This window comes from Streptomyces sp. SX-6 (assembly GCF_059089585.1).
Map to the genome: position 1 here is coordinate 1 of NZ_JBTHHU010000035.1, position 55624 is coordinate 55624.

General features: G+C 72.0%; 53 protein-coding genes and 4 tRNA genes (1 of these 57 cut by a window edge). 23 read left to right on the top strand and 34 right to left on the bottom strand.

The window, feature by feature from the left end:
• Nucleotides 1-306 precede the first annotated feature (306 nt).
• From ACV530_RS30220 to ACV530_RS30270, 11 genes are all read left to right on the top strand, one after another.
• Entirely contained in the window at nt 307-1053 is a 747-nt protein-coding gene (locus ACV530_RS30220; protein WP_494335900.1) for a GntR family transcriptional regulator, read from the top strand.
• A gap of 109 nt (nt 1054-1162) precedes the next feature.
• On the top strand, nt 1163-2266 hold the full coding sequence (locus ACV530_RS30225; protein ID WP_494335842.1) for a TIGR03364 family FAD-dependent oxidoreductase: 1104 nt from the start codon (nt 1163-1165) through the stop codon (nt 2264-2266).
• Entirely contained in the window at nt 2263-2967 is a 705-nt protein-coding gene (locus ACV530_RS30230; RefSeq protein ID WP_494335843.1) for an HAD family hydrolase, read from the top strand. The genes ACV530_RS30225 and ACV530_RS30230 overlap by 4 nt, the downstream gene beginning before the upstream one ends.
• Nucleotides 2964-4019 carry an ABC transporter ATP-binding protein gene (locus ACV530_RS30235; protein WP_494335844.1) on the top strand — a complete coding sequence of 352 codons (1056 nt, stop codon included), beginning with the start codon at nt 2964-2966 and terminating at the stop codon, nt 4017-4019. The genes ACV530_RS30230 and ACV530_RS30235 overlap by 4 nt, the downstream gene beginning before the upstream one ends.
• Before the next feature lie 211 nt (nt 4020-4230).
• Nucleotides 4231-5088: a 2-aminoethylphosphonate ABC transporter permease subunit gene (locus ACV530_RS30240; protein ID WP_494335901.1), complete on the top strand. Its 858-nt coding sequence runs from the start codon at nt 4231-4233 to the stop codon at nt 5086-5088.
• Nucleotides 5075-5872 (top strand): ABC transporter permease, encoded by a 798-nt coding sequence (locus ACV530_RS30245; protein ID WP_494335845.1) that lies wholly within the window; start codon nt 5075-5077, stop codon nt 5870-5872. Before ACV530_RS30240 ends, ACV530_RS30245 begins: the two co-directional genes overlap by 14 nt.
• A gap of 32 nt (nt 5873-5904) precedes the next feature.
• Entirely contained in the window at nt 5905-6963 is a 1059-nt protein-coding gene (locus ACV530_RS30250; RefSeq protein ID WP_494335902.1) for a 2-aminoethylphosphonate ABC transporter substrate-binding protein, read from the top strand.
• An 81-nt stretch (nt 6964-7044) separates the two neighbouring features.
• Nucleotides 7045-7824: an HAD-IIA family hydrolase gene (locus ACV530_RS30255; protein ID WP_494335846.1), complete on the top strand. Its 780-nt coding sequence runs from the start codon at nt 7045-7047 to the stop codon at nt 7822-7824.
• A gap of 117 nt (nt 7825-7941) precedes the next feature.
• Nucleotides 7942-8520 (top strand): hypothetical protein, encoded by a 579-nt coding sequence (locus ACV530_RS30260; RefSeq protein WP_494335847.1) that lies wholly within the window; start codon nt 7942-7944, stop codon nt 8518-8520.
• 9 nt (nt 8521-8529) lie between these two features.
• The gene (locus ACV530_RS30265) at nt 8530-9192 is read left to right on the top strand and encodes a class F sortase (RefSeq protein ID WP_494335848.1); all 663 of its coding nucleotides are present in this window, start codon (nt 8530-8532) and stop codon (nt 9190-9192) included.
• Between the two features lie 168 nt (nt 9193-9360).
• Entirely contained in the window at nt 9361-10422 is a 1062-nt protein-coding gene (locus tag ACV530_RS30270) for a glycoside hydrolase family 6 protein (protein ID WP_494335849.1), read from the top strand.
• Between the two features lie 6 nt (nt 10423-10428).
• Here the strand turns inward: ACV530_RS30270 and glxA are convergent, their stop codons facing one another.
• The 4 genes from glxA to ACV530_RS30290 all read right to left on the bottom strand — a co-directional run bounded on the left by glxA (nt 10429) and on the right by ACV530_RS30290 (nt 15282).
• Nucleotides 10429-12387: a radical copper oxidase GlxA gene (gene glxA, locus ACV530_RS30275; protein WP_494335850.1), complete on the bottom strand. Its 1959-nt coding sequence runs from the start codon at nt 12385-12387 to the stop codon at nt 10429-10431.
• Nucleotides 12384-14213, bottom strand: coding sequence for a glycosyltransferase family 2 protein (locus ACV530_RS30280; RefSeq protein WP_494335851.1), 1830 nt, complete (start codon nt 14211-14213; stop codon nt 12384-12386). Before ACV530_RS30280 ends, glxA begins: the two co-directional genes overlap by 4 nt.
• A 205-nt stretch (nt 14214-14418) precedes the next feature.
• Nucleotides 14419-15108: a FadR/GntR family transcriptional regulator gene (locus ACV530_RS30285; protein WP_494335852.1), complete on the bottom strand. Its 690-nt coding sequence runs from the start codon at nt 15106-15108 to the stop codon at nt 14419-14421.
• Nucleotides 15109-15208: 100 nt separating this feature from the next.
• Nucleotides 15209-15282 (bottom strand) — tRNA-Lys (locus ACV530_RS30290).
• Nucleotides 15283-15468: 186 nt separating this feature from the next.
• On the opposite strand from ACV530_RS30290, the gene ACV530_RS30295 reads away from it, so the two are divergent.
• From ACV530_RS30295 to ACV530_RS30305, 3 genes are all read left to right on the top strand, one after another.
• The gene (locus ACV530_RS30295; protein ID WP_494335853.1) at nt 15469-16125 is read left to right on the top strand and encodes a C40 family peptidase; all 657 of its coding nucleotides are present in this window, start codon (nt 15469-15471) and stop codon (nt 16123-16125) included.
• Between the two features lie 13 nt (nt 16126-16138).
• Nucleotides 16139-16798, top strand: a complete 660-nt coding sequence (locus ACV530_RS30300) for a nucleoside/nucleotide kinase family protein (protein WP_494335854.1) — start codon at nt 16139-16141, stop codon at nt 16796-16798.
• An 87-nt stretch (nt 16799-16885) separates the two neighbouring features.
• A complete protein-coding gene (locus tag ACV530_RS30305; protein ID WP_494335903.1) occupies nt 16886-17479 on the top strand; it encodes a lytic polysaccharide monooxygenase auxiliary activity family 9 protein in 594 nt (197 codons plus the stop codon).
• On the opposite strand, the gene ACV530_RS30310 is transcribed toward ACV530_RS30305, so the two are convergent.
• The 5 genes from ACV530_RS30310 to ACV530_RS30330 form a co-directional block, all read right to left on the bottom strand.
• Nucleotides 17470-18342 (bottom strand): cytochrome c biogenesis CcdA family protein, encoded by an 873-nt coding sequence (locus ACV530_RS30310; RefSeq protein ID WP_494335855.1) that lies wholly within the window; start codon nt 18340-18342, stop codon nt 17470-17472. The genes ACV530_RS30305 and ACV530_RS30310 overlap by 10 nt on opposite strands.
• On the bottom strand, nt 18339-19130 hold the full coding sequence (locus ACV530_RS30315) for a DsbA family protein (protein WP_494335856.1): 792 nt from the start codon (nt 19128-19130) through the stop codon (nt 18339-18341). The genes ACV530_RS30310 and ACV530_RS30315 overlap by 4 nt, the downstream gene beginning before the upstream one ends.
• 76 nt (nt 19131-19206) lie before the next feature.
• Nucleotides 19207-19587 carry a hypothetical protein gene (locus ACV530_RS30320; protein ID WP_494335857.1) on the bottom strand — a complete coding sequence of 127 codons (381 nt, stop codon included), beginning with the start codon at nt 19585-19587 and terminating at the stop codon, nt 19207-19209.
• Nucleotides 19588-19699: 112 nt separating this feature from the next.
• Nucleotides 19700-19773, bottom strand: a tRNA-Lys gene (locus ACV530_RS30325).
• A gap of 66 nt (nt 19774-19839) precedes the next feature.
• Complete coding sequence (locus ACV530_RS30330) at nt 19840-20598, bottom strand: IclR family transcriptional regulator (RefSeq protein WP_494335858.1); 759 nt, start codon at nt 20596-20598, stop codon at nt 19840-19842.
• Nucleotides 20599-20831: 233 nt separating this feature from the next.
• Between ACV530_RS30330 and ACV530_RS30335 the strand changes: the two genes are divergently transcribed.
• Nucleotides 20832-22004: an LLM class flavin-dependent oxidoreductase gene (locus ACV530_RS30335; protein WP_494335859.1), complete on the top strand. Its 1173-nt coding sequence runs from the start codon at nt 20832-20834 to the stop codon at nt 22002-22004.
• Here the strand turns inward: ACV530_RS30335 and ACV530_RS30340 are convergent.
• Nucleotides 21908-23701: a putative bifunctional diguanylate cyclase/phosphodiesterase gene (locus tag ACV530_RS30340; RefSeq protein ID WP_494335860.1), complete on the bottom strand. Its 1794-nt coding sequence runs from the start codon at nt 23699-23701 to the stop codon at nt 21908-21910. The two genes, ACV530_RS30335 and ACV530_RS30340, sit on opposite strands and share 97 nt — an antisense overlap.
• 385 nt (nt 23702-24086) lie before the next feature.
• On the opposite strand from ACV530_RS30340, the gene ACV530_RS30345 reads away from it, so the two are divergent.
• Complete coding sequence (locus tag ACV530_RS30345) at nt 24087-25310, top strand: M6 family metalloprotease domain-containing protein (RefSeq protein WP_494335904.1); 1224 nt, start codon at nt 24087-24089, stop codon at nt 25308-25310.
• A 65-nt stretch (nt 25311-25375) separates the two neighbouring features.
• Here the strand turns inward: ACV530_RS30345 and ACV530_RS30350 are convergent.
• The 8 genes from ACV530_RS30350 to ACV530_RS30385 all read right to left on the bottom strand — a co-directional run bounded on the left by ACV530_RS30350 (nt 25376) and on the right by ACV530_RS30385 (nt 31833).
• Nucleotides 25376-25449: transfer RNA gene (locus ACV530_RS30350), tRNA-Lys, on the bottom strand.
• A 56-nt stretch (nt 25450-25505) separates the two neighbouring features.
• Nucleotides 25506-26072 (bottom strand): bifunctional DNA primase/polymerase, encoded by a 567-nt coding sequence (locus tag ACV530_RS30355; protein WP_494335861.1) that lies wholly within the window; start codon nt 26070-26072, stop codon nt 25506-25508.
• 149 nt (nt 26073-26221) lie between these two features.
• Nucleotides 26222-26590: a DUF8844 domain-containing protein gene (locus tag ACV530_RS30360; protein WP_494335862.1), complete on the bottom strand. Its 369-nt coding sequence runs from the start codon at nt 26588-26590 to the stop codon at nt 26222-26224.
• A 58-nt stretch (nt 26591-26648) separates the two neighbouring features.
• Nucleotides 26649-26816, bottom strand: coding sequence for a hypothetical protein (locus ACV530_RS30365; RefSeq protein ID WP_494335863.1), 168 nt, complete (start codon nt 26814-26816; stop codon nt 26649-26651).
• A complete protein-coding gene (locus ACV530_RS30370; protein WP_494335864.1) occupies nt 26813-28168 on the bottom strand; it encodes an AAA domain-containing protein in 1356 nt (451 codons plus the stop codon). Before ACV530_RS30370 ends, ACV530_RS30365 begins: the two co-directional genes overlap by 4 nt.
• Nucleotides 28165-29799 (bottom strand): hypothetical protein, encoded by a 1635-nt coding sequence (locus ACV530_RS30375; RefSeq protein ID WP_494335865.1) that lies wholly within the window; start codon nt 29797-29799, stop codon nt 28165-28167. Before ACV530_RS30375 ends, ACV530_RS30370 begins: the two co-directional genes overlap by 4 nt.
• Nucleotides 29790-30959 (bottom strand): hypothetical protein, encoded by a 1170-nt coding sequence (locus ACV530_RS30380; protein ID WP_494335866.1) that lies wholly within the window; start codon nt 30957-30959, stop codon nt 29790-29792. The genes ACV530_RS30375 and ACV530_RS30380 overlap by 10 nt, the downstream gene beginning before the upstream one ends.
• Entirely contained in the window at nt 30883-31833 is a 951-nt protein-coding gene (locus tag ACV530_RS30385; protein ID WP_494335867.1) for a phosphatase PAP2 family protein, read from the bottom strand. Before ACV530_RS30385 ends, ACV530_RS30380 begins: the two co-directional genes overlap by 77 nt.
• A 280-nt stretch (nt 31834-32113) precedes the next feature.
• On the opposite strand from ACV530_RS30385, the gene ACV530_RS30390 reads away from it, so the two are divergent.
• On the top strand, nt 32114-32707 hold the full coding sequence (locus tag ACV530_RS30390; RefSeq protein WP_494335868.1) for a histidine phosphatase family protein: 594 nt from the start codon (nt 32114-32116) through the stop codon (nt 32705-32707).
• A 141-nt stretch (nt 32708-32848) separates the two neighbouring features.
• Here ACV530_RS30390 and ACV530_RS30395 read toward each other — a convergent pair whose 3' ends face one another.
• Complete coding sequence (locus ACV530_RS30395; RefSeq protein ID WP_494335869.1) at nt 32849-34249, bottom strand: NsdA family TPR-like regulatory protein; 1401 nt, start codon at nt 34247-34249, stop codon at nt 32849-32851.
• 299 nt (nt 34250-34548) lie between these two features.
• On the opposite strand from ACV530_RS30395, the gene ACV530_RS30400 reads away from it, so the two are divergent.
• Together ACV530_RS30400 and ACV530_RS30405 are read left to right on the top strand one after the other, a co-directional pair.
• On the top strand, nt 34549-34938 hold the full coding sequence (locus tag ACV530_RS30400; RefSeq protein ID WP_494335870.1) for a hypothetical protein: 390 nt from the start codon (nt 34549-34551) through the stop codon (nt 34936-34938).
• 59 nt (nt 34939-34997) lie between these two features.
• Nucleotides 34998-35861, top strand: a complete 864-nt coding sequence (locus ACV530_RS30405) for a spermidine synthase (protein WP_494335871.1) — start codon at nt 34998-35000, stop codon at nt 35859-35861.
• Here the strand turns inward: ACV530_RS30405 and ACV530_RS30410 are convergent.
• Genes ACV530_RS30410 through ACV530_RS30425 form a run of 4 tightly spaced genes read right to left on the bottom strand, consistent with a single transcriptional unit; the run spans nt 35854 to nt 40355 of the window.
• Nucleotides 35854-37248, bottom strand: a complete 1395-nt coding sequence (locus ACV530_RS30410) for a GH1 family beta-glucosidase (protein ID WP_494335872.1) — start codon at nt 37246-37248, stop codon at nt 35854-35856. The genes ACV530_RS30405 and ACV530_RS30410 overlap by 8 nt on opposite strands.
• Nucleotides 37249-37305: 57 nt before the next feature.
• Complete coding sequence (locus ACV530_RS30415; protein ID WP_494335873.1) at nt 37306-38133, bottom strand: carbohydrate ABC transporter permease; 828 nt, start codon at nt 38131-38133, stop codon at nt 37306-37308.
• A 9-nt stretch (nt 38134-38142) separates the two neighbouring features.
• Nucleotides 38143-39078, bottom strand: a complete 936-nt coding sequence (locus ACV530_RS30420; RefSeq protein WP_494335874.1) for a carbohydrate ABC transporter permease — start codon at nt 39076-39078, stop codon at nt 38143-38145.
• Nucleotides 39075-40355: an ABC transporter substrate-binding protein gene (locus tag ACV530_RS30425; protein WP_494335875.1), complete on the bottom strand. Its 1281-nt coding sequence runs from the start codon at nt 40353-40355 to the stop codon at nt 39075-39077. Before ACV530_RS30425 ends, ACV530_RS30420 begins: the two co-directional genes overlap by 4 nt.
• 209 nt (nt 40356-40564) lie before the next feature.
• Here ACV530_RS30425 and ACV530_RS30430 point away from each other — a divergent pair, with 209 nt between their 5' ends.
• The gene (locus ACV530_RS30430; RefSeq protein ID WP_494335876.1) at nt 40565-40978 is read left to right on the top strand and encodes a peptidase inhibitor family I36 protein; all 414 of its coding nucleotides are present in this window, start codon (nt 40565-40567) and stop codon (nt 40976-40978) included.
• A gap of 66 nt (nt 40979-41044) precedes the next feature.
• Here ACV530_RS30430 and ACV530_RS30435 read toward each other — a convergent pair.
• The 4 genes from ACV530_RS30435 to ACV530_RS30450 form a co-directional block, all read right to left on the bottom strand.
• A tRNA-His gene (locus ACV530_RS30435) sits at nt 41045-41117 on the bottom strand.
• Between the two features lie 129 nt (nt 41118-41246).
• Complete coding sequence (orn, locus tag ACV530_RS30440; RefSeq protein ID WP_494335877.1) at nt 41247-41852, bottom strand: oligoribonuclease; 606 nt, start codon at nt 41850-41852, stop codon at nt 41247-41249.
• Nucleotides 41853-41857: 5 nt separating this feature from the next.
• A complete protein-coding gene (locus tag ACV530_RS30445; protein ID WP_494335878.1) occupies nt 41858-43180 on the bottom strand; it encodes a helix-turn-helix domain-containing protein in 1323 nt (440 codons plus the stop codon).
• 367 nt (nt 43181-43547) lie between these two features.
• Complete coding sequence (locus ACV530_RS30450; RefSeq protein WP_494335879.1) at nt 43548-43880, bottom strand: hypothetical protein; 333 nt, start codon at nt 43878-43880, stop codon at nt 43548-43550.
• A gap of 450 nt (nt 43881-44330) precedes the next feature.
• Here ACV530_RS30450 and ACV530_RS30455 point away from each other — a divergent pair, with 450 nt between their 5' ends.
• Nucleotides 44331-44852 (top strand): universal stress protein, encoded by a 522-nt coding sequence (locus ACV530_RS30455; protein ID WP_494335880.1) that lies wholly within the window; start codon nt 44331-44333, stop codon nt 44850-44852.
• 253 nt (nt 44853-45105) lie between these two features.
• Here the strand turns inward: ACV530_RS30455 and glmS are convergent, their stop codons facing one another.
• The 7 genes from glmS to ACV530_RS30490 all read right to left on the bottom strand — a co-directional run bounded on the left by glmS (nt 45106) and on the right by ACV530_RS30490 (nt 54091).
• Entirely contained in the window at nt 45106-46926 is a 1821-nt protein-coding gene (gene glmS, locus ACV530_RS30460) for a glutamine--fructose-6-phosphate transaminase (isomerizing) (RefSeq protein ID WP_494335881.1), read from the bottom strand.
• Nucleotides 46927-46984: 58 nt separating this feature from the next.
• The gene (locus ACV530_RS30465; protein WP_494335882.1) at nt 46985-47260 is read right to left on the bottom strand and encodes a hypothetical protein; all 276 of its coding nucleotides are present in this window, start codon (nt 47258-47260) and stop codon (nt 46985-46987) included.
• An 87-nt stretch (nt 47261-47347) separates the two neighbouring features.
• On the bottom strand, nt 47348-48235 hold the full coding sequence (locus ACV530_RS30470) for a DUF4429 domain-containing protein (RefSeq protein ID WP_494335883.1): 888 nt from the start codon (nt 48233-48235) through the stop codon (nt 47348-47350).
• 37 nt (nt 48236-48272) lie between these two features.
• On the bottom strand, nt 48273-49433 hold the full coding sequence (locus ACV530_RS30475) for an acyl-CoA dehydrogenase family protein (protein WP_494335905.1): 1161 nt from the start codon (nt 49431-49433) through the stop codon (nt 48273-48275).
• A gap of 9 nt (nt 49434-49442) precedes the next feature.
• The gene (locus ACV530_RS30480) at nt 49443-50387 is read right to left on the bottom strand and encodes a hydroxymethylglutaryl-CoA lyase (protein ID WP_494335906.1); all 945 of its coding nucleotides are present in this window, start codon (nt 50385-50387) and stop codon (nt 49443-49445) included.
• A 5-nt stretch (nt 50388-50392) separates the two neighbouring features.
• Nucleotides 50393-52444: an acetyl/propionyl/methylcrotonyl-CoA carboxylase subunit alpha gene (locus tag ACV530_RS30485; RefSeq protein WP_494335884.1), complete on the bottom strand. Its 2052-nt coding sequence runs from the start codon at nt 52442-52444 to the stop codon at nt 50393-50395.
• Nucleotides 52445-52459: 15 nt separating this feature from the next.
• Nucleotides 52460-54091 (bottom strand): carboxyl transferase domain-containing protein, encoded by a 1632-nt coding sequence (locus ACV530_RS30490; protein WP_494335885.1) that lies wholly within the window; start codon nt 54089-54091, stop codon nt 52460-52462.
• 120 nt (nt 54092-54211) lie between these two features.
• On the opposite strand from ACV530_RS30490, the gene ACV530_RS30495 reads away from it, so the two are divergent.
• Nucleotides 54212-54820 carry an SACE_7040 family transcriptional regulator gene (locus ACV530_RS30495; RefSeq protein ID WP_494335907.1) on the top strand — a complete coding sequence of 203 codons (609 nt, stop codon included), beginning with the start codon at nt 54212-54214 and terminating at the stop codon, nt 54818-54820.
• 119 nt (nt 54821-54939) lie between these two features.
• On the top strand, nt 54940-55624 hold the 5' portion of the coding sequence (locus ACV530_RS30500) for an acyl-CoA dehydrogenase family protein (protein WP_494335886.1). The gene runs 473 nt beyond the window's last position; only the first 685 of its 1158 coding nucleotides appear in the window; its start codon is at nt 54940-54942; its stop codon lies off the right edge, out of view.

A 55624-nucleotide genomic window follows, 5' to 3' on the forward strand; every position in this document is an offset into this window, starting at 1 on the left:
GTCCTCAATCGCCGGACGGGCTGGAGAGTGCCGGGCCGGGCCCGCGCCGGATTTCGCGCTTGCGCTGAAATCCGGCGCGGGCACGAAAATTAAGCCCGTCCGGCGTTTGAGGACGAGCGGCGAAGCCGCGACAAGGGGGTCCGGGGGCGGAGCCCCCGAAGCGGGGTCTGGGGCGCAGCCCCAGGGCACCGCGCGGCAGCGCGGCAGCGGGGTCCGGGGGCGGAGCCCCGGGGAACGGTGGAAGGGCGGGGCCGGGGCAGGGTTCCCGCGGGGTGCGAAGATCGCCGCGTGGACTACACGCATCGCATGGGCCGGGACGCGCCAGGGGCGCCGATCCGGGCCGGGATCCCCGAGCACGGCCGGGTGCCCAAGTACTACGCGGTCAAGGCCCAAGTCGCCGCACTGCTCGACGAGTTGGGCGAGGGCGGGCTGCTGCCCACCGAGCGGGAGCTCGCCGCCCGGTTCGAGGTGTCGCGCGAGACCCTGCGGCAGGCCCTGCGCGAGCTGCTGCTGGAGGGGAGGGTGCGGCGCATGGGCCGAGGGACGGCCGTGGCCGGGCCGAAGCTGGAGCAGCCGCTCGCGCTGGCGAGCTACACCGAGGGCGTACGCCGCCAGGGCCGCCGGCCCGGCCGGAGCCTGGTCGGGCTGGACCGGTTCCCCTGCCCGGACGCCCTCGCCCCGGACCTCGGCGTCGAACCGGGCGCGCCCGTCTGGCACATGGAGCGCGTACTGCTCGCGGACGACGAACGGGTCGGCCTCGAGAGCACCTACGTCGCGGTGGAGCGCGTACCGCGTCTGGACTCCGACTTCGAGCCGGACTCGTCCTTCTACGGCTACCTGCGCGAGCGCCTCGGCATCTCCTTCGGCGACGCCGACGAGCGCCTGGAGACCGTACTGGCCACGCCGCGCGAGGCGTTGCTCATCGGTACGCCGCCCGCGCTGCCGATGCTGCTGATCCACCGGCTGTCGCGCGACACGGAAGGGCGGCCACTGGAGCGGGTGCGGTCGCTGTACCGGGGGGACCGGTTCTCGTTCACCACGCATCTGGGGTGAGCGTAGATAACGGAAAGGTAACGGGTCTAGGCCAAGTTTGACGGCCGGTTAACCGCCGCGTCGCCATGCGGACTGATCCATGTCACTTGTCCCGGCGAACGTTCGGGACATGCGAGTCATAGTCGTCGGAGCCGGTGTGCTGGGAACCCTGCACGCCTGGCATGCACTGCGGCGCGGCCACGAGGTCGTGCACATCGAGCGCGAGGCCGAGACGCGGGGCGCCTCGGTCCGCAACTTCGGTCTGGTCTGGGTCAGCGGGCGGGCCGGCGGGGAGGAGCTGGACACCGCCCTGCGGGCCCGCGAACTGTGGGAGGAGATCGGCGCCGAGGTCCCCGGCCTCGGCTTCCGCGCCAACGGCTCCCTGACGGTCGTCACCGACGAGGACGAACTGGTCGTCGCCCGGGCCGCATTGGCCCGCCCCGACGCCGCCGCCCGCGGCTTCGCCCTGCTGGGCCCCGAGGAGACCCGCGCCGTCGCTCCCGCCCTGCGCGGCGACCTCCTCGGCGCGCTGTGGTGCGAGCGCGACGCCGCCGTCGAACCCCGCACCGCCCAGCGCGCGCTGCGCGCCGCGCTCCTGGCCTCCGGCCGCTACACCTTCCTCCCCGGGCGCGAGGTGCGCGAGATCGTCGGGGAGCGCGCGGTCCGCGACGACCACGGCGACGTCCACCGCGGCGACGCGGTCGTCCTGTGCACCGGCGCCTGGCTGGGCGGCCTGGTGAAGGAGCTCGTACCCGACCTGCCCGTACGGCGCGTGCGCCTGCAGATGATGCAGACCGCCCCGCTCGGCGAGGAGCTGGGCGCCTCCGTCGCCGACGCCGACAGCTTCCGCTACTACCCGGCCTACGACCACAGCGGCCTGGCCGCCCAGCCGCCCGTGGCCGCCGAGCACAAGATGCAGCTGCTGATGGTCCAGCGCGCGGACGGCGGGCTGACCATCGGCGACACCCACGAGTACGAGACGCCCTTCGGCTTCGACGTGGACGAGACGCCGTACGAGCACCTGACGTCCGTCGCCGAGTCGCTCCTCGGCCGCCCGCTGCCGCCGGTCCGGCGCCGCTGGGCCGGGGTGTACGCGCAGTGCGTCGACACGACCCGCGTCGTGCACCGGCAGCAAGTGCGCGACGGCGTCTGGCTGGTGACCGGGCCGGGCGGACGCGGCATGACCTGCGCCCCCGCCATCGGCGAGGCGACCGCGAACGCGATGGGCTGGTGAGCGCCGTGCAGAAGCAGATCCCACTGGTCGTGCTGGACATGGCCGGGACGACGGTCGTCGACGACGGCCTCGTCGAGCGGGCCTTCGAGGCGGCGGCGCTCAGGCTCGGCGTGCAGCCGGGCTCGGCGGAGCACGCCGAACAACTCGCCTACGTCCGCGCCACGATGGGCGAGTCGAAGATCTCCGTCTTCCGTCATCTGTGCGACGGTGACGAGGAGCGGGCGCGCCTCGGCAATACGGAATTCGAGGCCGCGTACGGGAAGTTGGTGGCCGCGGGGCACTGCGCACCCGTGCCCGGTGCCCGTGCGGCCATCGACCGGCTGCGTGCCGAGGGGCGGACCGTGGTGCTGACGACGGGGTTCGCCCGCGTCACCCAGGAGGCCATCCTCTCCGCGCTCGGCTGGGAACAACTGGCCGACCTGACCCTCTGCCCGGCGGACGTCGGCGGGCGCGGGCGCCCGTACCCCGACATGGTGCTCGCGGCCCTGCTGCGCACGAAGGCCGCGGACGCGGTGACGGGCATCGCCGTCGCCGGCGACACGTCGTACGACATGCTCTCCGGCAGCCGGGCGGGGGCGGGCGTCGTCGCCGGCGTCCTGACCGGGGCGCACGAGGCGGCGGCGCTGCGGGCGGCCGGGGCGACGTGTGTGCTGGGTTCGGTGGCCGAACTGCCCGATGCGATCGCGGAGTACGAGTCGTGAGCGGCATACGGTTCGAGGACGTCTCCGTCGCCTATGGCGCGAACGTCGTCCTCGACTCCCTGTCCCTCGCCGTCGAGCCCGGTGAGGTCATGGCCCTCCTCGGCCCCTCCGGGTCCGGCAAGACCACCGCGCTGCGGGCCGTCGCCGGGTTCGTCCGGCCCGCGTCCGGGCGGGTGTTCATCGGCGACCGGGACGTGACCGGTCTGGCCCCGCACCGGCGCGGGGTGGGCATGGTCGTCCAGCAGTACGCGCTCTTCCCGCACCTGCGCGTCGACGCCAACGTCGCCTTCGGGCTCAAGGCGCGGCGTACGCCGCGCGGGGAGATCACGGCGCGGGTCGCCGAGGCGCTGGAGATGACGGGCATGGCCGCGTACGCCCGGCGCTATCCGCGCGAGCTGTCGGGAGGGCAGCAGCAGCGTGTGGCCATCGCCAGGGCGCTGGCCATCCGGCCGGACGTACTGCTGCTCGACGAGCCGTTGTCCGCGCTGGACGCGCGGCTGCGGTCCGGGATGCTGGCGGAACTGGCCCGGCTGCACCGGGAATTGCCCGACGTGACGATGCTGTACGTCACCCATGACCAGGTCGAGGCGCTGACGCTCGCGGACCGCATCGCGGTCATGGACCGCGCGCGGCTGCGCGACTGCGGCACGCCGCAGGACCTCTACCGGCGGCCGAACACGGAGTTCACGGCGTCGTTCGTGGGCAACGCGAATTTGCTTCCGGTGAAGGTGACGGAGCGGGGTGTCCGCTTTGCGGGGAGGGAGTTGGCGGTGCCGACGGGCGGCGCCTCGCCGGGTGTTTCGGCCGTTCTGTGCGTACGGCCGCATCTGGTCGGGCTCGGCGCCGGGCCGAACTCGCTTCACGGCGAGGTGACCGAGGTGGAGTGGCGTGGTGCCACGCACCGGGTGTACGTGGACGTCGACGGCCAGCGGGTCATGGCGGATGTGCGTGAGTTGCGCGAGCCGCCTGTTCTGGGCGGTGAGGTTGCGCTGCATTTCGCGCCCGAGGATGCGGTGTTGCTGCCGGTGGGGACGGGGGCCGTCGATGGTTGACGGATTTCTCCCCCACCCCGCCCCTTCCCGTAACCGGGGCTCTGCCCCGGACCCCGAACCGCGCTCCGCGCGGTGTCCTCAAACGCCGGACGGGCTGAACTTTCGCGCCCGCGCCGGATTTTCGGCGCGAGCCGCACTATCCAGCCGGGCCCAGCAAGATCAAGCCTGTCCGGCGTTTGAGGCCGAGCGGCGGAGCCGCGACAAGCGGGGTCTGGGGCGGAGCCCCAGGAGACGGCGAGAGGGCGGGACCGGGGCACACCTCCTCTGGGCCCTGCCCCCGCTCGCCGCGCTCGGGCTCGTGTTCCTCTACCCGCTCGCACTGCTCGTAGAGCAATCGCTCTCCGCCGGCGCCTACCGCGACGTCCTCGCCCAGCCCGCCTTCCGGGACGCCCTCGGCAACACCATCCTGATCGCCGTCGGCGCCACCGCAGGAGCGCTGCTCCTCGGCTTCGTGCTCGCGCTCGTGATCGCATTCGTGCCGTTCCCCGGCGGCAAGGCGTTGAGCCGGTTCATCGACGTCTTCCTCTCCTTCCCCTCCTTCCTCATCACTCTCGCTCTCCTCTTCGTCTACGGCACCGTCGGCATGGCCAACGGCCTGTGGACGGACGTGACAGGGGTCGCGAGTGGACCGTTCGACTTCCTGCACACGCGCTGGGGCGTCCTGCTCGCGGAGGTCACGTACTTCACGCCGTTCGTGATGCGCCCGCTGCTCGCCGCGTTCTCGCAGCTCGAGACCGCGCAACTCGAGGTGGCCGCATCGCTCGGCGCGCGGGCGCCGCGGATCGTGCGGCAGGTGATCCTGCCGGAGGCGCTGCCGTCGCTCGCCGCGGGCGGCTCGCTCGTGCTGGTGATGTGCCTGAACGAGTTCGGCATCGTGCTGTTCACCGGGGCGAAGGGTGTGACGACACTGCCCGTGCTCGTCTACAGCAAGGCGATCCTCGACGGCGACTACCCGGGCGCCTGCGTCGTCGCGGTCGTCAACATCGGCCTGTCCGTGGCGCTTTACGCCCTCTACCGGCTGCTCGCAGGACGAGCAGGACAAGGAGGTGAGCGTCGTGCTCGTGCATAGCCGCCGCGCCCGCTGGGCGGTGTGGACCGTGTTCTTCGCACTCTTCCTGCCCGTCTTCGCGCTGCCGCTCCTCGTGATCGTGGGCGCGTCCTTCGCGACGAGCTGGAGCGGGGCCCTGCCCTCCGGGGCGACGCTGGAGCACTACCGGGACATCACCCGGGGCGACTCCCTCGACGCCCTGGTCACCAGCCTGCTGACCGCTCTCGCGGCCAGCGTGGCCGCGCTGACCGTCGGCACCTGGTCCGCGCTCGCCGCGCAGCGCATGACGGGGCGCGGACGGCGGCTGCTGGACGGGCTGTTCATGCTGCCGGTGGCCGTGCCGTCCGTCGCCGTCGGGCTGTCGCTGCTCGTCGCCTTCTCCAAGCCGCCGCTCCTGCTCAACGGCACCCCGCAGATCGTCGTCATCGCCCACGCGGTGCTGGTGACCGCCTTCGCCCACCAGTCCGTCACGGCCGCGCTCGCGCGCCTCGACCCGGCGTACGAGCAGAGCGCGGCGAGCCTCGGCGCGAGCCCGCTCTACGTACTCCGCAGGGTGAAGCTGCCGCTGCTGCTGCCGTCGCTGACCGCCGCCGCGGGCCTCTGCTTCGCCCTGTCCATGGGCGAGTTGAGCGCGACGATGATGCTCTACCCGCCCGACTGGCTGCCGCTGCCGGTCAAGGTCTTCGCCGCCACCGACCGTGGCGCGCTGTTCTCCGGAGCCGCACTCGCCGTCGTGCTCATGGCCGCGACGCTGCTCGTGCTGCTCGCCGTCTCCCGCATCCGCACCAGAGCCGTACACCGCTAGGAGTTCGACACGTTATGGCAACGGCAAGGGCAATGGCCCGCTTCCGCACCCCGCTCGCCGCCTCCCTCTCCGTCCTCGCCGTCGGTGCGTCGCTGACCGCGTGCAGCGGTTCGTCCGCCGATGCGAACGCGAAGGAGATCACCGTCTACAGTGCCGACGGCCTCAAGGCCGAGGACGGATCCGGCTTCTACGACAAGGTCTTCCAGGACTTCGAGAAGGACACCGGCATCAAGGTCAAGTACGTCGAGGGCGGCTCCGGGGAGATGGTGCAGCGCCTGGCCCGCGAGAGATCCAACACCAAGGCGGACGTGGTCGTCACGCTCCCGCCGTTCATCCAGCAGGCCGACGGCAAGGGCCTGTTGGCCGCGTACGTGCCGCAGGGCGCCGACAAGGTCGCGGACGGGGACAAGGACCCGTCCGGCAAGTGGACCTCGGTCGTCAACAACTACCTCTGCTTCATCTACCACAAGGCGAAGGACCAGCAGCCGCCCAAGACTTGGAACGATCTCCTCGACGGGAAGTACAAGGGCAAGTTGCAGTACTCCACTCCCGGCGTCGCCGGCGACGGGACGGCCGTCCTCGTCAAGGCCATGCACGACTTCGGGGGCAAGGAGGCCGCGCTGGACTACCTGAAGAAGCTCCAGCGGAACAACGTCGGCCCGTCCTCCTCGACCGGCCAGCTCGCGCCCAAGACCGACAAGGGTGAACTCCTCGTCGCCAACGGCGATGTCCAGATGAACTACGCCAACATGCGCTCCCTGCCCAACCTGGGCATCTTCTTCCCGGCGGGCAGCGACGGGAAGCCCACCACCCTCGCCCTGCCCTACGCGGCGGGCCTGGTGAAGGACGCCCCGCACACCGCCAACGCGAAGAAGTTCCTCGACTACCTCCTCTCCGAGAAGGTCCAGCAGGAGGTCCCCACCGTGGCGGCGGGCTTCGCGGCCCGTACGGACGTCAAGGCGGCCGGCCGGAACGCCGCCGTGCTCGAGGGGATCATGAAGGGCGTCGAGGTCTTCCGCCCGGACTGGACGGACATCGACCGGAACCTCTCCTCCTACGTGGAGGCGTGGAAGACGGCCACCGGGAGCTGATTACTCTTGGAGGTGCTGGGACACCGCACGAGTGGTGGTGTCCCGGCGTCCCCACCCCTTGGGCACACAGGGAGTCCCGCAGTGGCAGAACGCAAGCCGATCGAGTCCTGGCTCACCGACATGGACGGTGTGCTGGTGCACGAGGGGATACCGATCCCGGGAGCCGACACCTTCATCAAGCGGCTCCGTGACTCCGGCAAGCCCTTCCTCGTCCTGACCAACAATTCGATCTACACGGCACGGGACCTCCACGCGCGGCTGATGCGCATAGGGCTCGAGGTGCCGGTCGCCAACATCTGGACCTCGGCGCTGGCCACCGCGCAGTTCCTCGACGACCAGCGTCCCGGCGGGACCGCCTACGTCATCGGCGAGGCCGGGCTGACCACCGCCCTGCACGACATCGGGTACGTCCTCACCGACGTCGACCCGGATTATGTGGTTTTGGGCGAAACACGCACGTACTCCTTCGAGGCCCTCACCAAGGCGATCCGGCTCATCAACGGCGGCGCCCGCTTCATCGCCACCAACCCGGACGAGACCGGGCCGTCCGCCGAGGGCGCCCTGCCCGCCACCGGGTCCGTGGCCGCGCTGATCACCAAGGCCACCGGGCGCGAGCCCTACTTCGTCGGCAAGCCCAACCCGCTGATGATGCGGGCGGGGCTCAACGCCATCGGCGCCCACTCGGAGACCAGCGCCATGATCGGCGACCGGATGGACACCGATGTGCTGGCCGGTCTCGAGGCGGGCATGGAGACCTTCCTGGTGCTGACCGGACTGACCCGGCCCCACGAGATCGAGCGCTTCCCCTTCCGGCCGTCGCGCGTTGTCGACTCGATCGCGGATCTGGTCGACCTGGTGTGAACCGTCGGCCTGGGGTGAACCGTCGACCTGGCGTGCGTCACTGAATGGAGTAATGCCCTCGCGGAGCGGATGCGCGGCACCGCTCCGGCGGGTGAACCTCTCCTTCAGGAGGTTCACATGGTTGCCGTTCGCTCCGCTCTGTGGGGTGCCCTGGCGGCGGTCGCCGTCGCGGCGTCCCCCGTCCCCGCCCACGCCTACGACGGACCCGCCGCCCGGCCGGGCGCGGTCGAGTTCTACCCGGTCACCAGCAGGCCGGGCTCCGAGGTGCAACTGCGCGTGTCCGGGTGCAAGGGCGAGCGCGCGATCGCCTTCTCGGACGCCTTCGTCGCCGAGGCCAGGCTGGCCCGCGACGCCACCGGGCACGTCGCCGACGCGACCGTCCGCTCCACGACGACCGCCGGGAGCTATCCGGTCAGGGTCCGCTGCGACGGGCGCGAGGAGGCGGCCGAGGGGCAGCTCACCGTCGTGGGCGACCGTGACTATCGCGAGTACGGCCGCGAGGCCCGCGTGGCCCGTGACGGGGACCATCACGGCGGGATGCCCGCCGCGCCCGTGCCCGCGGGCGGCGGCGGGAGCGTGCCCCGCGCCGACTCCGAGGCCCCCGGCGTCCGGGGGCTCGTGGCCGGCGGCGTCGGTGTGCTGATCGCGGGCGGGCTGATCTGGTACCGCCGCCGCGGCGAAGCCGCCAAGCGGTAGCGGCACGCCATGGCGGAATCGCGCACCGGCGGCCGCGGCCGCCTGCTGACCGGGACGGCCTGGGCCGTACTGCTGCTCGCCCTGTGGCTGTGGGGCCGGGAGGCCACCGAGGGGCCGGCCGCGACGGGCCCCTCGACCGGTGACGTGGCCGCGGCCGGCCGTCCGCCCGCGCGGGTGCTGCCCCCGTCCCACCACCCGCTGCCCGGCGTCCGGCCGCGGCAGCTCGTCATCCGGGCCCTGCGGGTGCGGGCGCCGGTCGAGGGCCACGGGCTGACCGACCGGGGCGCGGTCGAACCACCGCCGTACGAGCGCCCGGGCGCCGTGTCCTGGTACGAGGGCGGCCCGCAGCCCGGCAGCACCGGCGCCGCCGTCCTCGTCGGCCACGTGGACACCGAGCGCGCGCCCGCGGTCTTCTACGACCTCAGCGCGATCAGGCGCGGCGAGACGGTCGGGGTCACCCGGGCCGACGGCTCCACCGCGGAGTTCACGGTCGAGGACGTCGCCGTGGTCCCCAAGGAGCGCTTCGACCCCGCGAAGGTCTACGGTCCGCGCGAGCGGGACCGGGCCGAGCTGCGCCTCATCACCTGCGGCGGCGACTACGACCACGCCCGGCACGCGTACAACGCCAACGTCGTCGTCTCCGCCTACCTGACGGGAGTCCGGCATGCGTGAGAACCGGAGGCGAACATGACCCGTCCGGTGCCCCGACAGAGCGATTTGACGGCGCGTCATGAGTTGACCGCCCGCGGCGGAGAGCACGGCTGTGCCAGCATGGGAGGGACCGGTCATGTCCTGTGGGGGCTGAAGGTGTCTCCCGGAAGTGCACCCAAGGGGGAGTGGATGTACGGCAGTCACACCGGCCCCACCCGCAAGGCCCGCGCCGCGCTGGTGCGTGCGGGGACGGCAGCAGGTGCGCTGCTCCTCCTCGCGGGCTGTTCCTTCGGCAATTCCTCGGAGTCGGAGCCCGAGGCCCATAACTCCGCTTCACCGTCCGCCCCTTCGCAGCAGCCCAAGGCCCAGTCACCGTACTGGGTGAATCCGGACGGCACGGCGGCCAAGCAGGCCATCAGCCTCCGCGAGCAGGGCAAGGACAAGGACGCCTCCCTGATCAGGAAGATCGCCGCCCAGCCCGTCGCGGAGTGGATCGGCGTCGACGACCCCGAGAGCCAGACCCGGGGCTTCACCGAGGCCGCCGCCAAGGCCGACCGGGACGCGCTCCTCGTGCTCTACAACATCCCGCACCGCGACTGCGGCCAGTACTCCCAGGGCGGCGCCTCCGACGGCGACGCCTACCGGGCCTGGCTCGACAGCGCCGCGAGAGGCATCGGCGACCGCCGGGCCACGGTGATCCTCGAGCCCGACGCCCTGCCGCACATGGAGGACGGCTGCACCCCGCAGCGCTACCACGAGGAGCGGTACGCGCTCCTCAAGGAGGCCGTCGTCAAACTCAAGAAGCTGCCGAGGACCAAGGTCTACCTGGACGCGGGCAACCCCAGCTGGGTCACCCCGGCCGACCGGATGGCCGGCCCGCTCAAGCGCGCGGGCATCGACAAGGCCGACGGTTTCGCGCTCAACGTCTCCAACTTCCAGACCACTCAGGACAGCAAGGAGTACGGCCGCACACTCTCGCCCCTCGTCGACGACAAGCACTTCGTCATCGACACCAGCCGCAACGGCAACGGTCCGCTGTCCGATGACGAAGACCACGAGAAGGCCTGGTGCAACCCCTCGGGCCGGGCACTCGGCGCGCCCCCGACCACGAAGACCGGCGACAAGCTGGTGGATGCCTATCTGTGGGTCAAGCGGCCGGGGGAGTCGGACGGAGCCTGCAAGGGCGGCCCGGACGCGGGCCAGTGGTGGGAGTCGTACGCCCTCGAACTGGCCCGCAACGCACGGTTCTAGTCCCTCTCAGGGCGTATCCGCTTCAGGGACCTTGACCCATACCGCCTCGGCGGCCGGGGTGCCCTGGTCGTCGTCCACGGTCAGCATGTACCAGCCGGGCGGCACCAGGGACGGGTCGTCGGGCAGGGTGACGCCGATGCCCCGCGCCGTCTTCGTGAAGTCCAGCGCGATCGACCGCTGTTCGATGTTGGTGACGTGGGTGAAGGAACCCGGCCGGATCAGCCGCGCCTTGGTGACGGGGCGCGAGGACTCCACCGTGTACTCCGTCTTCCCGCCCAGCTTCACGGTCCGCGGCTCGCCGTCCTTGATCACCGGGTGCGCCGAGTGGAAGCGGTAGGGCGGGGTGTAGAGGTCGATCTCCTGCTGGAAGGTGCCCGGGGTGGTGTTGTCCTTGTCGCCGAAGAGCGAGTCGGAGCCGAAGGTCATCACCCGGCCGTCCGGCAACAGCAGTGCGCCGGAATGGTAGTTGCGGCCCACCAGGGGGTCGGCCACCGTGCGGGTGGTGTTCGCCTTCGGGTCGTAGATCTCGGCCTTGAGGATGTTCGAGGCGCTGCGCCCGCGGTAGTCACCGGAGCCGTTGGTGGTCAGCACGGTGTCGTCGGGGAGGATGACGCTGCTGGGGTAGCGGACCTTGGAGTAGAGACTGGGGCCGTCGTGGAAGCGCGGGGCGGCGGCGCGCAGATCGACGATCCGGGTCTTCGCCGTGGACTTCTTGTCCTCGCCGACACCGCCGCCGCCGAGCACCATGTAGCGCTGGTCCTGGGCGGGCGGCAGCAGCACGGACATCGAGGTCTCCAGGATGTCCGGGTCGCTGATGCCGGGCACGTCGGTGAACTCGTTGCTCTGCAAATCCCAGATGCCCGGGGTACGGCCCTGGTCGGCCGGTCCGTAACCGGCGTTGGAACCGGTGTAGAAGACCTTCCCCTTGTCGGCCAGGAAGAGCGCCGGGTAGGTGGGGAAGAACCGCTGCTGCGGGAGGTAGGTCCACTTCCCGGTCTTCGGGTCGAAGATCTCGTTCTTTCCGGGGACGACCTGGCCGATCTCGTCCAGCCCGGAGACGGAGAGCACCTTGCCGTCCTGGAGGGTGGTCAGGGTGGGGTACCAGCGGGCCTCGTTCATCGGGTCGACCGTGATGTAGCGCTCGGCGACCGGGTCGAACTCGAAGGCGTCCTTGATGCCCTGGAAGTCCTTCTTGTCGAAGGACAGCTTGTTGGCGATGCCGTAGGAGTTCCGGGCGTCGGTGCCGGTGAGGCCCTCGATGCGGTAGTTGTCGGTGAGGCCCGTCTCGTACTTGTTGCCCTTGTGCAGCGCCTCGACATAGACGCGCGCGGTGCTGGCGGTGACCGTGATCTTCCCGTCCGCGCCCTGCTCCTTCTTGGCGCGCGGCACGAGCAGGGGGTCCTTGGACTCGAAGGACTTGCCGCTCTGCTTGCCGGTGAAGCGGGTGCCGGAGGGGAAGGTCATCGGCTTGTCGGGGTTCTCGTTGTGGACGATCATCAGGCCGCCGGCCTTGCTGACGTCGCCCTTCAGCTTCTCGTAGCGCTGGGTGCCGCCCGCCACCAGGAGCTTGCCGTCCGGGAGTTGGGTGTGCCCGGCGCAGAAGAGGTCCTTGGGGGTGGGAATGTCCTTGTAGGTGTTCTTCACAGGGTCCCACAGGACCGTACGGAAGGTCTTGGCCTTGAAGTTGGCGGCGTTGTTGCCCGAGCCCGCGACGAGCAGCACCTTGCCGGTGTGCAGCAGCGCCGCGTGGATGGTGTTGATCTGATACTCGTCGGGGACGTCCACGACATCCCAATGGCCGTTCTTGGCCTTGTACTTGGGCTGATTGATCTTGTACTCGTAGTACTGGTCGGAGGCGTACCCCCAGATCGCCGGGCCGTTCATGCCCGCCAGAGCGAGAGCGACCGCCGCACCGATAGCGGTGCGGCGGGTCCGCCGGCTGATCTGGTACGGCCGGAATCTCATCGCGATGCCCCCTCGGGCCGAGTGCTGCCGTGATGCGTGGTCCACCACCAGGCGGCGACCGGCGCGAGCGAGACCACGACGGCGAGCACGGCCCAGGTGCGCATCGCCACATGGGTGTGACCGAGGAAGAACGAGGCCAGCAGCGAACCGCCGAAGACCGCGAAGAAGAACAGGTGGATGCGGAAGGTGCCGAAGAGGGTGTCCGGGCTGGCCGAGTCCCCTTTCGGAGTGACAACGAACTTGCTCTTGCGGCGCAGCACCGCATCCATCAGCGAGCGGGCGTAGATCGGTGCGGACAGCGCGGACATGGCCATGCCCGCGAGGCCGCCCGATCCCTCGGGCTCGTGCGGTGAGACGTTGTGCCGCCGGTTCCAGACGTAGAGGCCGATCTGCAACGCGGCCGCGTCGCTGTAGAGCATCATCCAGACCTGGGAGTCGATCTGGATGCCGGAGGCGCCGAGGCCCAGGAAGAGCGCGCAACTCATGGCGCCGAGCATCCAGTTGACCGCGGTCATCGGGTAATAGATGACCATGAGCGTGTAGTTGAGGAACTTGCCGGGCGAGAGGGTGAAGGGCCCCTTCCAGTACTGCTTGATGATCGTCTCGTAGGTGCCGCGGGACCAGCGCAGCTGCTGGGTGAAGAAGTCCGTCCAGGCACCCGGCCCCTCGCCGACGGCCAGGACGTCCGGGGTGTAGACGGAGCGCCACTTGTGGCCCGTCGCCGGGTTGCGGTGGCGGTGGAGCTCGAAGCCCGTCGCCATGTCCTCGGTGATCGAGTCATAGAGGCCGCCGATACCCTTGAGGGCGCTGATGCGCACGGCGTTGTTGGTGCCGACGAACATGGGCGCGCCGTAGCGGTTGCCGGCGCGCTGGATGAGGGCGTGGAAGAGGAACTGCTGGCTCTCGGCCGCCTTGGTGACGGCCGTGTCGTAGTTCCCGTACACCTGCGGTCCAACGACAAACGCGATATCCGGGTCACGGAAGTAACCGAGCATCCGCTCGAGGAAGTTGGGCAGTGGCACATGGTCGGTGTCGACGGAGGCGAAGAAGTCGTAGTCGTCGCCGTGGGCGTCGAGCCAGGCGTTGTAGTTGCCGTGTTTCGTCTTCGCGCGGTGGGGGCCCTTGGGCCGGTTCCACTTCTCGACTCCCTTGCGGGTGAAGTGGTGCACCCCGAGCTGCTTGCACACCTCCTTCACCTCGGGGTCGTCGCCCTCGTCGAGCAGCCAGACGTGCACCGGCCCGCGGTGCCGTACCCGCACCGCCGCCTCCAGCGTGCGGGTCACCATCTCGATCGGTTCCTTGCCGGGCACGAAGGAGGTGAGGAAGGCGACCTTGGTGCCGGTCTCGGGGACGACGGGTATCGGATCGCGCGCCACGAGCGTGGCATGGGCGTTGGAGGTGACGTTCATGGTGCGGAAGAGCTCGATGAGCCCGATCGACACCAGCATCACGGTGTCCAGCACCCGCATGAGGGCCGTGGCGTTCTGCTGCCGGGTCCAGTGGGCGGGCTGCATCAGCCACACCAGCAGGCAGAGCGAGACCACGGGGGCGGCGCCGAGCAGCAGCGCGGCCTTGATGCGGTGCGGCTCGTCCGACAGCAGGCTGCGGTAGCGGACGCGGTACGGGCCGGTGCCGGGTTCGGTGAGCGGGCCGGCGAGCCGGCTGTAGTGCTCGTAGTCGTAACGGGGTTTCCTGGCAGGGTGCCGGGAATGCCGCGGCGCCGCGACGGGCGCATCTCTGGGGCCGGGCGGGGCGGGGACCCGCACCCTTGCGGTCAGCGACGGTTCGTGGGTCTGCTGCCGGGAGTCGGCAGGCGTGGACGTCATGAGTCATACCCCCCGCACGCAGGCTGCCTGCGTGTCGTGCCGGTGAAACGGAGCCCTGCCGGCCCCCTCGACCGGCGGCGGGCACAATGGGTGCCGGCTCCCTCCGGCACGGCCCAACTCACTCGGATGAGCGTGATGTTGGGAAAGAACTGTCGGTTCAGGATCTCTGACGGGGCATCATGATCGCAAGGGTGAAACAACCCGTTTACGGGGCATAGCGGTACGCCATGCGAAGACGTGTACGAATGTTGTCGAAGTGGTCTCGTATGGCGATTTCCGTGTGTGCCGCATCACCTGCGCGTACGGCCGCGACGATGGCGCGGTGCCGGTCGCATACGAGACGCGGATCGCAGGGCTCGCCCTCCGCGAGATCGGCCCGGACCCGGTGGAAGGCCAGCCAGAACGCCTCCGGCACCTCGCTCAGGAGCGGGTTGTCCAGACCGCGGCTGAGCGCGGCGTGGAAGGCCCGGTCGGTCTCGGCCCGTACGGGGCCGGTGAGCGTCTCCTGTTCCATGCGGGCCACGAGCGCGTCGAGCTCGGCGAGGTCCGCCTCCCGCACCCGCCCGGCCAGCCGTCCCGCCAGGCCCGTCTCCACCGCCTCGCGCAGCTCCAGCAGCTGGAGCAGGCTGTCCTCGCCGCGGTAGTGCCCGGCCACGGTGCGGAAGACCAGGCCCTCGGTGATCGGTGTCAGGGACATCGGGCCGGCGTAGGTGCCGAAGCCATGCCGGATCTCGACGATGCCCATGGCCTGCAGCGCCTTGAGGGCTTCCCGAACACAGGTGCGTCCCGCCCCCAGCAGCTCCGTCAGCTCGCGTTCCGTGGGCATCGGCGCCCCGGGCGGCAGCCGCCGGTCGATGATGAGCCCCTTGATCCGCTCGAGCAGGTCGCGTGCCATTTGGAGACTGTGCCTTGCCGCGATACATGTGGCCAGCACATCAAAGCCCTGGGGAACGCCTTGAGGCCCCCACCGATGGTGAGGGCCTCAAGGTTGTCTGTGCGCCGCCAGGGACTCGAACCCCGGACCCGCTGATTAAGAGTCAGCTGCTCTAACCAACTGAGCTAGCGGCGCCTGCTGACAGAGAAAACTCTACCTCACCCGTGAGGGTGCTCCCGACCACCCCGGTGGAGTACACCCTGCTCCGGGCGGTCCTGGGCCTGCCGGGCCCGGCAGAGGCGGGGATTCCGGGCCGCCCGCGGCCGTCCGCCGCGGTGTGCGGGACGGGCGGGACGGGCGGACGGCTGAGACCCTGCGGACATGCGCACTCCGGCCTCCGAGGAGATACCCGGCGACGACTGCTCCTGCGAGCCCTGCGCCGCGGCGCGCGGAGGCGGCGAGGGCGGTGCCCGGCGGTGTGCGGTCCGGGGCGTGATCGTCGCGGCCGTGGGCGCCGCCGTCATCGCCGGACCGAGCGCGGCCGCCACCCCGCCGCCCCCGAGCGCCGCTGCTGCCGAGCCGCCCCCGAGCGCCGCGGCGCAGGGCATCCCCGGGAGCGAGGACGGTCACCGGACGGACCGCGAGCCCGATGCCGCCGTGGACTACGCCCTGGGTCACATCGGCGACCCCTACGCCCTGGGCGGCAACGGTCCCCACAGCTGGGACTGCTCCGGGCTCATCCAGCAGTCCTACCTCCGCGCCGGAGTCCGGCTGCCGCGCATCGCCGCCGACCAGTACCGCGCCACCCGCCGCGTCAAGCGCGGCGAGCTGCGCCGCGGCGACCTCGTCTTCTGGTCCGACAACGGCCGGGCGTCCGGAGTGCACCACGCCGCGATCTACCTCGGCGGCGGGCGGTACGTGGAGGCGGCCCGGCCCGGGACGAAGGTCCGCATCTCCACCTTCGCCCGCTACAGCCCGAACCTCTACGGCCGGGTCGAGGTGCCTGAGGATCCGTGCGAGGACGACTACTGCTTCTGACTATCGTGCGGGCATGGGGATCATCGAACTGGCGGCCGACGCCTGGCGGCTCGCGGAGCAGGGCGACGGCCGCGTCGTGCTGGGCATCGCGGGGCCGCCCGGGGCCGGGAAGTCGACGCTCGCGAAGGCGCTGGTCGTGGAGGTGGAACGGCTGCGGGGGACGGGCTCGGCCGCGTACCTTCCGCTCGACGGCTTCCACCTCTCCAACGTCCAGTTGGAGCGCCTCGGCCTGACCTCCCGCAAGGGTTCCGCGCCGAGCTTCGACGTATGGGGCTACGCGGCGCTGCTGCGCCGGGTGCTGGCGGACCGGGAGTGCGGCGTCTACGTACCCGACTACGACCGTGTGCTGCACGAACCCGTCGCCGCCCGCCATGTGGTGCCGCCCTCGGCCCGGCTGGTGGTGACGGAGGGCAACTACCTCGCCTGCGACGAGCCGGGGTGGCGCGAGGCGCGCCACTGCCTGGCCGAGGTGTGGTACCTGGAAACGGACGACGGGCTGCGTCAAGGCCGCCTGGTCGAGCGGCAGTTGGCGGGCGGGCGGGACGCCGAGGGCGCCCGGTCCTGGGTGCGGGGCAACGACGAGCCCAACGGTGAGCAGGTGAAGGCGTCCCGTGCGAACAGCGACCGAATCGTCGCCCATTTTGGCCTGGACATGGCTAGTCCGGAGGACTAGCCTCCGAGTTGGTCTAGACCGCACCCCCCACCTGGCTCAAGAACCCCCCACGTTCTCGAGGAGCGCAGCATGCGCAAAAACATCAGCATGCGCAAAAAGATCAGTGCGGTGATCGTCGGCGTCGGAGTCACCTGCACGGCCGTGCTGGCCACGGCGGGCAGCGCGAGCAGTCACGGCTACGTCGACGCCCCCACCAGCCGCCAGCAGTTCTGCGCCAACGGCACCGTGCAGAACTGCGGCGAGATCCAGTGGGAGCCCCAGAGTGTCGAGGGCCCCAAGGGATTCCCGGACGCCGGTCCCGCCGACGGCACCCTGTGTGCGGGCGGCAACAGCCGCTTCGCCGAGCTCGACGACCCCCGCGGCGGCCAGTGGCCCGCCACGAACGTCACGGCGGGCCAGAGCTACACCTTCAGCTGGCGGCTCACCGCCCGGCACGCCACCACGGACTTCCGCTACTACCTCACCAACGACACCTACGACCCCACCCGTCCGCTCACCCGCTCCGAACTCGAGCCCGAGCCGTTCCTGACCGTGCCGTACGACGGGAAGGTGCCGGACGCCACGGTCACGCATGACGGCGTGATCCCCGCCGGGAAGAGCGGCAAGCAGCTGATCCTGGCGGTGTGGACCATCGCCGACACGGGCAACGCGTTCTACGCCTGCTCCGACGTTCAGTTCTGAGCGTTCCGAGCGTTCTGAGCGGGTTCTTCCTCGTCCTGCTCCTCCTGTGGCGGGCGCCGCAGCGCGATACGCGCCAGCACGCCCGCCACCACGAGGGCGGCCGCCGCCAGCACCGCGTAGTCCGGCACCGCGTTGCCCGCCTTGGAGGCGAGCTCCTCGAGGCGGAACTCCTGGTCCGCGTCGAGGAGGCCGGGCAGGCCGGTCGTCCCGTTGTACTGCAGGAACAGCACGCCGATCGCGATGAAGAACAGGCCGGAGGCGAGGGAGGTGGTGTGCAGGCGCAGCCTGCCGAGCCGCAGTTCCCGGCCCCGCAGCCAGCCGCGGGTGCCGAGCTTGAAACGGTCCCAGAACAGGGCGAGCACGAACAGCGGCAGCGCCATGCCCAGCGCGTACACGGCGAGCATCGACGCCCCGTACACCGGATCGCCGTGCATGGCGGTCACGGTCAGCACGGAGCCGAGGATCGGCCCGGCGCAGAAGCCGGCCAGTCCGTACACACAGCCCAGCAGGTATGTCGACGCCGCCGAGCGCGGGGTGAGGCGCCCGGCCGCGGCCTGGGCCTTCTTCGAGGCGAAGCCCAGGCCGACGATCTGTGCCACGCCGAGGGCGACGACGAGCCAGCCGCCCACTGTGACCAGCAGGTCGCGGTGGCCGTTGAAGAGCCGGCTCGCGGCGCTGGAGGCGGCGCCGAGCGGGACGAGCGTGGTCGCGAGCCCGAGGTAGAAGACACCGGTGCGCAGCAGCAGGCGGCCGGGGCTCGCCAGCGAGTACGCGAAGAACGCCGGCAGCAGCAGGGCGCTGCACGGGCTGACCAGGGCGAGGACGCCGCCGAGGAACGCGGCGAGGTAGCCGATGTCACTCACTTCGCGCCGCTCTTCGCCGCCCTGGCCTTCTCGATCGCGTCCTCGAACGCGCTCATCGGCTGCGCGCCCGCGATCGGCCGGCCGCCGACGAGGAAGGACGGGGTGCTCGAGACGCCGAGACCGTAGCCGTCCTCCTGGTCCTTCTTGACGGCCTTCTCGGCCGCGGAGCTCTTGAGGTCCTCGCGGAAGCGGTCGAGGTCCTTGACGCCCGCGGTGCGGGCCATGTCGACGAGCTTGTCCTCGGCGAGCGCGTCGCCCTTGCGGGTCTTGGCGTAGAGCTCGTCGTGGAACTGCCAGAACCGGCCCTGCTGCCCGGCGGCCCAGGAAGCGCGGGCGGCGCGCACGGAGGGCTCGCCGAAGATCGGGAAGTTGCGGAACTCGATGCGCAGGACGCCTGCGTCGACGTACTTCTTGATCAGCTCGGGCTGGCTCTCGCGGGTGAAACGGCCGCAGAACGAGCACTGGTAGTCGGCGTACTCCACGAGCACCACCGGGGCGTCCGGCTTGCCGACGGCGAGTGGGTCGTCCTTCTCGCGGCGGGCCGCGACGCGGTCCATCTGGTCGTAGGCGGACTGCTGCGGGTCGGCGGCGTTGTCGGAGGAGGCGGAGGGCTTGCGGGTGCCGGAGCCGCCGGAGCCGCCGGAGCCGTTCGCGATGGCGATGCCCGCGGCGACGATCGCCACGACGAGGGCGACGACGGCGCCGATGGCCGCGAGGCGGCGGGACTTAGTGGGCGCAGGGGCGGACTTCTGGGGTGCCTTGGAAGGCTTGGGCTTCTTGGGGGCCATGAGAGGAGTCACTCCAGGGGGCGTGCGAAATCTGGACATGCCGAAGCGCGGCCCGGTGCGGGCCGTGCGGGCGGGTCTAGATCCGCAGGACGGGGAGCAGCTCGGCGCAGCCGGCCACCGGCCGGGGCGGGGCCCTGGGCGGTCCCGGGGGTGCGACGGAGGCCTGGGGGAGCGGGGCGCGGGCGGCGCCCGGCGCGCTGACCGGGTCGGTGTGACCGTGGGCCACCACGGCCTGGGTGCCCTGCAGCGGCAGGTCCTGCGGGCGGCAGCTGCCGCCGCCGCGCCCGGTGCCCGCGGTGACCATGTCGGCCTTGATGGCCTTGGCGGCCGTGGACACGGTGGGTTTCGGCGGATGCGCGTCCGCCCTGCCCGGCCCGGGCAGGGCAGGGCCGAAGACGAGCGCGAGGAACAGCAGCGCCAGCACTGCGGCTGCCGTCGGACGGCGGCGCTGTGGCACGTGGCTGCTCCTTCCTGGTCGCCCGGCTTTGGTCGCTCGGCGGGGTGGCCCCATGCTACGAGGCCGATACACAGAAGGCCCCTCACCGGAGTGAGGGGCCTTCTGCTGTCTGTGCGCCGCCAGGGACTCGAACCCCGGACCCGCTGATTAAGAGTCAGCTGCTCTAACCAACTGAGCTAGCGGCGCCTGCTGATAGAGAAAATACTACCTGGTCCGAAGGGGTGCTCCGAACCGCCCGTACCGGGGGCCCCGCTAGAGGGTCAGCGACAGCAGCATCGGGGCCGCGTGCCGGTTCAGTGCTTCGGCGGCCTCGCGCAGCCGGTGGGCATGGGCGAGCGGAAGCGAGAGAGCCAGCGAACCGACGGCCGAACCGGCCGTTATCGGCACTGCCGCGCAGACGGTGCCGACCGCGTATTCCTGGAGATCGAGGACGGGGACGGTCGCGGGCTGGGCGTCGAGCGCGAGGAAGAGCGCCTTCTCGTTGGTGATCGTCCGCGAGGTGAACCGTGCGATCCGGTGCCGGGAGAGGTGGTCGCGCCGGTGGTCGTGGTCGAGCTGGGTGAGCAGGCACTTGCCGACCGCGCTCGCGTGGGCGGCGGTGCGGAAGTCGACCCACTCGTTGACCTTGGGCGTGCGCGGCCCGTCCGCGTACTGCGTGATCCTGACCTCGCCGTCGATGTAGCCGCTGAGGTAGACCGCGGCGCCGATCCGGTCGCGCAGTACGGACAGCGAGCTCTGGAGCTTGTTCTGCAGCGCCTGCCGGCGGTCGCCGCCCGAGCCCAGCAGGATGAGGGAGTCGCCGAGCGCGTACCCGCCGTCGCCCAGGCGGCGGACGTACTCCTCGCGGCTGAGCATCATCAGCAGGTGGGTGAGCTGGCCGGCGGGCAGCCCGGTCTCGCGCGCGAGCTGGGCCTCGCTCACGCCGCCGACGTGTTTGGCGACCGTCTCCAGCACTCGCAGGGCATGCTGCACCGAGCGGTACGGTGCGGTCGGCTCGGGCTTGAGCGCCATGGTCTCCCCTTGGCTCGCGCGGTGGTCCCCGTCTGCGGCAGACAGGTGTCCGCTCACCACGATAGGGGCGAAAGCGCCGGTCCGTCCGGGGACTTGAGCAGAATCGGTGCTGGTCCGTACCTGTGTCCAGGGGCTCCGGACCTGGGCATATGCCAGTGGCTCGGTGCGCGGGGAATAAGCGGAGCCTTTCTCCGGTTATTTGCGCGTCAGTCGAGCAGAGAGGCGGGTCACCCGTGACCGAAGTGCAGGACGAGACCATCCGCGCGACACCCCGGGGCAGTGCGCCGGTGCCGCTGTCGGTGCTGGACCTGGCGCCCGTGGGCAGCGGCGCGACCGCGGGGCAGGCGCTCGGGACCACCGTCCGGCTCGCCCGTCTCGCGGAGCGGCGCGGCTACCACCGGTTCTGGGTCGCCGAGCACCACTCGATGCCGGGCATCGCCAGCTCGTCCCCCGCGGTGATCCTCGCCCACCTCGCCGCCCACACGGAGCGCATACGGCTGGGTTCCGGCGGTGTGATGCTGCCCAACCACGCGCCGCTGGTGATCGCCGAACAGTTCGGCACCCTGGAGGCCCTCGCCCCGGGGCGTGTCGACCTCGGCCTCGGGCGTGCGCCCGGGACGGACGGCGCCACCGCCGCGGCCCTGCGCCGTGCGGACAGGCGCGCGGAGGGGGCGGATGAGCGTGGAGAGGGGGCGGACGACTTCCCGCGGCAGCTGGCCGAGCTGACGGCCTTCCTGGACGACGACTTCCCCGACGGCCACCCGTACGCCCGGATCCACGCGGTGCCCGGTCCCGTGCAGGGGCGGGTCCCCGGCGGGGTGCAGCGCGCCGACCGGCCGTCGGTCTGGCTGCTGGGCTCCTCCGGTTTCAGCGCGCAGCTCGCCGGTGCGCTGGGGCTGCCCTTCTCGTTCGCGCACCACTTCTCGTCGGCCAACACCGTGCCGGCGCTCGAGTTGTACCGCCGGTCCTTCCGGCCGTCCGCGGTCCTCGACCGGCCGTACGCCAAGATCGGCGTCCAGGCGTTCGCCGCGGACACCGCCGAACAGGCGCGCCGCCAGGTGCTCACCGGCGCCCTCGCCATGCTGCGGCTGCGCATGGGCAGGCCGGGCCTCGTCCCCACGCCCGAGGAGGCGGAGGCGCAGCAACTCGGGCTCGCCGAGCAGGAGTTCCTCGCCGACCGGCTCGGTCAGGTGGTGCACGGCACGCCGGACGCGGTACGGGACGGGCTGAACGCCCTGGCCGAACGGACCGGGGCCGACGAGCTGATGATCACCACCACCGTGCACGGCGCCGAAGCACGGCTGCGGAGCTATGAGTTGATCGCCGACGCGTACGGCTTGCCGGACGGCGCGGACCGCGCGGCCAGCAGCTCCGGGATCCGGTCCGCCGGCAGCGCGCGGGAGTAGAACCATCCCTGGCCCGTGTCGCAGCCGATCCGCCCCAGCCGCTCGGCCTGTTCGGCGCTCTCCACGCACTCCGCGGTGACCGTGAGGCCGAGCCGGTGGGCGAGCTGCACCAGGGCCTCGACGATCATCTCGTCGGCGGGGTTGGGGTGTTCGTCGGCGCGGAAGCCGTGGACGAAGGACCCGTCGAGCTTGAGCGTGGAGACGGGGAGCCGGCTGAGGTAGGCGAGGTTGGAGTAGCCGGTGCCGAAGTCGTCGATGGCGATCGCGACGCCCATGTCGCGCAGCTGCCGCAGCTGCTGCAGCGGCCGTCCCGCCGAGCCCATCACCGCGGACTCGGTGAGCTCGAGCTGCAGCAGCCGCGGCGGCAGCCCGGTCTCGGCGAGGATCGCGGCGACGTCCGCGACCAGGTCGGAGTCCCAGACCTGGCGCACCGCCACATTGACGCTCACGACGAGCGGCGCGTCCGGGCGCTCCAGCTGCCAGCGCCGTGCCTGGCGGCAGGCCGTCTCCAGCACCCAGCGGCCCAGCGGCACGATGGCGCCCGTCTCCTCCGCCAGGCCGATGAACCGGTTCGGTGCGAGGATCCCGAACTGCGGGTGCCGCCAGCGCACCAGCGCCTCCACGCCGCGTACGACCCCGTCGCCCAGCCCCACCAGCGGCTGGTACTGGAGCACGAACTCGCCGCGTTCGACCGCCGGGCGCAGGGTGCTGGAGAGGGCCTGGCGGGTCATGCGGTGGGCGTTGCGCTCGGGGTCGAAGAGGGCCCAGCGGGCCTTGCCGTCCGCCTTCGCCCAGTACAGCGTGGTGTCCGCGGCCTGCATCAGCTCGGTCGCGTGCGTCCCCGCGGCGGGCCGCTCGACCACGCCGATGCTGGCCGACACCGACAGCCGCTGGCCGGCCACCTCGAACGGCCGCTGGAGCGTGGCCTGTACGGCCGTGGCGAGCTTGATCAGCTGGTCGGTGCCCGCGGACTCCTCGACGAGCAGCGCGAATTCGTCGCCGCCGAGCCGGGCCACCAGATGGCCGCCGGGCGCCGCGCACTCCGTCAGCCGGCGGGCCACCGCGCCCAGCAGCCGGTCGCCGGCCCGGTGGCCCAGGGTGTCGTTGACGGCCTTGAACCCGTCGAGGTCGAGGTAGCACAGCCCGATCCGGCCGCTGCCGTCCTGTGCCACGGACGCCGCCGCCAGTGCCGCCGCCAGCCGTTCGAAGAACAGGCTGCGGTTGGGCAGCCGCGTCACCGGGTCGTGCATGCGCAAGTGGCGCAGGCGGGCCCGCAGGTCGCGCCGCTCGCTGATGTCCGCCACCGACAGCAGCGTGTCGCAGCTGTCCGGCAGCGGGGTGACGGTCACCTCCGCCCACACCGTCCGCCCGCCCGGACGCCGCAGCCGGCGAGTGCAGTTGAGCCGTGCCCGGCGGCCGAGCAGCACCTCGCGGTAGGCGCTCCAGGTCCGCGAGTCCTCGCGCAGGCCGGTGAACTCGGCCGCGGGACAGTCCTGGAGCCGGGCGGGGTCGGTGCCCAGCAGCGCACCGAGCGCGTCGTTGGCGATGCGCACCAGGCCGTCGCGGCCGACGACGGCCATGCCGAGGTGCGCGGCTCGGAAGGCAGCGCGGAAATCATTCGAGTTGACGTTACGTTGTGTGACGACGGGCGCCGCCGCACCCGGCGCGCCGCCCTGGCCGTCGAGGGTTCCGCTCACCGCTCGCTCCCGCGTGGCATTGGTTGTACGCGTGGTCGAAATGGCGGTATATGGCCGCCTGTAGGGGGAATTCCATGCTGGAAATGTGGCGATCATAGAGCTCGCGCGGGGACCGTTCCAGCGGCTTGGCCGCGTGCTGTGGAGCCGCCGTCGGTGGTCTGACCGTTTCTGTGCATCCGTGCACGCTCAAGTCTGAGCCTGCATGGGTGCGTCTGCTGTTGCCTTGTCGATTGACCGTCCGTGACTGAGTGTGATGTACCCAGAAGTCGGCCTAGTCACTCGACTGGGGGACTGGAACAGGGCATAACACCATAAATCGCCCGAGGGTGGGTGAGGTGTCCCGAATCCGTCCCCGGAGGTCGACGTGGTGCGTCCGCAGACACCCATGGGAGTGGACCGGCCGCGGTCGCGACTGCGCCGGGCCGGGGCCGTGTTCACCGCCCTCTGCGCGATCGCCGCGACGCTCGTGGCCAGCCCCGCCAGGGCGCTCGGCCCCGGCGGTCCCTGTGCGCTGCCGCGCAGCCAGGCCCACCACTCGGAGGGCCTCGACACCAGGAACCCCGCCTACCCCCGGGCCGTCGGCCGGCTCGACGCCGTCATGGTCTTCCTCTCGTTCCCGGACTCCCGGCCCGTCACCACCCCGGCCCAGCTGGTCGCCGACCACTTCCCCGGCACGTCCCGCTTCTTCGAACGGGCCTCCTACGGGCGGTTCTCCGTACGTCCGCACCCGGTGAACCGGTGGTTCCGGATGCCCCGGCCGTCCGGCGCGTACCACATACAGCGCGACTGGGACGGCGAGCTGCGCTCCGCCTATCTGCGCGACGCCATCACCGCCGCCCGCGGCGTGGTCAACTTCAGCCACTACGGCCTCGTCTACCTCGTCGCCGACCCCGACGCCCCGGGCGTGGACTCCGACGCGACCAAAGTCGTCAACCTCGACCGGCCGCTGCGTGTGGACGGCACCGAGCTGCGCCGCGTCGTCACGGTCTTCGAGCACCACCCGCCCGACCGCAATGTCCTCGCCCACGAGACCGGTCATGTCCTGGACCTGCCCGACCTCTACCACCGGCCCACCGAGGGCAAGGGCGACTGGGACACCCACGTCGGCGACTGGGACCTCATGGGCAGCCAGTTCGGGCTCGCCTCGGACCCGTTCGCCTGGCACAAGTGGAAGCTCGGCTGGATCACCGCGCACCAGATCGACTGCGTGGAGGGCCGTGGCAGCAGCCTGCACACGCTCCAGCCGCTCGAGGCCCCGATGCGGCCGGGCGACGACTCCCGTACCCGGCTCGTGGTGGTCCGTACCGGCGTGACCAGCGCCATCGCCATCGAGGTGCGCATCGCCTCCGGCAACGACGCCACCACCTGCTCGGAAGGGGTGCTCGTCTACCGGGTGCGCAGCGACACCCCCTCCGGCAGCGGGCCCATCCAGGTGCTCGACGGACATCCCGGCAGCCTGGGCTGCTCGGGCGAGTCCGTCTATCCGCCGCTGGCGGACGCTCCCCTCGGGGTGGGCGAGTCCCTGTGGACGGGCCCGGACCGGGTACGGGTGACGGTGGCCGGCCGCACCGCGGGCGGGGCATGGCGGGTGCGGGTGAGCCGGGGGTGACTTTTACGGGAGTCTACGGAAACGCAGAAGGCCCTCCACCGAAGTGGAGGGCCTTCTGTTGTCTGTGCGCCGCCAGGGACTCGAACCCCGGACCCGCTGATTAAGAGTCAGCTGCTCTAACCAACTGAGCTAGCGGCGCCTGCTGACGTCGATGACTCTAGCATCCCCGTCCGGTGGAGAGAAAATCCGTATGTTTCAGCCCCGGAGAAGCGCAGGAGCGCTGGTCACGGGGGTGCCGGGGTGCTTGTCGCGCGCGGCACGCACACAGGCCCACAGCAGGGCGTCGGGGCCGGGCAGCCAGGGGTCACGGACCTCCGGGGCGACCAGCCACCGGGTGGCGGGCGGTGTGGGCTCCGCCGCGTCCGGCGGACACAGCGGCGGGACGGTCACGGCGTCGCCGGGACCGTGGCACAGCAACGGGGGCACCCGGCGCTCGCGTCCACCCCACTCCTCCCAGCGCAGCAGCACGGGCAGCCGCTGGGCGGCGCCGGGGGCGGCGAAGAGCAGCAGCCGCCCGTGCTGCGCGGCGACCGGGCCGGAACCGGGGCCGGCCGACCATAAGCGGTCCAGCACCCGGCGCCCGAACAGGGCCGGCACGCTGATCACGTCGAACACCGTCCCGCAGGGCAGCACCATCGGTGCGTACGGATTGTCCGCCCACAGGGCGAGCACGCTGCGGGGGAACTGGCTGGCGGAGGCGAGCCAGCCGGCACCGGCGGCGCTGACATGGGCGGAGACGGGAAAGCCGGGGTGGGAGTCCATGGCCTCATGGTCGGCGGGGGAGTGCCAGCCGCTCCGTGACTTCCCGGAACCCGGGACAGGGGTGTGCGGGGTGCGCTAGGTTACGCGCCCGCATATGCCAACGGCCCATGAGCCGGATCATGGGCCGTGCGGTGTTCCGCGGGGTGCGGTCAGTCGGCCGGCGTGCTGCCGCCGCGCAGCAGATCGCGGCCGAACTCGACCATCTTCTTGGTGTAGTCCTCGCTCCATTCGGCGCGCTCCGCGATCACGGACGTCGGCAGCCGGTCGAAGCGCCGGGGATCGGCGAGCTGGGCCGCCGCCACCGCCTGGAACTCGGTCGCCCGGTCCGCCGCCGCGCGGAACGCCAGCGCGAGCTCGGTCGAGCGCGCCAGCAGCTCGCGCGGGTCCTCGATCGACTCGAGGTCGAAGAAGTGCTCGGCTTCCGCGACGGTCTCGGGCGGTTCGAAGAGCAGCGGTGCGGGCTTCAGACGGCGCGCCACGCCGTCGCGCGCGCCGGGAGCCTGCTTCGGCTCGCACATGTACGTACCTCCAGGTTGTCTGCGTCATCCATTCTCGCGCGCGGCGCAAGGGCCCCGTTCAGGGCCGCCATCGCACGCGGTGTGCGGACCAGGTGTCCCACGTGGTGAACATCGCCTCCCAGCCGTCCGGGCTGTGTCTGCCGGCCGCCTCCGGCGGCGTGCCGGACTCCGTCCGGCGGTCCGGGGTGCGGCCGGGCGCCATGGCACCCGGCACCCACCGGCTCACGGGCGCCATCGCACGCGGTGTGCCGACCACGTGTCCCACGTCGTGAACATCGCCTCCCAGCCGTCCGGGAACTTCACCGCCACCCCCAGCTGCACCGGTTCCGTCGACGGGTGGTCGTCCAGCAAGCGGTCGACGCCCGCGCGGCAGACCACGATGCACGCGTGCCGGTGGCGCGAGGCCAGGACGCACAGGCGGCCCGTCTCCAGGTGGAAGGCCGTCGCGTCCGGGCGGCCGGAGAGAGGGTGCAGCACGACCGTCACGTCGAACTCCCGGCCCTGGAGCCGGTTGGCGGTGTCGACCGTCACGCCGCTCACCCCCAGCGCGGCGAGCGCGTCCCGCACCGCCGCGGCCTGGTCGCGGTGGGCGGTGCCCACCGCGATGCGGGCGGCGGTGAGCGGCACCGGATCCGGGGAGCGCTCGCTCGTCACCGCCCCGCCCCGGTCCAGCAGCCGGCGGACGACCAGGGCCACCGCGCCGACCGCCTCCGGGTCCGTGCGCGGCGTATGGCGGGCGGGCAGCTCCAGCAGCCCCCACCCCGACTCCGCCGCCTCGTCCAGCACCCGGTCGGGGCCCGAGCCGTCCGCCCGGACGCCGAACGACAGACGGCGGTCGCCGTGGTCCGTGCCGCTGCGGAACGGGGTGTACGGATAGAACGCGTCCGACACCAGCGGCGCCGCCGACGCGGGCAGCCGCCACGAGACGGGCAGCCGGTGCTGCGGCAGCCCCGGGTTGTGGGCGAGCAGCGTGCTCACCGCGCTCGCCGACGGGTCGTACGACAGCCCCGCCCACTGCTCCGCACCGACGACGCTGAACGGATCCAGCTGCCCCGGATCCCCGACGAACAGCGCCCGGTCGAACAGGCCCGCCACGGCCAGCAGCGCATCGGACCGCATCTGGTACGCCTCGTCGACGATCGCGTGCCCCCATGGCTCGGTGACCTTGGTGTGCGCCCACTTCGCGGCTGTGGAGACGACGACGTCCAGCCCGGCGAGGTCCGCGGCCCGGGCCGATGTCACCACCGAGCCGAGCGCGTCGAGCGCGGGGTCGTAGGGGTGCGGGTCACTGCTGTGCAGCCGGCCGACCGGCAGGTCGCCGTCCTCCTCGGCCAGGCGCAGCACCAGGTCGTCGACCTGGGCGTTGGTCTGGGCGACGATCATCAGCGGGCGGCCCGCCCGGGCCAGCTCGAGCGCGGCCCGCACGACCAGGGTGGACTTGCCCGCGCCGGGCGGGGAGTCGACGACGACGCCGCGGTGCCGGGCGTCGAGGGTGTCGCGCAGGATCGCGCCGGTCGCCGCGGCGGCAGCGGCGGCCGGGTCGAAGGCGGCGGTGCGCGCCGCCGGTACCGGGCTCACAGGTGGTCCTCCGCGGTCACCGGGTCGGGCTCGCCGCCGGGGCTGTGCCCGTTGGCCGCCTCCGGCGGGCCGCCGTGGGTCCAGGGCGTCCGCTCGGGATCGGGCAGTTCGGGGCCGCCCCTCGGGGCGTGCTCGAAGAGCGTCCAGCACACGCGGTCGCCGGGCTCGGGCACCGAACCCGGCTCGGGGACCTTGCCGCGGCCCATGCCGCCCGTCAGCCGGACGGTCAGCACGCCCGCACCGCCCGGCCCGGCCGCACCGCCCGGCCCGGCCGCACCGCCCGGCCCGGCCGCATCACCCGCCCCGCCCGGTCCGGCCGCGACGAACTCGCCGGACTGCGCCCGGCCGTCCGGCAGCGCCCGGTGCAGCCCGGCCCCGGCGGACACGTGCGGGGCGTCCTCCGTGCGCACCGTGACCAGGGGGCGCGGGCGCGGAACCCTGCCCTCCGAATACTCCATCGCCACCTCGGTGACCTCCCCCGCGAACGCCTCGCCCGCCAGCCGCCGCCCGGCCATCACCAGCGGATCGTCGAGCGCCTCGTGGGCGTCCAGCTGCGCCTGCGCCGTCTCGCGCGCCGCGAGCTTGCGGGCCGCCGTCACCGCGTCGTCGCGCCGGGGCTGCGGGGGTTCACCGGCCCGCACCCGGTCGCGGTGGCCGGTGTACGACCAGCGGTCGCGCTTCCAGCGCTCGGCGACCCGCGCGCCCTCCGGCAGGGCGCGCAGCAGCTCGATGCCGTGCCACATGGCCTCCCACGTGGGCAGCAGCTGGGACTCGAGCAGGGAACGGATCTCCGCCTCCGCCCGGGAGGTGTCCCCGTCCGCGGCGCGGACCCGGTCGTAGCGCTCGACGGCGGGGGCCAGGCGCTTGTTGTCGAAGGCCGGGTCCGTCGCCGGTCCGGCGGGCGGGTGGCGCAGCAGCCCCTCCGCGTCGCGCGCGAGCTCCGCGCGCAGCGCGGCCTCGGCGCCCGACAGGCCGGTCGGCGGGTCGATCCAGGCGAGCAGCGCGCCGAGGTGCTGGTCCTCCAAGTGGCTCTGGCCCGTTGCCCAGTGGCGGCTCAGCAGCTGGGTCATGGACAGCAGCAGCGACGAACCCGGGACGAGCGCGCGCTCCCCGAGATGCGTGAGCCAGCGGCCCAGCAGCGGGACGCGCGGGGGAGCGGGGAAGGCGGTCTCCGGGTCCTGCTCGGCGGTGCGCCGGAAGCGCATGGAGCGGCCGAGCAGCCGGACGTACTCCACGGCGGCGGCGCCGGGGACCAGCAGCTGCGGTGCGTCCGTGCACAGCTCGACCTGGACGGTCACCTTCTTGCCCGTCTCCGGGTCGGTCTCCTTGCGCTCCTCCGCGGCGGTGCCGTCGGCGAAGCCCTCGACGTACGGCAGCACGGCCTCGGCCAGCTCGGCGAGGAACGCGAACCGCAGCTCGCGGTCGCGTGGCTGGGCCACCGTCAGCAGCCGGGGCGCCTCGCGCTCGGTGCCGACGAGGGCGCCGAGCGGGGCGCCCGCCTCGCCGGCCGTGGTGAGGGGGACGAGCACCAACGGCCGCTCGGCGAGGTGCCGGTGACGTACCGTCGCGAGCGGCCGGGCCCGGCCGTCCCGCACGGCCTCCAGCCGGGCGAGCGTGCTGATCAGCGACATGCCACGGCCCCCGCTCCCGCGCAGGCGAGGGCCTCGGCGCGCAGCGCCGCGGCCCGGCGGAGCGCGGCGACCGCCGGGTCACCGGCATCGCCCCCGTCGCCCCCTTCGCCCTCTGCGGCGGCGAGGACGGCCCCGACCGTGGTCAGGCCGCCGAGCTCGGCACGGATGCCCCGGCCCAGCCCCTCGACGAGGCCGGCGTCGCGCGCCCGGTCGCGGCAGTGGAAGGCCAGCTCGCAGGCGGCCAGGCACTCGGGTGCGTACGCCGCGGCCACCGCGTCGACGGCGGCGGTCAGCTCCGCCCCGGGCCGGGCCGGATCGAAGGTGGTGCCTTCGGGGAGCGCGTCGGCGATCTCCTCGACGCGGGCCAGCCGGGAGAGCTGGCGGCGGGTGGTGGCCAGCTGCTTGCGCAGGTCGACGAGCGCGGCGGCGGGCAGGTTGGAGAAGTCCTTCGGGCAGACCAGCAGGGCCTGCTCGTGCACCTGCCCGGAGTCCAGACGCTCGGCCACGGCCCGCAGTGCCAGCGCGTACACCGCGGCCTGACGGGCGGCGGCGCCCACCTTGGCCGGGTCGGCCGTGCCGTCGACCATGGCGAAGGACTTGATCTCCACCACCGTCCAGCCGCCGTCGGGGTGCACGACCACGGCGTCCGGCTCCAGGAAGGCGGGGGTGCCGGCCACGGGCAGGGCCAGCATGGGGTGGTCGAGGACGGCCCAGCGGCCGGCGGCCGTGGCCTCGCGCAGGGCGAGGGCGGTACGGGCCGTGCGCCCCTCGGGGCCGGCGGCCGCGAGGGCGGGGGTGTCGACGGAGCCGGGCTCGGGCGGGGCCGTGCCGAGCCGGTCGGCCAGCAGCCGGACGAGCTCCGCGCCGCCGTCGGCCTTGACGCGGGCCTCGAAGGCGTTGCCCCGGACGAAGGCGAACCGCGACTGGCCGAAGGACGCGGGCGAGCCGAGGGCCTGGGCGAGCGCGCCCTTGTCCACCCCGGCGCCGTCGAGGAGCGCCCGCCGCCGGCAGCCGGGGTTGGCGGCCAGGGCCGCCAGGGCGCGGGCGTCGAGCGGGCGCGGCGCGACGCCGCGGCCGCGCAGCTCAGCGAGCCGCTGCCGCAGCGTCTCCTGCCTCTGCCTCACCCCGCTGGCGGGGGATGTCTCGAGGAATGCGTTCACTGGCGTCCGCCTCGCGAAGTCTCTCCGGCTCCTCAGTACGTGCCGAAGTCTCGCATCCGGCACTGACATACGCCGGTGTCTCGTCGGTTTCCGTCCGCGGAGTACGGGCGAAGCGCGACCGGATCGCGTCGGCGAGGCGCAGCGCGGGCCCGGAGAGCAGCCAGCCGACGCCCATCACGGCGACGCCGGCGACGGCGTCGAGGAGGTAGTGGTTGGCGGTGCCCATCACGACGAGCGTGATGCCGATCGGGTAGGCGACGCCGAGGGCCTTGACCCAGGTCCGCGCGGACTGGCGCCACAGCGTGATCCCGCACCACAGGGCCCAGCCGACGTGCAGGCTCGGCATGGCCGCGTACTGGTTGGTGAGACCGCCCAGCCCGCGCGGGGCGCTGGCGTCGCCGCCCCACCAGCCGTACGACGAGTAGTGGCGCATCGTGTCGACGAACCCGTGGGCGTCGTCGAGCAGCCGCGGCGGGCAGGTGGGCATCAGGGTGAAGCCGATGAGGCCGATGAGGGTCGAGATCATCAGCCAGGTCCGCAGCCGGCGGTAGTGCTCCGGGCGGCGTCTGAAGAGCCAGATCAGGATGGCCGGGGTGAGGATGTAGTGCAGGGACGCGTAGGCGAAGTCGGCGGGTATGCCGAGCGCCGGTATGTCGGTGAACAGCCGGTTGAGCGGTCGCTCGATGTCTATTCGAAACGTTTTTTCGAGATCGAGTATCGCCAGGCCGTGATCGACGGCCGACTGCACATCGCTCCGGACCACGAGCCGGCCCGCCGAGTACAGGCCGTACACGAGGGCGATCAGCGGCAGTTCGGTCCACCAGCGCGGCCGCTTCCCGAGTGGTGCGGTGCGGTACATCCGGACGCTCTCCATGTGTTCAGGCGGCCAACAAGCGCGCATGCAACCGTACGGTGTACGTCACATCGCTCGCACACCGCCCCGCGACTTCCCGGCAACACCGGGTTCGCCTGCTGTTCGGTCCCGATCCCAGGCGCATGGGGGGAAGGACGCCGGGGACGCCCGCCAGGGTTGCCTGAGGCGTAAGTGAGTGATGATAGAGCGTGGACAGAGCGGGCTACCAGGCGAATCCATGTGATTCCGGACATCCGTCGCCACTTGGATCAAACGTCACGAAATCTGAGGGGGCCTTTCCATGGCACCGCGCATCCTGCTGGCCCGGCACGGACAGACCGAGTGGTCACTGTCCGGCAAGCACACCGGCCGCACGGACATCCCGCTCCTGGACGAGGGGCGGCGCGGCGCCAAGCTGCTCGGCGAGCGGCTGCACCGCGCGCCGTGGGACGCCCTGCCGGGCGTCGAGGTCCGTACGAGCCCGCTGGTGCGCGCGAAGGAGACCTGCGAGCTGGCCGGTTTCGGCGACCGGGCGAGCACCTGGGACGCGCTGATGGAGTGGGACTACGGCGCGTACGAGGGAATGACCCCGGCCGAGATCAAGGCGGCCCGGCCCGGCTGGCTGATCTGGCGCGACGGCGTTCCCGAGGGCGAGACCCTGGCCGAGGTCGCGGCGCGGGCCGACGAGGTCGTCGCCTGGGCGCGCTCGGCCGACCGCGATGTGCTGGTCTTCGCCCACGGCCACATCCTGCGGGTCATCTGCGCCCGCTGGCTGGGCTTCGACGCCTCCTTCGCCGCCCGTATCCGGCTGGACCCCACGTCGCTGTCCATCCTCGGCTGGGCCTACGACGCCCCGGCGATCGAGCGCTGGAACGACACGGGCCACCTGGGCTAGCCGGCGGCTGGGGGCTGTCCGGGCGGGGCGCCGCACGGCCGTCCCGCTTCCGGAGGTGTGCCCCGGGTCCCCGGGCGGCGAGGGTCCGGTGGAATGCGCGATCACCGCAACCGGTATTTCTCGCGACCCGCCGAGCGAGGCCTACGCGGACGCGTGCCGCTCGAGGAAGGCCGCGACCCGTGGTTCGCCGCAGTGGCGGCTGAGCAGGCTCGCCGTGTCCGCGAGCATGGTGCGGACGCGCGCCGAGCGGACCCGGGTGAGCAGGCCCAGCGCGCGCTCCCCGGCGGCGGCGGCCTCCTCGGGCTCGCCGGCGCGGGCCAGGTCGCCCGCCAACTGGGTCGTGTACAGGGCGATGTTGCGGGTGAAGTGCGGGTCCTGGAGGACGACCGCCCGGTGCGCGTGGGCCACGGCCCGCGGCCAGTCGCCGAGCGCGGACCAGCACTGGGCCTCCAGTCCCTCCAGCTCCGCCTCGCCGAAGAACGACATCCACTCCGGGTCGGCGTCGCTCGTGCCCCGGGCGAAGAGGCTCCGCGCCCGCGACAGGGCGTTCTCGCACGCCGCGCGGTCGCCGAGCCCGGCCCAGCCGCCCGCCTCGCGCAGTGTCAGCAGCGACAGCAGCCGCGCCGAGCCCAGCGTGCGGGCCACGTGCCGGCCGGCCAGCGCGGTGCGCAGCGCCTCGCGCGGGCGGCCCGCGTCGCGCGCGAGGAACGCGGCGTTGCAGAAGGTGTGCGCCTCGAGCCCGGAGTCCCCGGCGACCCGGGCGGTCGCGAGCGCCTCCGCGTAGTGCGAGCGGGCGTCGGTGATACGGCCCGAGTCGTGTGCCAGCCAGCCGACCGAGATCGCGAGCTCGCCCGCGCCCGTGTGCAGCCGGTCCGCCACCGACTGCCGGTGCGCCCGGGCGTCGAGCAGGTCGTACGCCGCGCGCAGCGGACGCGCGGCGCGCTGGTAGAGGGCGTCCGCGCCGTGCCGGTCGTCGAGCAGCCGGATCTGCCGTACGGCCCGCTCGAGGGCGGACGCCTCGGCGTCGCCCGCGCGGCGCTGCGCGGGAATCCCGCCGAGTGCGGCGGTGGCGGCGGCCGTGCCGCCGGTCATGAACGCGCGACGCAACACGTCGCTCTCCTCGTCATCGGTGGTGTCGCCTGGCTGGTACCCCGGATCGGAGGGTGTGCGGCTCTCCGTAGGGCTCTCGGTGTGTGCGGGTGGCGCACCCTCTTTCCCGCGCGCCCCCCGTCCGCGCACTGTCTCGCGCGGCAGGAAGCCCATGTCGGCCGGCTCGCGGCCGGGGAACATGTGCCGGAACACCCGCTCGTAGGCGTAGTTGGGGCAGCGGATCTCGCCGGACTCGACCCGCCCGATGTACCGCGCATCGCACGAGACCTGCTCGCCGATCTCACGTGCCGCACGCCGTACGGCGGCCGCGAACTCCCCAGGTGAGCGCGGTCCGCGCAGCCGGCGGAAGGCGGTGTTGGGACGGAGGGCCTCACGGGGTGCGGGAGGCGAAGGGGGTGAGGGGGGTGGTGGGGACGCGTGGGGTGAGGCCATGGCCGAACCTCTCCTGGCGGGTGCCGCCCCGTACCGGTCCGCGGGGCGGGCGGTTGTGCTGCCGTGCGGCGGAGACGACCGTACCGGCTGCGGCGAATCCCGTACGTCCGCTTTGGCTACAAAACGGATATCTCACTCGCCATCCGCCATGAACTGCCATCCTTTGTGACGGCGTGCCGCCGTAGCCGTTGACGGGTGCGGGCAGTTGAAGCACATGAGTGCTCGGTGCGTGGCGAGGCAGTTCGCCGCGACCGGCGTCTTCGAAGCGGCAGTGACATGCGTGGAGGAGGGGTTTCCCTATGGCGGACAAGAAGGCGGTGCCGCAGCAGGACGGCGTGCTGTGCGACCTGGTGACCGTGCCCGCCCGGCAGGGCCTGGAGGCGGTCGACATCCTGCGGCTGCGCGACGGCGTCGGGGGCGTCGGGCCCGTGCTGCACGACGGTGACTGCCACACCCTCGGCTTCCTCGTCCCGCCCGGCACTGCTGCCGCGTGGGACCTGCCGGGCAGCGCCTGCACCCAGACCTACGACCGCGCCGCGCGCGCGGACCTCGGCGAGCCGCCCGTCTCCGGCACCGGCTGGCTCGTCGCACCGGAGGCCGCCTTCTCCGCCGCCACCGATCCGGCGGTCCTGCGGGCCGCGCTCGGCGAGGCGGCCCGCACGATCGAGGCGGTCGACCGCTGCCGGTGAGAGCCGGTGGGAGCCGGTGAGACAAGGCCCGGGGTGCGGCTCCGGGTGATACTTGCCGGGTGGCAAAGGGCAGGAACAAGGAACGGCGCGGCCAGGTGACCGCTACCGCACAGGTGACAGGCGGTCTCGCGGAGCTCGAGGCGGACCGCGACCATCCGCGTGCCCGGACGCTGCTGATCGACAGGGCCCCGCAGTCCCACGTGGACCTCGACGACCCCACCCGCCTCGACTTCTCCTACCAGCGCAGGCTCGGCCACATCGCCGACCTCGCCGCCCCGCCCGGAAAGCCCCTGAAGGTCCTTCACCTCGGCGGCGGTGCGTTCACGCTCGCCCGCTACATCGCCGTGACCCGGCCCCGCTCCACCCAGCAGGTCTTCGAGATCGACGCCCCGCTCGTGGAGTTCGTACGCCGCGAGCTGCCCCTCGAGCCGGGCTGGCGGATACGGGTCCGCGGCGGCGACGCCCGCGAGGGGCTCGCCAAGGTGCCGGACGCCTGGGCGGACCTGATCATCGCCGATGTCTTCGGCGGCGCCCGCACCCCCGCCCACCTCACCAGCACCGAGTTCGCCGCCGAGGTGCGCCGGGCCCTGCGGCCGGGCGGCTGCTACGCCGCGAACCTCGCGGACGGGCCGCCGCTCGCCCACCTCAAGTCCCAGCTGGCGACCGTACGGACCGTCTTCCCGGAGCTCTGCCTGGCCGCCGATCCGGCCGTGCTGCGCGGGCGGCGGTTCGGCAACGCCGTGCTGTTCGCCTCCGACCGGGCGCTGCCGGTCACGGAGTTCACCCGGCGGTGCGCCACCGACCCGCAGCAGGGCCGGGTCGAACACGGCCGTGAGCTCGAGGATTTCGCGGGCGGCGCGGTCCCGGTGACGGACGCGACCGCGCGCCCCTCGCCGGAGCCGCCGCCCTCGGTCTTCAGCTGAACGTCCCGTGCCTCGGCGGCAGTTGCCCCGTACGGATCAGCTCCCGGTACCAGCGGGCGCTGGTCTTGGGCGTACGGACCTGGGTGGCGTAGTCGACGTGCACCAGGCCGAAGCGCTTGCTGTAGCCGTACGCCCACTCGTAGTTGTCCAGCAGCGACCACGCGAAGTAGCCCCACACGTCCGCGCCGTCGGCGAGCGCGCGCAGCAGCGCGCCGAGGTGGGCGTGCAGATACGCGACGCGCTCCGGGTCGTGCACCGCGCCCCGGGCGTCCGGCTTGTCGGCGTAGGCGGCGCCGTTCTCGGTGACCGCGAGGGGCAGGCCGGGGACCTCGCGGGTGAAGCGCATCAGCAGTTCGTGGAGGCCGGTGGGGTCGACGCTCCAGTCCATCTCCGTGCGCTGTCCCGGGGGTTGGTGGAAGGCGACGCCGTCGGCGCCCGGGTAGGGGGACGGGCCCGACGGGGGCCGGTTGTCAGTGGCTGCTGATACCACTGCGGGTGTGTAGTAGTTGATGCCCAGCCAGTCGAGGGGGTGCTTGATGACGTCGGTGTCGCCGTCGAGGACGAACGACCAGTCGGTGATCTGCCCAGTGTCCGCGAGCAGATCGGCGGGATACGCGCCGTGGAGCATGGGCCCGGTGAAGATACGGGTGGCCAGGGCGTCGATGCGCCGCTGGGCGTCCCGGTCCGCGGGCAGGGAGGTGCGGGCCCTGACCGCGCCCGGGTTGAGGACCACCGAGATCCGGGCCTCGCGGGGGAGCACCGCGCGCAGCGCCTGCGCGCCCAGGCCGTGGGCCAGGTTCAGGTGGTGCGCGGCGCGCAGCGCGGCGGCCGGGTCGGTGCGGCCGGGGGCGTGGATACCGGAGGCGTAGCCCAGGAAGGCGCTGCACCAGGGCTCGTTGAGGGTGGTCCACAGCCCGACGCGGTCGCCCAGCGCCCGGGCCACGAGGACCGCGTAGTCCGCGAAACGGTACGCGGTATCGCGCTCGGGCCAGCCGCCCGCGTCCTCCAACTCCTGGGGCAGGTCCCAGTGGTAGAGGGTGAGCACGGGCTGGATGCCGTGGGCGAGCAGGTCGTCGGCGAGCGCGCGGTAGAAGTCGAGGCCGCGCCGGGAGGCGCGGCCTCGCCCGGTGGGCTGGACGCGCGGCCAGGAGACGGAGAAGCGGTAGGCGCCCAGGCCGAGTCCGGACATGAGGCGGACGTCCTCGTGGTGCCGGTGGCGGTGGTCGTCCGCCGTGTCCCCGGTGTCGCCGCCGAGGACCTTGCCGGGGGTGCGGGAGAAGGTGTCCCAGATCGAGGGCGTACGGCCGTCCTCGTGGACCGCGCCCTCGACCTGGTAGGCGGCGGTCGCCGCGCCCCAGACGAAGCCGTGCGGGAAGTGCGGGGTCATAGGAGCGCTCCCTGAGGGGGGTTGAGGAGAGTGGGGTTGAGGAGAGCGGTGGAGGTGTCAGCCCTTGAGCGCCCCGCGCATGATGCCGCCGACGATCTGGCGGCCGAAGAGCGTGAAGGCGATCAGCAGCGGCAGTGTGCCCAGCAGCGCCCCGGCCATGACGACGGCCTGGTCGGGCACGTAGCCGCGGCCGAGGCCCGTGAGCGCCACCTGGACGGTCGGGTTCTCCTGGGTCAGCGCGATGACCGGCCAGAAGAAGTCGTTCCACGCCTGGACGAAGGAGAGCATCGCCAGTACGGCCATCGCCGGCCGGGCCACGGGGAGGACGACGTGCCATATGACGCGCAGGCTGCTCGCGCCGTCCACCCGGGCCGCCTCGATCAGCTCGGTGGGCAGCGCCTCCACGAGGTACTGCCGCATGAAGAACACCCCGAAGGCGCTGACGAGGGTCGGCAGCACCACCGACGGGAGCCGGTCGGTCCAGCCCAGGTGCGCGACGACCATGAAGAGGGGGACGACGGACAGCTGGGGCGGCACCATCATCGTGCCGATCGTCAGCATCAGCAGGACGTTCTTGAACCGGAACCGCAGCTTGGCGAAGGCGAACCCGGCGATCGTGCAGAACAGCACGGTGCCCAGCGCGATGCTGCCCGCCACCAGCACCGTGTTGAGCAGGGCGAGCCCCAGGCGGGCGTCGGTCCACGCCGTGCCGAGGTTCCGGGCGAGGTTGCCGCCGAACCAGAAGGGCGGCGGGGTGCCCGCCAGCCGGGTGTTGTCGTGCGAGGCCGCGACGGCCGTCCACACCAGGGGGAACAGCGAGCCCGCGGAGAACAGGACCAGCACGGCATAGGTCACCGGTCCGGCGTGCGACTGGCGTCCGGTCATGGCGATGTGTCACCCGTCCCTGCGCAGTCGGCGGGCGAGCAGCCCGTAGGCGGCGGCGATCGTCAGCAGGATCAGGAACATGGTCCAGGCGACGGCCGAGGCGCGTCCGAGGTGGAAGTCGAACCAGCCCTGTTCGTAGAGGTAGAGCCCCAGCGTCTGGAACTGCCGGGACGCCCCGCCCTTCTGCCCGCCCGCCCCGCCGAACAGCAGCGGTTCGCCGAAGAGTTGGGTCGCGCCGATCGTGGAGACGACGACGGTGAAGAGGATCGTCGGCCGCAGCGCGGGCAGGGTGACGTACCGGAACTGCTGCCCGCGCGAGGCGCCGTCCAGGGACGCCGACTCGTACAGCTCGTCCGGCACGGCCTGCAGGGCCGCCAGATAGATCAGCGCGTTGTAGCCCGTCCACCGCCAGATGACGATGGAGGAGATCGCCGACTGGGCGCTCAAGGTGCCGTTCTGCCAGTCCACGGGGTCCAATCCCACGGTGCCCAGCACCCAGTTGACCATCCCGTAGTCACGCCCGAAGAGCATTACGAAGACGAGGGAGGCCGCGGCGACCGAGGTGGCGTACGGGGTCAGCAGCGCGACCCGCCAGAAGGTCGCCGCCCGCAGCCGGCAGTGCAGCAGGTGGGCGAGCCCGAGCGCCATCAGCAGCTGGGGAACGGTCGCGAGGACACCGATGGTGAAGGTGTTGCGCAGGGCGTTCCAGAAGAAGTCGTCCTCCAGCAGCCGGAGATAGTTGTGCGCGCCGACCCACTCCATCCTGTCCGGCGTGCTCAGCTCCACCCGGTGCAGCGAGGTCCAGCCCGTGTAGAGGAGGGGGAACAGTCCGAATGCGGCGAAGAAGAGGAAGAAGGGCGCCACGAAGGCATAGGGACTCCAGCGGACGTCCCAGTGGTGGCGCCGGCTGCGCCAAGGCCGTTGGCTGCGCCGGGGCACCGTCATTCGTCCACCGCGTTCCGGATCTCCTTCTGCACCGCCGTCCAGGCCGCCTCCGGAGACCTGCCCTGCTGTTCGACCTGGGGGATGCCGACGTCGACGAACGCCGACCCGATCTGCTGCTCATGGGGCCCGATCACCAGCGTCGGGATGTCCCGGGCCGCCTCGGCGAAGATCTCCCCGACGGGAGCCCCGCCGAAGTACGGGTTCCGGGAGCCCTTCATCTGCGGCATGGCGTACGAGGCCGGTGTGGAGGGGATGCTCGCCTGCCGGGCGAAGAGGGTGGCCTGCTGCTCGGGCGCGGTCAGCCAGGCGGCGAGCGCGATCGCCGCCCGGCGGTGCCGGGCCGCCTTCGGCACGGTGAGGAAGGAGCCGCCCCAGTTGGCGGGCCGGGGCGCCGCCGCCACGTCCCATTTGTCCCGCCCCGCCGCGCCCGCCTTCTCCTTGATGTAGCCGAGCATCCAGGGCGGACAGGCGACGGTGGCGAAGCGCCCGTTCGCGTACGCCTGGTCCCATGGCTTCTCGAACTGCTTGAGCCGCGCGGTCAGCCCGTCGCGTGCGGCCCGCACGGCCAGGTCCCACGCGGCCCTGACGGCCGGGCTGTGCGCGTAGATCGGGTGGCCCCGGCGGTCGTAGTAGCGCTCGGGATAGGCGTGCACGGCGGCGTTGAAGAGTCCGGCCGCCGAGTCCGTGAAGACGGTGCCGGCCTGTGCCCGCCGCCGGTACGCCCTGCCGGTCTCGAGGTACTTGCGCCAGTCGCCCGCCCACAGCCTGCCCACCTCCTCCCGGCCAGTGGGCAGTCCGGCCTGCCGGAAGAGATCCTTCCGGTAGCACACGGCGATCGGCCCGATGTCCGTGCCGAGCCCGATCACCCTGCCGTCACGGGTCGTGGCCTGGGCCCACTTCCAGTTCAGCCAGGTGCCCTCGCGCACGCCCGGCGCCTTCGACAGATCCTCGAAGGAATCGCCCCGCTCGGCCGCCACGTCGTGGATGTTGCCGACCTCCACGGCCTGGATGTCGGCCAGGCCGCTGTCCGCCGCCAGGTGGGTCAGCAACTGCGGGTAGTAGACGTCGTTGCGCTCGATCACGCTTTCCTTGATCACGACGTCCGGGTGCAGGCGCTCGTACTCCGCGTAGAGCCCCGCCTGCTTGTAGCCGAAGACACCGAACGTCCCCACCGACACCGTGGTCCGCCCGTCGTCCGAGCCGCCGCCCCCGGAGCAGCCGCCGAGCGCGGCGGCCAGCACCAGTGCCGCCAGGCGGATACGGAAGCTGCTGCGCATGGCGTCCTTCCCGGTGCTCTGCTCGCGCCTGGGGGCCAACTGCGGTGCGTTGCAAGGTTGCCGGATCCTGGCGGAGAGTCAAGGACGCGCGTGCCGTCCGGTGTGACGCGGTCAACATCGGTCACCGGCGGCGGCCCCTGAGGGGGAGGATTCACCGCCCCGTCGTGCCGGGGACCCCACGCGGAGGCGACTCTGCTAACTCTTGCGTCATGACTGCTCACCGTAAGTGGCATATCGCCGCCACGCTCTGCCTCTCGGCCCTCCTCGTCCCCGCCGCCGGCTCGGCCGCCCTCGCCGCGCCCGGCGGCGGGCACGCCCCCAAGCCGCGGGTGGAGAAGGCACCGGCCAACTGCCCGTCCGGCAACCTCTGCGCGTACAGCGGGTCCAACTACACGGGCCGCGTCACCCGGATCATGGGCGACAGCAGAGACGTCCAGCACACCCGCGCCCTCGAGCGCGTCGGGTCGCTCTACAACCACGGCAAGTCCGACGTGACCATCTGGGACCAGAAGGACTACAAGGGGCGCTCGCTCTCCCTCGCCCCGGAGCACGGCACGAAGAACATGCCCCGCGACTTCGGCCGGGTCGGCTCCCACAAGTGGGGCAGGCCGGCCGGACACTGACGGGTCCTCATGGCACAACGCCGAGGGCCCGGTCCGCATCCGCGAACCGGGCCCTCGGTACTTCAGGGTGAGTAACGGGACTCGAACCCGCGACATCCTGGACCACAACCAGGTGCTCTACCAGCTGAGCTATACCCACCATGTCCGGCGTTTGTTTCCGTGTTTCCCACCGGCCGAGAAAAAGTGTACAGGGTCCGGAGGGGTGCTCGCTCCCGCCTTTCGCGAAGCCGGGAGCGAGCTGCGTCACTCTCCCCGAGCTGCCCCTGAGCTACTCCTGAGCAGGAAGGACGTGCTTGGCCGCGATCGCCTTCGCCGTCTCGGAGTCCGGGCCGGGCTGCGGCACGAAGATCGCCTCGCGGTAGTAGCGGAGCTCGGCGATCGACTCGCGGATGTCGGACAGCGCTCGGTGGCTGCCGTTCTTCTTCGGGCTGCTGAAGTAGGCGCGGGGGTACCAGCGCCGGGCCAGCTCCTTCACCGACGAGACATCGACGATCCGGTAGTGCAGGTGGCGCTCCAGGGCGGGCATGTCCCGCGCGAGGAAACCGCGGTCCGTGCCGACCGAGTTCCCGCACAGCGGGGCCTTGCCCGCCTCCGGGGCGTACTCGCGGATGTACGCCAGGACCCGCCGCTCCGCTTCCTCGAGCGTCGTCCCGCCGTCCAGCTCCTCGAGCAGCCCGGAGGCCGTGTGCATCTGGCGCACCACCTCGGGCATGGTGGTCAGGGCCTCGGCGGGCGGGCGGATCACGATGTCCACACCGTCACCGAGGATGTTCAGCTCAGAGTCGGTGACCAGGGCGGCCACCTCGATGAGCGCGTCGTCCGACAGCGAGAGCCCGGTCATCTCGCAGTCGATCCACACCATGCGATCGTTCATGTCCCTCACCCTACGGGGCGTTCCCGCTGGCCGGGCAGGTGCGGGCTGTAGAGGTCGGACTCCGGTTTGCCCGGATCCACGGCATTCGGGCCATGGCCCAGGCCGTGGGTGATGTTTCCGGGATGTCCGGTGTGCACGCCGTGGTGCGGCGTACCGCCCAGCGGAGCGCCGGTGACGGCATGGGCGGCGGCGAGAGCGGTGCGCCGCATGGCCGCCACCGAGGACTCGCCGAGCTCGGGCCGCTCGTACCGCTCCCCTCTGTCCGCACGCTCCGCCCGGTCACCGCGCTCGGCGCGGCCCTCCGGACCGCCCTGCGGCCTGCGCGCCCGGTACGCCGCCCGGTAGGCGGCCGGGGAGGACCCCAGCTGCCGGCGGAAGTGACCGCGCAGGGCCACCGGCGAACGGAAACCGCAGCGCCCGGCGACCTCGTCCACGGAATAGTCCGAAGTCTCCAGGAGCCGCTGCGCCTGGAGCACCCGCTGGGTGATCAGCCACTGCAGCGGCGCACTGCCGGTGAGCGAACGGAACCGCCGGTCGAAGGTGCGGCGGCTCATATACGCCCGGGCGGCCAGGGTCTCCACGTCGAACTGCTCGTGGAGGTGCTCCAGTGCCCAGGCGACGACCTCGGCGAGCGGATCCGCGCCGATCTCCTCGGGTAAAGACCGGTCGAGATAGCGCTCCTGCCCGCCGCTGCGGCGCGGCGGCACGACGAGCCGGCGGGCCAGGGCCCCCGCGGCATCGGCGCCGTGGTCGGTGCGGACGATGTGCAGGCACAGATCGATGCCTGCCGCGGTGCCCGCGGAGGTCAGGACGTCGCCGTCGTCGACGAAGAGCTCCCGCGGGTCCACATGGACCGACGGATAGCGCTTGGCGAGTGTCGGCGCGTACATCCAGTGTGTGGTGGCGGGTCTGCCGTCCAGCAGCCCCGCGGCGGCCAGTACGAAGGCCCCGGTGCACAGCCCTACGATGCGGGCGCCCTCTTCGTGGGCACGGCGCAGTGCGTCGAGTGCGGCGGGCGGTGGCGGCTGGGTGATCGACCGCCAGGCCGGTACGACGACGGTGCCGGCCCTGGAGAGCGCCTCCAGGCCGTACGGTGCGGTCAGTTCCAGGCCGCCGGTTGTTCGCAATGGCACATCTTCGCCCGCGCACACCAGAAGTCGGTAGCGGGGGACTCCGGCATCCTGCCGGTCGATCCCGAACACGGAGAGCGGAATGGAGCTTTCGAAGATGGGGCCGCCGCTGAAGAGCAGTACGGCGACGATCTCACGGCGGCGGCGTCCGGAGAGCTTGCGCACGGTCTCCGGTACGGTCGTGGAGTCCTGGCTCATGGCGCTAAGCCCCCCTCGGCGGTCGAGTCCTCTCGGTCCTGCACGTTTCCCCTCGGTCCTGAACGGTTCCCCCGCCGGTCATGGCCAAGATCGAATCTACTGGGTCGGATGAAGTCGCGGTGACCAGTTCACCACCCGGCTCTATGTCGACATGACAACTTGGCGCGAAGCGTTCGATCACGAAGCGTTGCACTTGCAGGGCTCGCTGAAAAGTACGCCTCTCGCCCCTGCCCAATACCCGTGGGATGCAACCACCCCGTACAGCCCGTTACTTGCTGGTCGCCCGGCTGTTGGGAGCGGCCTGGGCCGGGGAATTGACCGCGTCCTGAAGTTGGCCGAAAACGTACGGCCTGATGCGTAGGAAAGCTCAGTCGACAGCCGTACCGGCGCCCGGATGACGGTTGCCGCGGTGCGTACCCGCACCCGTACGACCGTGTCGTCCGCGGTGCGGGACGGTCTGATCCGTCATCGCACGGGACGCGCTGCGCTCCGACTGCCGCAGCAGTGCGCGGCATGCGCAGGTGACGGCCACCAGGCCGGCCGCGCATCCCGCCGCGCCGCCGAAGGACTGACCGCACATCAGCAGGACGACGGGGACGAGGACACAGCTGAAGACGGCCCAGCGGACCACGTCGCTCACCGGATCGGGGGATTCGCGCCCGGCGGTGTCGTGCTGGGCGTCATCGCGGGTTCCGGGCACGGAGCGGCTCCCTCGTGGCGGCTGCTGGCGGTAGTACAACGGCGGTCGCGCGTGTGGGTCACTCGGGGAGCGGGCAGGGGTGGTGGGACCGGGGCATTGCGCTCCGCGCTGCCCTCGTGCATGCTCCGGTGAACGCTCACCCGTCGCTGTCACCGCCGTTGAGGGGGCACCGCGTGCCGCACCTTTCGACCGGGCGTCCGCCCCTCGCCCGCACCCGTCGTGCCGACGTGGTGCGCCGCGGCGTGCGCCCGGCGCGTGCGGGCGGCCGGCGACGGGAACCCCCTGGGCACGCCGCGAGTGGCGCCGTACCCTGGAGGGTAAGCCGTTGAAAAGATGAATCCCGGACGGATTTTCCTCCTCCGTCCGCCGCGCACCGTCCAGCCCCAGCGACAACTGCACTCCGTCCACCGCCGATCCCTCCGCAAGAGGACTTTCCCTCGCCGAGACACCATGGCCGGTCACGAATTCCCCGAACCCGCGGACCGCAAGCGGATCGCCGATCAAGCGGCGCTCCCCGAAGCGGCGGAAGAAACACGTCATTCCTGCGATCCGGCGTTCCAGCACGGCGTCGTGGTGGGCTTCGACGGTTCCGTGTCGAGTGAAAGGGCGCTTGCGTATGCAATCGGCATGGCCCGCCGCTCGGGCTCGGGACTGATCATCGTCCACGTCGCCAACCGACTGCCGACGACCGTGTGGGCGGGCTGCGAGCCCCCGGTCTTCGTCGATGTGCCCGACCATCGCACCGAGGTCCTGGGGCTCGAGCTGGCGTGCGCCGACCATCTCTCCGAGGTGCCCTGGATTCTCGTCGAGCGCGGCGGGGACATCTGCCACGAACTCGAGGAAGTCGGGCGGGAGTACGCGGCCGACGCCATCGTGGTGGGCTCCACGCACGGCATCGTCGGCCGGATCTTCGGCTCGGTGGCGGGCCGGCTGGCAAGGCGCGCACAGCGGCCGGTCGTTGTCATCCCGTGACGTCAAGCGACTGAAGTGACACGGGGGTTGGAAGTGGCTCCCTCGCAATTTACCCATGCGTAGGGGTGAATAACGCCTCACGCACGGGTAGAACACCGGCATGTGCGTGCTGCCGGGCGGGAGGTGACGGTTCCCGGGACCGGCGGCATCCACCGCCGGCGCGAGGGCGACGCCGGCACCGGGGAGGCGGCCTCCCCGCGCGTTTGGTGGCACGCGCGGGGAGAGCCGTCGGCCCGGCCTGCTCGGCCGTGGCCTACTCGACCGTGACGGACTTCGCCAGGTTGCGCGGCTTGTCGATGTCGCGGCCCATGGCCTTCGCCGTGTAGTAGGCGAGCAGTTGGAGCGGGATGCCCATCAGGATCGGGTCCAGCTCGTCCTCGTTCTTCGGCACCACGATCGTGTGGTCGGCCTTCTCCTGCACCTGGTGCGCGACCGCGAGGATGCGGCCGCTGCGGGCCTTGATCTCCTCCAGGGCGGCGCGGTTCTTCTCCAGCAGGTCGTCGTCCGGCACGATCGCGACCGTCGGCATCGCGGGCTCGATCAGGGCCAGCGGGCCGTGCTTGAGCTCGGAGGCCGGGTAGGCCTCGGCGTGGATGTACGAGACCTCCTTGAGCTTCAGCGAGGCCTCGCGCGCCACCGGGTAGCCCCGCACACGGCCGATGAACATCATCGACTTGGCGTCGGCGTACTCCTTGGCCAGCTGCTCGATCTCCGCCTCGTTCGCGAGGATCTCCTCGATCTGGGCGGGCAGCTTGCGCAGGCCCTCGATGATCCGCTTGCCGTCGGCGACGGACAGGTCGCGGGTGCGGCCCAGGTGCAGGGCGAACAGGCCGAAGGAGACCACCATGTTGGTGAAGCACTTGGTGGAGACGACGCAGACCTCGGGGCCGGCGTGCACGTAGATGCCGCCGTCGGTCTCGCGGGCGATCGCCGAACCGACCACGTTCACCAGGCCCAGGACGCGGGCGCCCTTGCGCTTGAGCTCCTGGACGGCGGCGAGGACGTCGTACGTCTCACCGGACTGGGACACCGCGATGTAGAGGGTGTCGGGGTCCACGACCGGGTTGCGGTAGCGGAACTCGGAGGCGGGCTCGGCGTCGGCGGGGATCCGGGCGAGCTCCTCGATCATCTGGGCGCCGATCTGGCCCGCGTGGTACGAGGTGCCGCAGCCCAGGATCTTCACCCGGCGCACGGCGCGGGCGTCACGGGCGTCGAGGTTGAGGCCGCCGAGGTGCACGGTGGAGAAGCGGTCGTCGATGCGGCCGCGCAGCGCGCGGTCCACGGCGTCGGCCTGCTCGTGGATCTCCTTGTGCATGTACGTGTCGTGGCCGCCCATGTCGTACGACTCGGCCTCCCACTCCACGGTGGTGGGCTGGGCCGAGGTGGCGGAGCCCTCGGTGGTGTACGTGCGGTACTCGTCGGCCTTGAGGGTGGCCATCTCGCCGTCGTCGAGGGTGACGATCTGACGGGTGTGGCTGACCAGGGCGGCGACGTCGGAGGAGACGAACATCTCCTTCTCGCCTATGCCCAGGACGACCGGCGAGCCGTTGCGGGCGACGACGATGCGGTCCGGGAAGTCGGCGTGCAGCACGGCGATGCCGTACGTGCCCTCGATGTGCCGCACGGCCTCGCGGACCTTCTCCTCGAGGGTCCCGGCCTGCGAGCGGCCGACGAGGTGGGCGAGGACCTCGGTGTCGGTGTCGGAGACGAAGACGACGCCCTCGGCGGTGAGGCGGGTGCGCAACTGGGCCGCGTTGTCGATGATGCCGTTGTGGACGACGGCGACCGTCTCGGCGGCGTCCACGTGCGGGTGGGCGTTGACGTCGTTGGGCGCGCCGTGGGTGGCCCAGCGGGTGTGGGCGATGCCGGTGGTGCCGTTGAAGCGCTTGGGGATCCGGGACTCGAGCTCACGCACCCGGCCCTTGGCCTTGGCGGTCTTCAGGCCGCCGCCCTTGCCGCTCGAGTGCAGGGCGATGCCCGCGGAGTCGTAGCCGCGGTACTCGAGGCGCTGGAGCCCCTCCAGCAGCAGCGGGGCGACGTCCCGCTTACCGATGTAACCGACGATTCCACACATGGTGGGCCCTCCCTTGGCGAACGGTGAACGTTGACGGGTGCTCGGAGACGGACGGCGGTCAGCCGTAGACGATGCGGCGCAGCTGCCGCAGCGAGAGTTCGGGCGGAGCCACCGCGCGGTGCGGCAGCTCGGCGGCGATCCGTTCGAAGATCTCCGCGTTGGCCGCCCCGCCGGACTGGAGCTCACGGTGGCGGCGGCGGACGAACTCCTCGGTCGTCTCGTCGAAGTACGCCAAAACGTCCAGCACCACCCGGGCGGCCTCGCCGCGCTGGAGCGGCGTGCTGCGCACCAGGTGGTCAACCAGGTCGTCGTGGGACGTTCGGCGTTCGAGCACCCGTCGATACTGAGGGGTACCGAAAGCTTTCGCAAGAATCCTGCCCGAAATCGGGCAGGGTCGCGGTCAAAGTTAGGGAGGAAGTGGTCAGAATCGGCGGAGAACGGCCTGTTTCGCCGCGGTGAACTCCTCGTCGGTGAGGATCCCCGCGTGATGCAGCTCACCCAGCTCGCGCAGGCGGCGCAGCAGGGTGTCGTGATCGACGGCGTCCTCCAGTTTTGGGGTGGGGGGCGTCGGGGTGGGGGACGTCAGGGCGGGCGCGGACGGTTCCGGCGCCGCCGGGTGGGGCAGCCGGGCGGTGACGGCGGCGGCGAGCAGGGCCATCAGCGGGTCCTTCTTGAAGCCGAACAGCTCCACGGCGTGCGGGTCCCGCTTGGGCGGGATCTTGCTGGGGCCGCCCGCGGTGGTGAAGCGGAGGAATCCGTTCTCCAGGCCCGCGGAGGGCCGCCACTCCACGGAGCGGATGTCGGCCAGGGTGAGGACGGTGTGCCCGGACGTCCGCTTGACCTCGTCCGTCTTCCAGTTCCACTCCAGCCGGACGCGCTCGCCGTCGAAGACGGCGGTGCCGTCGCCGGCGCTCACGGTCAGGGGGACGGCCGGGCCCGGCAGCAGGTAGCGGTCCGTGGGGCCCGCGGGCACCTGCTCGAGCAGCAGCGCCTGGCGCACCTCGTCCACCAGGTAGTCCGCGACGCCGGTGGCCGAGGCGTCGACGGCCAGCTGGTAGGGGTCGGCGGCGTCGGGCAGCCGGCCGCCGACGGCCTGGGTCAGCGGGTCGGCGCCGCCGCGCAGTTGCAGGCGCAGCCGGCCGCCCTTGCGGGCGGCCTCGAAGGCGATGCCCGCCACGGCCGTCAGTGGTACGGCCAGTTCGCCGAGCGTCTGCCGTGCCGTGTGCACTCCACGGTCCGAGCCGGGGACGATGCGGATGACATCGCCCTCGAACGCCCAGGTGCCGTCCTTCTGCAGGATCTCAACCATGCGGGCAATTCTCCCAGCCCGCCCGCACGGTGGTCAGTCAGCCCGTGAGCCCCAACTCGCGGGCGATCAGCATCCGCTGGACCTCGCTGGTGCCCTCGCCGATCTCGAGGATCTTCGCGTCCCGCCACATGCGGGCGACCGGGTATTCGTTCATGAAGCCGTAGCCGCCGTGGATCTGGGTGGCCTCGCGGGCGTTGGTGACCGCGATCTCCGACGAGTAGAGCTTGGCGAGCGCGGCCTCCTTCTTGAACGGCTCGCCGTGCACCAGCCGGGAGGCGGCGTCGCGCCAGGCGAGCCGGGAGGTGTGGGCCCGCAGCTCCATGTCGGCGAGCTTGAACTGGATGGCCTGGTTGTCGCCGATGGGCCTGCCGAACGCCTTGCGGGTCTTCGCGTACGTCAGGGACTCGTCGACGCAGCCCTGGGCGAGGCCCGTCGCGAGGGCGGCGATGGCGATCCGGCCCTCGTCGAGGATGCGCAGGAACTGGGCGTATCCGCGGCCCTCCTCGCCCAGCAGGTTCGCCGCCGGCACCCGGACGTCGGAGAAGGACAGCTCGTGGGTGTCCGAGGCGTTCCAGCCGACCTTGGAGTACGCGGGCGCGACCGTGAAGCCGGGGGTGCCGGACGGCACGATGATCGAGGAGATCACCGGCTTGCCCGTGTCCGTACGGCCGGTGACGGCGGTGACCGTGACCAGGGCGGTGATGTCCGTGCCCGAGTTGGTGATGAAGGACTTGGTGCCGTTGATCACCCACTCGCCGGTGGTCTCGTCCAGCCGGGCGGTGGTGCGGGTGCCGCCCGCGTCCGAGCCGCAGTCGGGCTCGGTCAGGCCGAACGCGCCCAGCGCCTCGCCCGCACAGAGCCTGGGCAGCCAGGTGCGCTTCTGCTCCTCGGTGCCGAAGCGGTAGACCGGCATCGCGCCGAGGGAGACGCCCGCCTCCAGGGTGATCGCCACCGAGGAGTCGACGCGGGCCAGCTCCTCGAGCGCGATGCCGAGGGCCAGGTAGTCGCCGCCCATCCCGCCGTACTCCTCGGGGAAGGGTAGCCCGAACAGGCCCATGCGGCCCATGTCGCGCACGATCTCGTAGGGGAACTCGTGGCGCTCGTAGAGATCGCCGATCTTGGGGGCGATCACGTCGTGCGCGAACTCCTCGACGGTGCGGCGGAGTTCCTCGTGCTCGGGGGTGAGGCGGTGGTCCAAGGGCATGGCTCAGCGCTCCTGGTGGGAGAGGGCACGAACGGTGCGGGACGGGCTGGGTCGGCCCACGTGGGCGGCCATCCACACGCTGGTGGCGGTGAGACGGCCGAGGTCGACCCCGGTGGCGATGCCGAGGCCGTTCAGCATCCACACGAGGTCTTCGGTGGCGAGGTTGCCGGTGGCGCTCTTCGCGTACGGGCAGCCGCCGAGGCCGCCCGCGGAGGAGTCGACGGTGGTCACACCGTGCCGCAGCGCGGTGAGGGTGTTGGACAGGGCCTGTCCGTAGGTGTCGTGGAAGTGGACGGCGAGGCGCTCCACGGGCACGCCGGCCGCGCCGAGCGCGGTCAGCAGGGCGGAGACATGGCCCGGGGTGGCGACGCCGATGGTGTCCCCGAGGCTCAGCTCGTCACAGCCGAGGTCCATGAGCCGGCGGCTGACCTCGACGACCTGGTCGACGGGCACGGCACCCTCCCAGGGGTCGCCGAAGCACATGGAGAGATAGCCGCGGACCCGGGCGCCGGCCTCCTTCGCCCGGTTCACGACCGGGGCGAACATCTCGAGGGACTCGTCGACGGTGCGGTTGAGGTTGGCCTTGGCGAACGACTCGGTCGCACTGCCGAAGACGGCGATCTCGCGGACGCCGAGGGCGAGGGCCCGGTCGAGGCCGCGGGCGTTGGGCACGAGGACGGGGAGCCGGGTGGCCGGGCCGAGGCCCTCGAGCATCGGCATCAGCTGTTCCGCGTCGGCGAGTTGGGGCACCCAGCGGGGGTGCACGAAGCTCGTCGCCTCGATGGTGCCCAGGCCCGCGTCGGCGAGGCGGCGGATGAACTCCGCCTTGACCTCGGTCGGGACGGTGGCCTTCTCGTTCTGCAGGCCGTCGCGCGGGCCGACCTCGTGGATGCGGACGCGCTCCGGGAGACCGGGGTCCCGGACGGTCATCGGCAGTCCCTCGGTCATCTCGATCATGACGCCTCCTCCTCGGTGTCGGGGGTGACGACGGCGAGCACCTGGTCCATGGCGACGGTGCTGCCGGGGGTGACGTCGAGCTCGGTGACCGTCCCGGCGTGGGGGGCGGCGATGACGTGCTCCATCTTCATCGCCTCCACGACCAGGAGGCTCTGGCCGGCCGCCACGGTGTCGCCGATGCCCGCCTTGACGATGGTGACGGTGCCGGGCATGGGGGCGGTGAGGGTGCCTGCGTGCGCGGCGCTTGTGTTGGTCTTGGCCGCGACGGGGTCGTGGTCCTGGACGTGCCAGGTGTCGCCGTCGAGGCCGAGCCAGTGCCCGTCCGGGCTGGGGGTGTGGGTGAAGTGATGCGTGATCCCGCACCAGGTGACGGTGGCGGTGTCCGCAGTCAGGGACCCGAGGCTGACGACCGGGTGCGGCCCGGTGGTCGGTTGGTGCCCACCCGTTCCGCCCTGCGGAACGTCTGCCCACCAACCGACCACCTCCGCGTCCGACGCGCTACCGCGGACCTGTACGGCCACCGGGTCGTGGCCCGCCACCCGCAGGTGGTGCGGCGTCCAGGCCGCCTCGGCGCCCAGGCGCCAGCCGTTCGGGACCGAGAACGGGTCCGTCCAGCCGTCGGAGGCGTCCGGTTCCAGGGCCGCCTGGCGGAGCAGCGCTGCCGCCACGTAGATCTCCTCCGGGACCGGTCGGCCCGCGAGGGATTCCCCGTCGCGGTCGACGAGGCCCGTGTCGAGGCTGCCCGATGCCACGTCCGGGTGGGCCAACAGACGCCGCAGGAAACCCGTGTTGGTCTCCACACCCAGCACGGACGTCCGCGCCAGCGCGCCCCGCAGCCGGCGCAGGGCCGTGGCCCGGTCCGGGCCGTGGGCGATGACTTTGGCCAGCATCGGGTCGTACGCCGTGCCGACCTCCGTGCCCACCGAGAGGCCGGAGTCGACGCGGACGCCCTCGCCCCGCGGCTCGCGCAGCGCCCGCACCGTGCCCGCCGAGGGCAGGAAGCCCCGGGCGGGGACCTCCGCGCAGATGCGGGCCTCGACGGCGTGGCCGTCGAGGACGACCTCCTCCTGGCTCAGGGCCAGCCGCTCGCCGGCGGCGGTCCTGATCTGCCACTCCACCAGGTCCAGGCCGGTGATCAGCTCGGTGACCGGGTGCTCGACCTGGAGGCGGGTGTTCATCTCCATGAAGAAGTACGAGGCCGGGTTGTCGCCCGGGACGATGAACTCCACCGTGCCCGCACCGGTGTAGCCGCAGGAGCGGGCGGCCTGGACGGCGGCCTCACCCATCGCGGCGCGGGTCGGCTCGTCGAGCAGGACGCTCGGGGCCTCCTCGATGATCTTCTGGTGGCGGCGCTGGAGGGAGCACTCGCGCTCGCCGAGGTGGATGACATGGCCGTGGCCATCCGCCAGGACCTGGATCTCGATGTGGCGGGGGCGGTCGATCCAGCGCTCGACGAGCAGGGTGTCGTCACCGAACGAACCGCGGGCCTCGCGCCGGGCGGCGGCGATCTCCTCGCCGAGCCGGGCCTCCTCGCGCACGAGCCGCATGCCCTTGCCGCCGCCGCCCGCCGAGGGCTTGAGCAGCACGGGCATGCCGATCTCCCGTGCCGCCGCGGCGAGTTCGGCGTCGGACAGGCCGCTGCCGGACGAGCCCGGGACGACCGGCACCCCTGCCGCCCGCACCGTCTCCTTGGCGCGGATCTTGTCGCCCATCAGCTCTATCGCCCCGGCGGGCGGCCCGATGAAGACGAGCCCGGCGTCCGCGCAGGCGCGGGCGAAGGCGGCGTTCTCCGCGAGGAAGCCATAGCCGGGGTGGACGGCCTGCGCGCCCGAGCGCGCGGCGGCCTCGAGCAGTCGCTCGACGGAGAGGTAGCTCTCCGCCGCGGCCGCCGGGCCGATCCGCACGGCGGTGTCGGCCTCGCGCACATGCCGGGCATCGGCGTCGGCGTCACTGAAGACGGCGACGGACCGGATGCCCATGCGGTGCAGGGTGCGGATGACCCGGACCGCGATCTCGCCGCGGTTGGCGACCAGGACGCTCTCGAACATCGCTGACATGTCCTCTCACATCCGGAAGACGCCGAAGCCGGGCCCGGCCGGGTCGCGTTGGGGCAGGGGAGCGTTGGCGCAGGCGGTGAGGGCGAGGCCCAGCACCTGGCGGGTCTCCAGCGGGTCGATGATGCCGTCGTCCCACAGCCGCGCCGTCGCGTAGTAGGCGCTGCCCTGGGTCTCGTACTGCTCGCGGATGGGGGAGCGGAAGGCTTCCTCCTCCTCGGTGCTCCAGGACTCGCCGCGCGCCTCCAACTGGTCGCGCTTGACGGTCGCGAGCACGGAGGCCGCCTGCTCGCCGCCCATCACCGAGATCTTGGCGTTGGGCCACATCCACAGGAAGCGCGGCGAATAGGCGCGGCCGCACATCGAGTAGTTGCCCGCGCCGTACGAACCGCCGATGACGACCGTCAGCTTGGGCACGCGGGCGCAGGCCACGGCCGTCACCATCTTCGCGCCGTGCTTGGCGATGCCGCCCGCCTCGTACTGCCGGCCGACCATGAAGCCCGAGATGTTCTGCAGGAAGACGAGAGGTATGCCGCGCTGGTCGCACAGCTCGATGAAGTGCGCGCCCTTCTGGGCGGATTCGGAGAAGAGGATGCCGTTGTTGGCGACGATGCCGACCGGGTGGCCGTGGATCCGGGCGAAGCCGGTGACCAGCGTCTGCCCGAACTCGGCCTTGAACTCGGCGAACCGGGAGCCGTCGACCACGCGGGCGATGACCTCGCGGACGTCGTAGGGCGTGCGGGAGTCGACGGGGACCGCGCCGTAGAGCCCGGCGGGGTCGGCCTTGGGCTCCTCCGCGGGCTCCACCGACCACGGCAGCGGGCCGCGCGCGCCGAGCGTCGAGACGATGGTGCGCACGATGCGCAGGGCGTGTGCGTCGTCCTCCGCGAGGTGGTCGGTGACGCCCGAGACCTTGGAGTGGACCTCGCCGCCGCCCAGTTCCTCGGCCGTGACGACCTCGCCCGTCGCGGCCTTCACCAGGGGCGGCCCGCCCAGGAAGATCGTGCCCTGGCCGCGCACGATGACCGCCTCGTCGCTCATCGCCGGGACATAGGCGCCGCCCGCGGTGCAGGAGCCGAGGACCGCGGCGATCTGCGGGATGCCCGCGCCCGACATGCGGGCCTGGTTGTAGAAGATGCGGCCGAAGTGCTCGCGGTCGGGGAAGACCTCGTCCTGCATCGGCAGGAAGGCGCCGCCGGAGTCCACGAGATACAGGCACGGGAGCCTGTTCTCCAGCGCGATCTCCTGGGCGCGCAGGTGCTTCTTGACGGTCATCGGGTAGTACGTGCCGCCCTTGACCGTGGCGTCGTTGGCGACGATCACCGCCTCGCGGCCGGACACCCGGCCGATCCCGGCGATGACGCCTGCGGCGGGGGCGGCCCCTCCGTACATCCCGTCGGCCGCCAGGGGGGCCAGCTCGAGGAACGGGGAGCCCGGGTCGAGCAGGGCGTCGACTCTCTCGCGCGGCAGCAGCTTGCCGCGCTCGGTGTGCCGCGCCCGGGCCCGCTCGCCGCCTCCCAGCCGGGCCGTGGCGAGCTTCTCCCGCAGCCGGGCCGCCAGCTCGCGATGCGCGGCCTCGTTGGCACGCCAGGCCTCGGATCCCGGATCCGCGGCACTGGCCAGCGCTGGTGCCTGCTGCATGTCACGAGCCCCCTTGCTCGGTTAATGAGCGTTAACACATCCCCTTCAGGTTAACGGCGGCTAACGTCGCTGTCTACACTTTGTCCCGTGACCGACCCAGTCAGCCGCGCCCGCGCGGCCATGCCTGCCCCCGTCCCCGCCCCCAGTCGCCGTGAGCGGATCCTCCAGGAGGCCGCCCGGCTCTTCGCCGAGCGCGGCTTCCACGGTGTCGGGGTCGACGAGATAGGTGCGGCCGTCGGCATCAGCGGCCCCGGTCTCTACCGCCACTTCGCGGGCAAGGACGCGATGCTCGCCGAGCTGCTGGTCGGCATCAGCGGACGCCTGCTCACGGGCGGCCGCGAGCGCGTCGCCGCCGCGGCCGGGACGGACGGCGGCCCGGCCGCCGTGCTCGGCTCGCTCGTCGACGGGCACATCGACTTCGCGCTGGACGACCGCGCGCTGATCGTGCTCCACGACCGTGAGCTGAACCAGCTCCGCGAGAGCGACCGCAAGCTCGTCCGCTCGCTCCAGCGGCAGTACGTCGAGCTGTGGGTCGAGGTCGTCCGGCAGCTGTATCCGCAGGCCTCCGAGGCCGATACGCGTGCCGCCGTCCACGCCGTGTTCGGGCTCCTCAACTCCACCCCGCATCTCGGCCGTCCCGGAGCCCTGCCCGGCCGCGACGCCACGGCCGCGCTGCTGCGCCGGCTGGCGCATGGCGCGCTGGCGGCCCTGGCGGCCCTGGCGGAGTGAGGCCGCCCTGAAGGAGTGAGTGAACGCTTCAATCCTGGACAGTTGCATTGACCGGCGGGTAGCTTTCGCTGAGCAAGCGCTTAGCGTCGGCGCGAACGGGCTCACACAAGGGGGTTGTTGTGCGTCGTACGGTGTTCAACGAGGACCATGAGGCGTTCCGGGAGACCATCCGCGCCTTCATCGCCGCCGAGGTCGTGCCGTACTACGACGAGTGGCGCCAAGCGGGCGCCGTGCCGCGCGAGTTCTACAAGAAGCTCGGCGAGCTGGGCATCTTCGGCATCGAGGTCCCCGAGGAGTACGGCGGCGCGGGCGAGCACAGCTTCAAGTACCAGGCCGTCATCACCGAGGAGTGCGCCCGCGCGGGCGTCAGCTTCGGCGGCAGCAGCGTGCACACCGCGCTCTGCCTGCCCTATCTGCTCGCGTACGCCACCGAGGAGCAGAAGCGGCGCTGGCTGCCGCCCTTCGTCTCGGGCGACATGATGACCGCCATCGCCATGACCGAGCCCGGCACCGGCTCCGACCTGGCCGGCATGCGCACCACGGCCCGGCTCTCCGAGGATGGCACGCACTACGTCCTCAACGGCGCCAAGACCTTCATCACCGGCGGCGTCCAGGCCGACCGGGTGCTCGTGTGCGCCCGTACCGCCCCCGCCACCCCCGAGGACCGGCGCGGCGGCATCTCCATCCTCGCCGTCGACACCGCCTCCGAGGGCTACGAGGTCGGCCGCAAGCTGGAGAAGCTCGGGCTGCACACCTCCGACACGGCCGAACTGTCCTTCACCGACGTCAAGGTGCCCGTCGGCG

Bases quoted from the DNA above. Each gene is read 5' to 3' on its own strand.
- ACV530_RS30220 (WP_494335900.1), top strand. From the start codon at position 307: ATGGGCCGGGACGCGCCAGGGGCGCCGATCCGGGCCGGGATCCCCGAG.
- ACV530_RS30225 (WP_494335842.1), top strand. From the start codon at position 1,163: ATGCGAGTCATAGTCGTCGGAGCCGGTGTGCTGGGAACCCTGCACGCC.
- ACV530_RS30250 (WP_494335902.1), top strand. From the start codon at position 5,905: ATGGCCCGCTTCCGCACCCCGCTCGCCGCCTCCCTCTCCGTCCTCGCC.
- ACV530_RS30260 (WP_494335847.1), top strand. From the start codon at position 7,942: ATGGTTGCCGTTCGCTCCGCTCTGTGGGGTGCCCTGGCGGCGGTCGCC.
- ACV530_RS30265 (WP_494335848.1), top strand. From the start codon at position 8,530: ATGGCGGAATCGCGCACCGGCGGCCGCGGCCGCCTGCTGACCGGGACG.
- ACV530_RS30270 (WP_494335849.1), top strand. From the start codon at position 9,361: ATGTACGGCAGTCACACCGGCCCCACCCGCAAGGCCCGCGCCGCGCTG.
- glxA (WP_494335850.1), bottom strand. From the start codon at position 12,387: ATGAGATTCCGGCCGTACCAGATCAGCCGGCGGACCCGCCGCACCGCT.
- ACV530_RS30280 (WP_494335851.1), bottom strand. From the start codon at position 14,213: ATGACGTCCACGCCTGCCGACTCCCGGCAGCAGACCCACGAACCGTCG.
- ACV530_RS30285 (WP_494335852.1), bottom strand. From the start codon at position 15,108: ATGGCACGCGACCTGCTCGAGCGGATCAAGGGGCTCATCATCGACCGG.
- ACV530_RS30295 (WP_494335853.1), top strand. From the start codon at position 15,469: ATGCGCACTCCGGCCTCCGAGGAGATACCCGGCGACGACTGCTCCTGC.
- ACV530_RS30300 (WP_494335854.1), top strand. From the start codon at position 16,139: ATGGGGATCATCGAACTGGCGGCCGACGCCTGGCGGCTCGCGGAGCAG.
- ACV530_RS30305 (WP_494335903.1), top strand. From the start codon at position 16,886: ATGCGCAAAAAGATCAGTGCGGTGATCGTCGGCGTCGGAGTCACCTGC.
- ACV530_RS30315 (WP_494335856.1), bottom strand. From the start codon at position 19,130: ATGGCCCCCAAGAAGCCCAAGCCTTCCAAGGCACCCCAGAAGTCCGCC.
- ACV530_RS30330 (WP_494335858.1), bottom strand. From the start codon at position 20,598: ATGGCGCTCAAGCCCGAGCCGACCGCACCGTACCGCTCGGTGCAGCAT.
- ACV530_RS30345 (WP_494335904.1), top strand. From the start codon at position 24,087: ATGGGAGTGGACCGGCCGCGGTCGCGACTGCGCCGGGCCGGGGCCGTG.
- ACV530_RS30355 (WP_494335861.1), bottom strand. From the start codon at position 26,072: ATGGACTCCCACCCCGGCTTTCCCGTCTCCGCCCATGTCAGCGCCGCC.
- ACV530_RS30360 (WP_494335862.1), bottom strand. From the start codon at position 26,590: ATGTGCGAGCCGAAGCAGGCTCCCGGCGCGCGCGACGGCGTGGCGCGC.
- ACV530_RS30375 (WP_494335865.1), bottom strand. From the start codon at position 29,799: ATGTCGCTGATCAGCACGCTCGCCCGGCTGGAGGCCGTGCGGGACGGC.
- ACV530_RS30385 (WP_494335867.1), bottom strand. From the start codon at position 31,833: ATGGAGAGCGTCCGGATGTACCGCACCGCACCACTCGGGAAGCGGCCG.
- ACV530_RS30390 (WP_494335868.1), top strand. From the start codon at position 32,114: ATGGCACCGCGCATCCTGCTGGCCCGGCACGGACAGACCGAGTGGTCA.
- ACV530_RS30395 (WP_494335869.1), bottom strand. From the start codon at position 34,249: ATGGCCTCACCCCACGCGTCCCCACCACCCCCCTCACCCCCTTCGCCT.
- ACV530_RS30400 (WP_494335870.1), top strand. From the start codon at position 34,549: ATGGCGGACAAGAAGGCGGTGCCGCAGCAGGACGGCGTGCTGTGCGAC.
- ACV530_RS30410 (WP_494335872.1), bottom strand. From the start codon at position 37,248: ATGACCCCGCACTTCCCGCACGGCTTCGTCTGGGGCGCGGCGACCGCC.
- ACV530_RS30415 (WP_494335873.1), bottom strand. From the start codon at position 38,133: ATGACCGGACGCCAGTCGCACGCCGGACCGGTGACCTATGCCGTGCTG.
- ACV530_RS30420 (WP_494335874.1), bottom strand. From the start codon at position 39,078: ATGACGGTGCCCCGGCGCAGCCAACGGCCTTGGCGCAGCCGGCGCCAC.
- ACV530_RS30425 (WP_494335875.1), bottom strand. From the start codon at position 40,355: ATGCGCAGCAGCTTCCGTATCCGCCTGGCGGCACTGGTGCTGGCCGCC.
- ACV530_RS30430 (WP_494335876.1), top strand. From the start codon at position 40,565: ATGACTGCTCACCGTAAGTGGCATATCGCCGCCACGCTCTGCCTCTCG.
- orn (WP_494335877.1), bottom strand. From the start codon at position 41,852: ATGAACGATCGCATGGTGTGGATCGACTGCGAGATGACCGGGCTCTCG.
- ACV530_RS30445 (WP_494335878.1), bottom strand. From the start codon at position 43,180: ATGAGCCAGGACTCCACGACCGTACCGGAGACCGTGCGCAAGCTCTCC.
- ACV530_RS30455 (WP_494335880.1), top strand. From the start codon at position 44,331: ATGGCCGGTCACGAATTCCCCGAACCCGCGGACCGCAAGCGGATCGCC.
- glmS (WP_494335881.1), bottom strand. From the start codon at position 46,926: ATGTGTGGAATCGTCGGTTACATCGGTAAGCGGGACGTCGCCCCGCTG.
- ACV530_RS30470 (WP_494335883.1), bottom strand. From the start codon at position 48,235: ATGGTTGAGATCCTGCAGAAGGACGGCACCTGGGCGTTCGAGGGCGAT.
- ACV530_RS30480 (WP_494335906.1), bottom strand. From the start codon at position 50,387: ATGACCGAGGGACTGCCGATGACCGTCCGGGACCCCGGTCTCCCGGAG.
- ACV530_RS30485 (WP_494335884.1), bottom strand. From the start codon at position 52,444: ATGTTCGAGAGCGTCCTGGTCGCCAACCGCGGCGAGATCGCGGTCCGG.
- ACV530_RS30490 (WP_494335885.1), bottom strand. From the start codon at position 54,091: ATGCAGCAGGCACCAGCGCTGGCCAGTGCCGCGGATCCGGGATCCGAG.
- ACV530_RS30495 (WP_494335907.1), top strand. From the start codon at position 54,212: ATGCCTGCCCCCGTCCCCGCCCCCAGTCGCCGTGAGCGGATCCTCCAG.